The 55,426-nt window shown below is 60.5% G+C and carries 59 protein-coding genes and 1 pseudogene (1 of these 60 cut by a window edge); 41 read left to right on the plus strand and 19 right to left on the minus strand.

What is annotated here, in order from left to right:
- Positions 1-17 precede the first annotated feature (17 nt).
- The 5 genes from ACSHXH_RS15445 to ACSHXH_RS15465 form a co-directional block, all read right to left on the minus strand.
- A complete protein-coding gene (locus ACSHXH_RS15445) occupies positions 18-986 on the minus strand; it encodes a cation diffusion facilitator family transporter (RefSeq protein WP_435672697.1) in 969 nt (322 codons plus the stop codon).
- Entirely contained in the window at positions 976-1,731 is a 756-nt protein-coding gene (locus ACSHXH_RS15450) for a transglutaminase-like domain-containing protein (RefSeq protein ID WP_435672744.1), read from the minus strand. The genes ACSHXH_RS15445 and ACSHXH_RS15450 overlap by 11 nt, the downstream gene beginning before the upstream one ends.
- Before the next feature lie 95 nt (positions 1,732-1,826).
- Positions 1,827-2,423 (minus strand): cation transporter, encoded by a 597-nt coding sequence (locus ACSHXH_RS15455; protein WP_435672698.1) that lies wholly within the window; start codon positions 2,421-2,423, stop codon positions 1,827-1,829.
- Positions 2,424-2,621: 198 nt separating this feature from the next.
- Positions 2,622-2,948: a YnfA family protein gene (locus ACSHXH_RS15460; protein ID WP_009807984.1), complete on the minus strand. Its 327-nt coding sequence runs from the start codon at positions 2,946-2,948 to the stop codon at positions 2,622-2,624.
- 1 nt (position 2,949) lies between these two features.
- Entirely contained in the window at positions 2,950-3,378 is a 429-nt protein-coding gene (locus ACSHXH_RS15465) for a MerR family transcriptional regulator (RefSeq protein ID WP_039965742.1), read from the minus strand.
- Between the two features lie 172 nt (positions 3,379-3,550).
- Between ACSHXH_RS15465 and ACSHXH_RS15470 the strand changes: the two genes are divergently transcribed.
- Genes ACSHXH_RS15470 through lnt form a run of 10 tightly spaced genes read left to right on the plus strand, consistent with a single transcriptional unit; the run spans position 3,551 to position 11,039 of the window.
- Positions 3,551-4,153 carry an SCO family protein gene (locus tag ACSHXH_RS15470; protein ID WP_435672699.1) on the plus strand — a complete coding sequence of 201 codons (603 nt, stop codon included), beginning with the start codon at positions 3,551-3,553 and terminating at the stop codon, positions 4,151-4,153.
- 5 nt (positions 4,154-4,158) lie between these two features.
- The gene (locus tag ACSHXH_RS15475) at positions 4,159-4,581 is read left to right on the plus strand and encodes a disulfide bond formation protein B (protein WP_435672700.1); all 423 of its coding nucleotides are present in this window, start codon (positions 4,159-4,161) and stop codon (positions 4,579-4,581) included.
- Positions 4,578-5,237, plus strand: a complete 660-nt coding sequence (locus ACSHXH_RS15480) for a DsbA family protein (protein WP_435672701.1) — start codon at positions 4,578-4,580, stop codon at positions 5,235-5,237. Before ACSHXH_RS15475 ends, ACSHXH_RS15480 begins: the two co-directional genes overlap by 4 nt.
- Positions 5,238-5,260: 23 nt before the next feature.
- Positions 5,261-5,728, plus strand: a complete 468-nt coding sequence (locus ACSHXH_RS15485) for a copper chaperone PCu(A)C (RefSeq protein WP_435672702.1) — start codon at positions 5,261-5,263, stop codon at positions 5,726-5,728.
- Entirely contained in the window at positions 5,728-6,354 is a 627-nt protein-coding gene (locus ACSHXH_RS15490; RefSeq protein ID WP_435672703.1) for an SCO family protein, read from the plus strand. The genes ACSHXH_RS15485 and ACSHXH_RS15490 overlap by 1 nt, the downstream gene beginning before the upstream one ends.
- A complete protein-coding gene (locus ACSHXH_RS15495; protein WP_435672704.1) occupies positions 6,351-7,724 on the plus strand; it encodes a M23 family metallopeptidase in 1,374 nt (457 codons plus the stop codon). The genes ACSHXH_RS15490 and ACSHXH_RS15495 overlap by 4 nt, the downstream gene beginning before the upstream one ends.
- 3 nt (positions 7,725-7,727) lie before the next feature.
- Entirely contained in the window at positions 7,728-8,183 is a 456-nt protein-coding gene (locus ACSHXH_RS15500) for a DUF411 domain-containing protein (RefSeq protein WP_009807976.1), read from the plus strand.
- Between the two features lie 12 nt (positions 8,184-8,195).
- Positions 8,196-8,978: a ZIP family metal transporter gene (locus tag ACSHXH_RS15505; RefSeq protein ID WP_435672705.1), complete on the plus strand. Its 783-nt coding sequence runs from the start codon at positions 8,196-8,198 to the stop codon at positions 8,976-8,978.
- A gap of 28 nt (positions 8,979-9,006) precedes the next feature.
- Positions 9,007-9,465 (plus strand): signal peptidase II, encoded by a 459-nt coding sequence (gene lspA, locus ACSHXH_RS15510; RefSeq protein ID WP_435672745.1) that lies wholly within the window; start codon positions 9,007-9,009, stop codon positions 9,463-9,465.
- Between the two features lie 50 nt (positions 9,466-9,515).
- Entirely contained in the window at positions 9,516-11,039 is a 1,524-nt protein-coding gene (gene lnt, locus ACSHXH_RS15515) for an apolipoprotein N-acyltransferase (protein ID WP_435672706.1), read from the plus strand.
- Here the strand turns inward: lnt and ACSHXH_RS15520 are convergent.
- Together ACSHXH_RS15520 and ACSHXH_RS15525 are read right to left on the minus strand one after the other, a co-directional pair.
- The gene (locus ACSHXH_RS15520) at positions 11,020-11,532 is read right to left on the minus strand and encodes a L,D-transpeptidase family protein (protein WP_009807972.1); all 513 of its coding nucleotides are present in this window, start codon (positions 11,530-11,532) and stop codon (positions 11,020-11,022) included. The two genes, lnt and ACSHXH_RS15520, sit on opposite strands and share 20 nt — an antisense overlap.
- A gap of 63 nt (positions 11,533-11,595) precedes the next feature.
- On the minus strand, positions 11,596-13,950 hold the full coding sequence (locus tag ACSHXH_RS15525) for a heavy metal translocating P-type ATPase (RefSeq protein ID WP_435672707.1): 2,355 nt from the start codon (positions 13,948-13,950) through the stop codon (positions 11,596-11,598).
- 182 nt (positions 13,951-14,132) lie between these two features.
- Between ACSHXH_RS15525 and ACSHXH_RS15530 the strand changes: the two genes are divergently transcribed.
- A complete protein-coding gene (locus ACSHXH_RS15530) occupies positions 14,133-14,417 on the plus strand; it encodes a hypothetical protein (protein ID WP_092465194.1) in 285 nt (94 codons plus the stop codon).
- A 48-nt stretch (positions 14,418-14,465) separates the two neighbouring features.
- Here the strand turns inward: ACSHXH_RS15530 and ACSHXH_RS15535 are convergent, their stop codons facing one another.
- The gene (locus ACSHXH_RS15535; RefSeq protein WP_435672708.1) at positions 14,466-15,128 is read right to left on the minus strand and encodes a L,D-transpeptidase; all 663 of its coding nucleotides are present in this window, start codon (positions 15,126-15,128) and stop codon (positions 14,466-14,468) included.
- A gap of 104 nt (positions 15,129-15,232) precedes the next feature.
- Between ACSHXH_RS15535 and ACSHXH_RS15540 the strand changes: the two genes are divergently transcribed.
- Positions 15,233-15,427, plus strand: a complete 195-nt coding sequence (locus ACSHXH_RS15540) for a hypothetical protein (protein WP_435672709.1) — start codon at positions 15,233-15,235, stop codon at positions 15,425-15,427.
- A 280-nt stretch (positions 15,428-15,707) separates the two neighbouring features.
- On the opposite strand, the gene ACSHXH_RS15545 is transcribed toward ACSHXH_RS15540, so the two are convergent.
- The gene (locus tag ACSHXH_RS15545) at positions 15,708-16,787 is read right to left on the minus strand and encodes a hypothetical protein (RefSeq protein ID WP_435672710.1); all 1,080 of its coding nucleotides are present in this window, start codon (positions 16,785-16,787) and stop codon (positions 15,708-15,710) included.
- 226 nt (positions 16,788-17,013) lie between these two features.
- Between ACSHXH_RS15545 and ACSHXH_RS15550 the strand changes: the two genes are divergently transcribed.
- From ACSHXH_RS15550 to ACSHXH_RS15585, 8 genes are all read left to right on the plus strand, one after another.
- Positions 17,014-17,898 (plus strand): recombinase family protein, encoded by an 885-nt coding sequence (locus ACSHXH_RS15550; RefSeq protein ID WP_219519673.1) that lies wholly within the window; start codon positions 17,014-17,016, stop codon positions 17,896-17,898.
- Between the two features lie 257 nt (positions 17,899-18,155).
- Positions 18,156-19,337 (plus strand): plasmid partitioning protein RepA, encoded by a 1,182-nt coding sequence (gene repA / locus ACSHXH_RS15555; RefSeq protein ID WP_052115433.1) that lies wholly within the window; start codon positions 18,156-18,158, stop codon positions 19,335-19,337.
- Positions 19,327-20,250, plus strand: coding sequence for a ParB/RepB/Spo0J family partition protein (locus ACSHXH_RS15560; RefSeq protein WP_435672711.1), 924 nt, complete (start codon positions 19,327-19,329; stop codon positions 20,248-20,250). Before repA ends, ACSHXH_RS15560 begins: the two co-directional genes overlap by 11 nt.
- Before the next feature lie 204 nt (positions 20,251-20,454).
- Positions 20,455-21,618, plus strand: coding sequence for a helix-turn-helix domain-containing protein (locus tag ACSHXH_RS15565; protein ID WP_435672712.1), 1,164 nt, complete (start codon positions 20,455-20,457; stop codon positions 21,616-21,618).
- A gap of 82 nt (positions 21,619-21,700) precedes the next feature.
- The gene (locus tag ACSHXH_RS15570; RefSeq protein ID WP_435672713.1) at positions 21,701-23,878 is read left to right on the plus strand and encodes a ParB/RepB/Spo0J family partition protein; all 2,178 of its coding nucleotides are present in this window, start codon (positions 21,701-21,703) and stop codon (positions 23,876-23,878) included.
- 101 nt (positions 23,879-23,979) lie between these two features.
- The gene (locus ACSHXH_RS15575) at positions 23,980-24,453 is read left to right on the plus strand and encodes a hypothetical protein (protein WP_435672714.1); all 474 of its coding nucleotides are present in this window, start codon (positions 23,980-23,982) and stop codon (positions 24,451-24,453) included.
- Positions 24,454-24,846: 393 nt separating this feature from the next.
- Positions 24,847-25,011, plus strand: a complete 165-nt coding sequence (locus ACSHXH_RS15580; RefSeq protein ID WP_165375273.1) for a hypothetical protein — start codon at positions 24,847-24,849, stop codon at positions 25,009-25,011.
- Between the two features lie 396 nt (positions 25,012-25,407).
- Complete coding sequence (locus ACSHXH_RS15585; RefSeq protein ID WP_435672715.1) at positions 25,408-28,758, plus strand: DEAD/DEAH box helicase; 3,351 nt, start codon at positions 25,408-25,410, stop codon at positions 28,756-28,758.
- Between the two features lie 215 nt (positions 28,759-28,973).
- On the opposite strand, the gene ACSHXH_RS15590 is transcribed toward ACSHXH_RS15585, so the two are convergent.
- Positions 28,974-29,294: an H-NS histone family protein gene (locus tag ACSHXH_RS15590; protein ID WP_209273916.1), complete on the minus strand. Its 321-nt coding sequence runs from the start codon at positions 29,292-29,294 to the stop codon at positions 28,974-28,976.
- Between the two features lie 424 nt (positions 29,295-29,718).
- Here ACSHXH_RS15590 and ACSHXH_RS15595 point away from each other — a divergent pair, with 424 nt between their 5' ends.
- The 8 genes and pseudogenes from ACSHXH_RS15595 to ACSHXH_RS15630 form a co-directional block, all read left to right on the plus strand.
- The gene (locus ACSHXH_RS15595) at positions 29,719-30,123 is read left to right on the plus strand and encodes a single-stranded DNA-binding protein (protein ID WP_435672716.1); all 405 of its coding nucleotides are present in this window, start codon (positions 29,719-29,721) and stop codon (positions 30,121-30,123) included.
- A 240-nt stretch (positions 30,124-30,363) separates the two neighbouring features.
- Positions 30,364-31,119 (plus strand): DUF5131 family protein, encoded by a 756-nt coding sequence (locus ACSHXH_RS15600; protein WP_111550035.1) that lies wholly within the window; start codon positions 30,364-30,366, stop codon positions 31,117-31,119.
- 12 nt (positions 31,120-31,131) lie between these two features.
- Positions 31,132-32,271, plus strand: coding sequence for a three-Cys-motif partner protein TcmP (gene tcmP, locus ACSHXH_RS15605; protein WP_435672717.1), 1,140 nt, complete (start codon positions 31,132-31,134; stop codon positions 32,269-32,271).
- Positions 32,272-32,444: 173 nt separating this feature from the next.
- Positions 32,445-33,644, plus strand: coding sequence for a DUF932 domain-containing protein (locus ACSHXH_RS15610; RefSeq protein ID WP_435672718.1), 1,200 nt, complete (start codon positions 32,445-32,447; stop codon positions 33,642-33,644).
- A gap of 125 nt (positions 33,645-33,769) precedes the next feature.
- Positions 33,770-34,189: a JAB domain-containing protein gene (locus ACSHXH_RS15615; RefSeq protein ID WP_435672719.1), complete on the plus strand. Its 420-nt coding sequence runs from the start codon at positions 33,770-33,772 to the stop codon at positions 34,187-34,189.
- Between the two features lie 106 nt (positions 34,190-34,295).
- Complete coding sequence (locus ACSHXH_RS15620; protein ID WP_435672720.1) at positions 34,296-34,814, plus strand: DNA repair protein RadC; 519 nt, start codon at positions 34,296-34,298, stop codon at positions 34,812-34,814.
- A gap of 103 nt (positions 34,815-34,917) precedes the next feature.
- Positions 34,918-35,409, plus strand: a complete 492-nt coding sequence (locus ACSHXH_RS15625) for a DUF6878 family protein (protein ID WP_067297133.1) — start codon at positions 34,918-34,920, stop codon at positions 35,407-35,409.
- A 10-nt stretch (positions 35,410-35,419) separates the two neighbouring features.
- Positions 35,420-35,524 (plus strand): annotated as a pseudogene (locus ACSHXH_RS15630) (DUF6915 family protein); the annotation flags it as partial.
- Between the two features lie 117 nt (positions 35,525-35,641).
- Here ACSHXH_RS15630 and ACSHXH_RS15635 read toward each other — a convergent pair.
- Together ACSHXH_RS15635 and ACSHXH_RS15640 are read right to left on the minus strand one after the other, a co-directional pair.
- Positions 35,642-37,729, minus strand: coding sequence for a tyrosine-type recombinase/integrase (locus ACSHXH_RS15635; RefSeq protein WP_435672721.1), 2,088 nt, complete (start codon positions 37,727-37,729; stop codon positions 35,642-35,644).
- Complete coding sequence (locus ACSHXH_RS15640) at positions 37,726-38,937, minus strand: tyrosine-type recombinase/integrase (RefSeq protein ID WP_435672722.1); 1,212 nt, start codon at positions 38,935-38,937, stop codon at positions 37,726-37,728. The genes ACSHXH_RS15635 and ACSHXH_RS15640 overlap by 4 nt, the downstream gene beginning before the upstream one ends.
- Between ACSHXH_RS15640 and ACSHXH_RS15645 the strand changes: the two genes are divergently transcribed.
- From ACSHXH_RS15645 to ACSHXH_RS15665, 5 genes are all read left to right on the plus strand, one after another.
- Positions 38,830-39,192 (plus strand): DUF6915 family protein, encoded by a 363-nt coding sequence (locus ACSHXH_RS15645; protein WP_435672723.1) that lies wholly within the window; start codon positions 38,830-38,832, stop codon positions 39,190-39,192. The genes ACSHXH_RS15640 and ACSHXH_RS15645 overlap by 108 nt on opposite strands.
- 1 nt (position 39,193) lies before the next feature.
- Positions 39,194-39,391, plus strand: a complete 198-nt coding sequence (locus tag ACSHXH_RS15650) for a hypothetical protein (protein WP_435672724.1) — start codon at positions 39,194-39,196, stop codon at positions 39,389-39,391.
- A 76-nt stretch (positions 39,392-39,467) separates the two neighbouring features.
- Positions 39,468-39,887, plus strand: a complete 420-nt coding sequence (locus ACSHXH_RS15655) for a hypothetical protein (RefSeq protein ID WP_435672725.1) — start codon at positions 39,468-39,470, stop codon at positions 39,885-39,887.
- Positions 39,880-40,524: an antitoxin of toxin-antitoxin stability system gene (locus ACSHXH_RS15660; RefSeq protein WP_435672726.1), complete on the plus strand. Its 645-nt coding sequence runs from the start codon at positions 39,880-39,882 to the stop codon at positions 40,522-40,524. Before ACSHXH_RS15655 ends, ACSHXH_RS15660 begins: the two co-directional genes overlap by 8 nt.
- A gap of 62 nt (positions 40,525-40,586) precedes the next feature.
- On the plus strand, positions 40,587-40,856 hold the full coding sequence (locus ACSHXH_RS15665) for a type II toxin-antitoxin system prevent-host-death family antitoxin (RefSeq protein ID WP_435672727.1): 270 nt from the start codon (positions 40,587-40,589) through the stop codon (positions 40,854-40,856).
- 202 nt (positions 40,857-41,058) lie between these two features.
- On the opposite strand, the gene ACSHXH_RS15670 is transcribed toward ACSHXH_RS15665, so the two are convergent.
- Positions 41,059-41,352: a hypothetical protein gene (locus ACSHXH_RS15670; protein ID WP_054540740.1), complete on the minus strand. Its 294-nt coding sequence runs from the start codon at positions 41,350-41,352 to the stop codon at positions 41,059-41,061.
- A gap of 176 nt (positions 41,353-41,528) precedes the next feature.
- On the opposite strand from ACSHXH_RS15670, the gene ACSHXH_RS15675 reads away from it, so the two are divergent.
- From ACSHXH_RS15675 to ACSHXH_RS15695, 5 genes are all read left to right on the plus strand, one after another.
- Complete coding sequence (locus ACSHXH_RS15675; protein ID WP_435672728.1) at positions 41,529-45,923, plus strand: strawberry notch-like NTP hydrolase domain-containing protein; 4,395 nt, start codon at positions 41,529-41,531, stop codon at positions 45,921-45,923.
- Positions 45,924-45,926: 3 nt separating this feature from the next.
- Complete coding sequence (locus ACSHXH_RS15680; protein WP_435672729.1) at positions 45,927-46,958, plus strand: DUF7146 domain-containing protein; 1,032 nt, start codon at positions 45,927-45,929, stop codon at positions 46,956-46,958.
- 370 nt (positions 46,959-47,328) lie between these two features.
- Positions 47,329-48,261: a DUF2493 domain-containing protein gene (locus ACSHXH_RS15685; RefSeq protein ID WP_435672730.1), complete on the plus strand. Its 933-nt coding sequence runs from the start codon at positions 47,329-47,331 to the stop codon at positions 48,259-48,261.
- An 85-nt stretch (positions 48,262-48,346) separates the two neighbouring features.
- Positions 48,347-48,604 (plus strand): WGR domain-containing protein, encoded by a 258-nt coding sequence (locus tag ACSHXH_RS15690; protein ID WP_435672746.1) that lies wholly within the window; start codon positions 48,347-48,349, stop codon positions 48,602-48,604.
- Positions 48,601-48,885 (plus strand): DUF6429 family protein, encoded by a 285-nt coding sequence (locus ACSHXH_RS15695; protein ID WP_435672731.1) that lies wholly within the window; start codon positions 48,601-48,603, stop codon positions 48,883-48,885. Before ACSHXH_RS15690 ends, ACSHXH_RS15695 begins: the two co-directional genes overlap by 4 nt.
- 292 nt (positions 48,886-49,177) lie before the next feature.
- Here ACSHXH_RS15695 and ACSHXH_RS15700 read toward each other — a convergent pair whose 3' ends face one another.
- The 3 genes from ACSHXH_RS15700 to ACSHXH_RS15710 form a co-directional block, all read right to left on the minus strand.
- Positions 49,178-49,792 (minus strand): transmembrane anchor protein, encoded by a 615-nt coding sequence (locus tag ACSHXH_RS15700; RefSeq protein WP_435672732.1) that lies wholly within the window; start codon positions 49,790-49,792, stop codon positions 49,178-49,180.
- Positions 49,793-49,807: 15 nt separating this feature from the next.
- Positions 49,808-50,461: a HupE/UreJ family protein gene (locus ACSHXH_RS15705; protein ID WP_435672747.1), complete on the minus strand. Its 654-nt coding sequence runs from the start codon at positions 50,459-50,461 to the stop codon at positions 49,808-49,810.
- Positions 50,462-50,599: 138 nt separating this feature from the next.
- Positions 50,600-50,959, minus strand: coding sequence for a hypothetical protein (locus tag ACSHXH_RS15710; RefSeq protein WP_435672733.1), 360 nt, complete (start codon positions 50,957-50,959; stop codon positions 50,600-50,602).
- Between the two features lie 63 nt (positions 50,960-51,022).
- Between ACSHXH_RS15710 and ACSHXH_RS15715 the strand changes: the two genes are divergently transcribed.
- Both ACSHXH_RS15715 and ACSHXH_RS15720 read left to right on the plus strand, forming a co-directional pair.
- On the plus strand, positions 51,023-51,301 hold the full coding sequence (locus tag ACSHXH_RS15715; protein WP_435672734.1) for a metal-sensing transcriptional repressor: 279 nt from the start codon (positions 51,023-51,025) through the stop codon (positions 51,299-51,301).
- A 9-nt stretch (positions 51,302-51,310) separates the two neighbouring features.
- Positions 51,311-52,630, plus strand: coding sequence for an MFS transporter (locus tag ACSHXH_RS15720; RefSeq protein WP_435672735.1), 1,320 nt, complete (start codon positions 51,311-51,313; stop codon positions 52,628-52,630).
- Between the two features lie 64 nt (positions 52,631-52,694).
- On the opposite strand, the gene ACSHXH_RS15725 is transcribed toward ACSHXH_RS15720, so the two are convergent.
- The gene (locus tag ACSHXH_RS15725; protein WP_435672736.1) at positions 52,695-53,255 is read right to left on the minus strand and encodes a hypothetical protein; all 561 of its coding nucleotides are present in this window, start codon (positions 53,253-53,255) and stop codon (positions 52,695-52,697) included.
- 54 nt (positions 53,256-53,309) lie between these two features.
- Between ACSHXH_RS15725 and ACSHXH_RS15730 the strand changes: the two genes are divergently transcribed.
- Entirely contained in the window at positions 53,310-53,927 is a 618-nt protein-coding gene (locus ACSHXH_RS15730; protein WP_435672737.1) for a Crp/Fnr family transcriptional regulator, read from the plus strand.
- Between the two features lie 40 nt (positions 53,928-53,967).
- Here ACSHXH_RS15730 and ACSHXH_RS15735 read toward each other — a convergent pair whose 3' ends face one another.
- On the minus strand, positions 53,968-54,432 hold the full coding sequence (locus tag ACSHXH_RS15735; RefSeq protein WP_435672738.1) for a c-type cytochrome: 465 nt from the start codon (positions 54,430-54,432) through the stop codon (positions 53,968-53,970).
- On the minus strand, positions 54,429-55,426 hold the 3' end of the coding sequence (locus ACSHXH_RS15740; protein WP_435672739.1) for a heavy metal translocating P-type ATPase. Its footprint extends 1,444 nt past the window's final position; 998 of the gene's 2,442 nt are visible here — the last part of the coding sequence; the start codon falls outside the window, past its right edge — the gene reads right to left on this strand; the stop codon is at positions 54,429-54,431. Before ACSHXH_RS15740 ends, ACSHXH_RS15735 begins: the two co-directional genes overlap by 4 nt.

Raw genomic sequence — 55,426 nt, forward strand, 5'->3', positions numbered from 1 at the left:
TAACAGCGTCCCATTGTTCATACTCCATGCAATATCCTGTTTTGATACAGAATTTGCACTTCGTTGGTGAATCCACCGTGTCCGAACACCTGCGCCTCCTGATGCGCATTGTCGCTCGCTTCGAATTCAAGCGTGGAATGCTCGATTGAGAAACGTTCATGCAGCGCCGATTTGACGTTTTCTTTAATTTTGTCGGCCTCACCCATCCGGTCGCGTTCGACAACAATATGGCAGTCCAATGCCGCAGCGTTCTCCTGCATTTGCCACAGGTGGACATGATGCACGTCCACAACGCCATCGACACTCTGGATCGCTCTGACCACGTCATTTCCATCAATATCTGGTGGGCTCCCAAGCATCAGGGTTCGAATTGGGCCCCCTATTTCGGTGAAGGACAGATACAGGATGTAGAGCGCGATGCCGATGGTGATGGCCGGATCCACCCAACGCATATCATAAAGTATAATGAGCGTCCCGCCAACTATGACGGCCACTGAAGCCAACGCGTCCGAAAGGTTGTGGAGAAACAGCGCGCGGATGTTCACGCTCCCCTTCTGCATCGAATAGGTCAGCATTGCGGTCAGCGTGTCGACCACAAGCGCAATTCCACCGAGAATGACGACGGTCCACCCCATGACTTCGGGTGGATCAATCATGCGCATGCCACCTTCGTAGATCAGGTAGAAGCCGATCACGATCAGGGTGGTGTAGTTGATCAGGGCAGCGACGATTTCGACCCGGCCATAGCCGAAAGTCATGCGCTCATCGGCCGGGCGGCGCGCGATCTTGCGCGCGGCGAAGGCAATGACAAGCGAGGCCATATCGGAAAAGTTGTGCAGCGCATCGGCGATAAGTGCTAGACTGCCCGACAATATGCCCCCGACGATTTGCGCAACAGTAAGTAGCCCATTCGCCCAGATCGCGATCGCAACCCGTCGATCCCCAGAATTCGGATCGATATTCGCGTGCCCGTGATCATGCGACATTGGCAAGCTCCTCATGCGCGTGTGTCGCGCGTCGGTCAGTCTTCAGGCGGCCGCTGCGGAAACCACGTACGCGCGTATTCATCCAGTGGCGTATTATATGACGGTAAAGGGCACCACGCAGCCTTCCAAAGGATTGCTCATGGGACAAATAGAAGGCGTCGGGCGTATCGTACACGCCGAAATCTTGCACGATGCCGGTTTTCTGAATGTAGGTATCTTCTCCGTTCCAGGCGACGGGAGGCGCGCCAAGGCAATCCGTGCCCGCGCCATAACCGCAGAGACTGTCCGTGTCCGAGAACGATCTTTGCAGGACTTCGAAGAAAGCGTCATCCAGGATGAAGCCTTCAAGGTTGATCCAGGCCCCTTGAAATTCGATCTCTACCCACGAGTGGAGAATTTCCTCTGGAGCAAGCGGATACACCAACTCTGGGACAACACCGCGCTGCAAGCCTTTGTGGATCGTAAACCCATGCAACCGGCAACGAACGCCAACACCACGCAGCAGCGCCATTAAGAGCGTGCCTTTCGTATTGCACTGCCCGTAGCCGTCGGAAAGTACCTCGGATGCGGGGATGTCGTCAGCTCGATTGTATCCGAACGCAATTTCATTTCGAACGAAATCATAGGCAGCTCCGATCCGATCGTATTCGGATAAGTCGCGCCAGCTGCGGCTCTCTATTAGATGCGCAAGAGGCGCGGCATCAAAATCCAGTAGTTTGGTGGGTGCAAGTAGGGGGTTGGTTATCTGCAACGGAGTCGCTCCTCGAATCGTCTTGGAACAGACTAGTCTCTATAGTTACTGTAGCTTCAACCCCTTCTTTTAGAAACGATCTCTCGCAACTACTTGTCCGTGTGAACTGCTTTGTGGTGTTCACCGTGTGCGTCGCGTAGGATATTGACACCGCCCCAGGCCGCGATCCCGGCGATAATCACACCGACGACTAGGTCGGGCCAGTTCGTTCCCAGCCAGGCAACGAGGCCACCTGCGACTACGATTCCGAGGTTTGCCGCAAAGTCGTTCCAGCTGAAAGTATTGGCCGCGCGGATGTTGACGTCCGGATCTTTGAGCCGAGCGAGCAACCAGACACAAACTGAGTTGATGGCCGCCGCGATCAGCGCCATGACGATCATAACGGTGCCAAGGGGATCCGACCCACCGACATAGCGGCGCCAAGCATCATAAAGGATCCCGATGGCGAACACGATCAGCAGGCCGTCCGAGACATTCGCCGCGCCACGTTTCCATTTCGCAGACCGCGACAATGCAAACAGACTGATTGCGTAGACCAAGCTGTCTGAAAGGTTGTCGAGCCCGTTGGCGATCAGGGCACTGGAATCCCCGAAGGTCCCAGTTGCGAAAAAGGCCGCAGCAAGACTGATATTGAGACCGAGAACGATCCAAAGTCTGCGTCTTTCTGCTCGTTTTTCTGCCGCCATACTTCCCATTCCAATTTGTGAACTATGATCTTTCAACCTCTCTGGCAGATCAGGGTTCCGGATTGATTATTGATGGTCAGTTCCACGTACGACCGTCGGGAGCTTTCAGGCAGGCGCCCCAACCAATGCAGAGCATAGCCCTTTTTATGGGGCGATGAGATCGCGATTTGAGACGGTTTCAAGTTCAAACCATAAAGTTCAATTGGTTCGTGGCGCGGCCAGTATTATAGCTGCGCCGAGCAAGCAAACGGCTGTGCCAAGCGCATCCCACCTGTCCGGTCTGTGACCCTCTGCAAGCCACATCCACAGTACCGAAGCCGCAATGTAGACTCCGCCATAGGCGGCAAAGGCGCGGCCCGCAGCAACCGTTTCGACTTGCGCCAGAAGCCACCCGAATACCACCAAGGCTACAATACCGGGTACGAGCCAAGCCGCGGATGCGCCGAGGCGCCACCAGCTCCAGATCGCGAAACACCCGGCGATCTCGGCCAAGGCCGCAAGCGGGTATGCAAGCGCGGCAGGCATCTCAGGCGCCGATCTCGTCATGTTCGGTCAAACATTCGGAATGATCCCGCAACACCTCAAGCACCTTGCAATCGGCGGTACGTCCACCGCTGCATTCGTGAACCATGCGTTTCAGTTCGGTGCGCAGCGCCTTCAGACGGGCCATGCGCTGCTCCACCTGCTTTAGCTGGCGACGCGCAATCGCGTCGGCTTCTTCGCAGGGCCGATTGGGCTGGTCGCTGAGGTCGAGCAGCTCGCGGATCGCATCAAGCGAGAAGCCGAGTTGTCGCGAATGGCGGATGAAGGACAGTCGGTCGAGCTGTGCATTGTCATAGCGCCTCTGTCCGCCTTCAGTCCGGCCAGGTTCGGGCATGAGCCCGATCTGCTCGTAGTACCGAATGGTCTGCACCTTTGTGCCGGTCTTCTTTGACAGAGTGCCGATCGTGAGCATCTTCGCCTCCATGAAAAAGTTACAGTCTTTGTAGGTTTTGCCGCCCCAATAAACAAGTGCAGGATTCACAGACGCGTGAGTTTAAGCCACAACGTGATTTCGCGCTTGAACCTCTAGTAGCTAGAGGATGTAAACGCGACAATAATCAAGAATCAAAATCAGGCGCGCAGGATTGTCCCTTACATCGGCACAGAAATTTCTTTGGGTTTTGGCAGGCGCCGCGGCGCTTGCCTTCGTATGGCTTTTGCTCTGGTCGGACTATCGCGCTGACCGCGCCCGAACCGACACCGATCCGGCGTTTCTCGCCGCATTCGAATTGACGGACCACCAAGGTATGGTTCGCACGGAAGAAGACTTTTCGGGGCGTTGGATGTTGGTATTTTTCGGCTTCAGCAACTGCCCCGATGTCTGCCCGACGACACTGTCTGAGGTCGCGGCGGTGATGGACGGTCTGGGCGACAATGCCGCGAGGGTCCAGCCGATTTTCATAACCATCGACCCCGAACGGGACACGCCCATGGCACTCGCCGAATTCGTTCCGCTGTTCGATGCGAACATCATCGGGCTGACAGGTACGCCCGAACAGATCGCCGCTACATCCGAAACGTTTCCGATCTTCTTTGAACGCATCGAAGAGGCCACAGCGCCGGATGGCTACACAATGGGCCACACGTCACATCTGTTTCTATTCGACCCCGAGGCAGGCTTTGCAGACTCATGGCCCTATGGCACGTCCGCTGAAGAGATTCTCGCCGATCTGGAAGAGAGGATCTGACCGACATGAACCGCATACCCGCAGAAACCGCCCTCGGGCTGGCATGGATTGTTGCCCTCGTCGCCTCGCTTGCTGTACTTTTCATCGGCGAAGTGATGGGGCAGACACCCTGCGTGCTGTGCTGGTTCCAGCGCGCCTTCATGTTCCCGCTCGCGATCATTCTCGGCCTCGGCCTTTGGTGGCGAGACAGCAGCGTCGGGCGCTATGGCATCGCTCTGGCGCTTGGTGGTGGCGTGGTCGCCCTGTGGCACATGGGCCTCTACGCGGGCCTGATCCCCGAACGCATCCAGCCCTGCACGGCCACCGGCCCCTCTTGCACCGATGATAACCAATTGGTCTTCGGCATCCCGATCCCGCTGATGGCGCTGGCCGCCTTTGCGCTGATCGGGTTCCTGTCGGCCCTTTCATTGAAGGAAACACAAACATGAATCGACGCGGCTTAATCCTGTCCGTTCTCGCCCTCGGCGTTGCCGGTTTCGGCGGAGCCACCTGGTATGCATCCCGCTCCGGCCCGATGGCCGAAGCAGATCCCGTTGCTCCGGAACTCGCGGACGCAATGATCCGCCCCTACTCGCCCATCCTCGGACCTGCCGATGCGCCCGTCACGATTGTCGAATTCTTTGACCCCGCCTGCGAGGCTTGCCGCGCCTTCCATCCGATCGTGAAGGACATCATGGCACAGCATGGAGATGCCGTCCGCGTCGTTATCCGCTACACCGCGTTTCATGGCGAGGCATCCGAGGAAGCGATCCGCGTGCTCGAGGCAGCACGCATGCAAGGCGTTTACGAGCCGGTGCTCGAAGCCGTTCTGCAGGATCAGCCGAGATGGGCGTCGCACGGCGCGCCTGAGCCCGGTCTGGTCCTCCAGATCGCCGCCACTGCCGGACTCGATGCAGAGGCCGCGCGCACGCAAATGCTGGCACCGGATGTCGTTGCGATCCTGAATCAGGATCGTGCGGACGTCGAAACCGTGGGAGTTCGCCAGACTCCTACTTTCTTTGTAAACGGCAAGTCGCTCGATCCATTCGGGGAGGCAGAACTGCGTCGATTAGTGGCCGCGGAAGTTGCCGCCGTGCAAAGCTGAATGGAAAAGGCAGGACCAAAACGATGAAAAAGATTATTATGACGGGCACACTGGCCGCGCTCTTGACCTTTGGAGGGCTCTCAGTACCCGCACTGGCCGGACCCGTGGATGTCGTCGTCGAAAGCGCGTGGTCCCGCGCCTCCATAGGGATGAACCGCCCCGGGGCCGCCTACATGACGATCCGCAACACTGGCGACGAGCCGGTGACGCTGATTGGTCTTTCAACACCCCTCGCGATGATGCCCGAGATCCACGAGACGAAGACCAATGCCGAAGGTGTGAGTTCCATGAGCGCGGCAGGTGAGATCTCGATCGCCCCGGGCGAGAGCGTCGCGCTTGAGCCGGGCGGCCTCCACGCGATGTTGATGCGGCTACAACAACCCATGACGGAAGGGGAAACCTTTCCGCTGACCCTACTTTTTGTCGACGGGGGCGAGGTGACGGTCGAGGTGCCGATCCTTGGCATCGGCGCACGCGGACCGGAAGACTAATGCGACGAAGGACGATCGCAGGATACGGCGCGGCCGGTGCCGGTGCAATTGCCTTGACGCTCTTCGTCGGTTGGTGGCGGGTCGACGGACCCGGTGCGCCCGAACCTATCGGGCAGCGGCCTATGGCTCTGACCGAGATGGATTTCCGCCTGACTGACCATGAAGGCAACGAGGTCGGGCCGGAAACCCTGATCGGGCGACCGACGATGGCGTTCTTCGGTTTCACTTACTGCCCCGATGTCTGCCCGACCACGCTCTCGGACATTTCAGGTTGGCTCGACGATTTAGGAGACGAAGCCAAACAGCTGAACGTGGTTTTCATCACGGTCGATCCCGAGCGCGATACCGTCGAGGCGATGGCAGAATATGTCAGTTATTTCCACCCAGCGATCCGCGGCTGGACGGGACCGGAGGGGCAGATTGCGCGCATCGCGGACGGCTTCCGCGCTGCCTACGAGCGGGTGCCCAGGGAAGGCGGCGACTACACGATGAACCACACGGCCAGCGTCTTCCTGTTCGGTGCCGCTGGACGGTTCGTCACCATGATTGACTATCATGAACCGAGGGAATTCGCGGTACCGAAGATCCGCCGCGCGCTGGAAGAAGAAACGGAGGGGGCGACATGAGGCTCAGAACTTTTGCGGCAGGTGTCGCGCTTGCGGGGACCGTTTCGGGGGCGGCTATCGCCTTCTTCGATGTTCTGTCGAAAGAACCCGTGCCGCCAGAACTTGCCCAGGCAGGTAGCTGGATGCCCCAGCGTCTTGAAGCTCCCCGGAGCCTGGACATTCCGTTGTCGTTGCCAGCTACGGCGTGGGTGGAAGATACACCCGGCTTCGGCCCCTTGCCCCTGCTGCAGGCCGCTGTTGTTGACAGGCCGATGCAGGCGATCGAACCGCCCCTGTTGACTTGGTCTCGCGACATCTCTTCTGGTGAAACGCTCGACTCCTTGCTTTCCGAAGCCGGTCTTGCGGGAGCCGACCGGGCGGAAGTCGCCCTTGCACTTGGCGCGGAATACGATCTGCGACGGTTGCGGCCGGGGAATTCGGTCACTGTTGTTTCGACTATGGATGGCAGCCCCCGCACCGTCTCGCTCGCCGTCGAGGACGGGGTGCGGATCGAGGTACTTTTTGGCGAGCAGGTGTCCACGCAGGTCGTGGCGCCGGATCCGGAGATCGTAACCCTTGCTGGGGAGGCCGTGATCGACACCTCGATCTTCGCGGCACTCGACAATGCCGGCATCCCCGCCCGATTTGCCGTGGACCTTGCGCAAATGCTGGGTGGAACCGTGGATTTCCGCCGTGAGATGGCTGGAGGCGAGACACTAAGGCTTCTCTGGCGCGAGGCGCGCGTCGGCGATGACAGGATCGGACAGCCGGACCTCGCCTTCGCCGCACTGGAAATCGGCGATTCGCTTTACGAGATCGTTTGGCCGGACGACGGCAGCGGTCAGGCGACGATCTACGTCGATGGCGAGGTGCTTCGCGTCTTTGCACAGCCGGTCGAGGGCGCGCGCCTCAGCTCGGTGTTCGGGCGCCGCACACATCCGGTCTACGGAAACGTCCGGATGCACACCGGCGTCGATTTTGCCGCGGCAAGCGGGACGCCGGTACGGACGACGGCACCGGGCCGGGTCAGCTTCATCGGCTGGCGAGGCGGCTATGGACGCGTGGTTGAAATCTCTCACGGCTCCGAGACCATGACGCGCTACGCGCATCTCAGCGCCGTGCCGGAGGGCCTAACACAGGGCCAACGCGTGGCGGCGGGAGATGTGATCGGGCGCGTTGGCGCAACCGGCACAGCGACAGGTCCCAACCTGCACTACGAAGTCCTCGTAGATGGGCGTCCGACTGACCCTCTCTCTGACGACCGGCTCGCCGAAGCCGCAGAGAACGAGGTGGATGATACCGCCGCGCTGTTGCGTCTGACCGCGGCGCGCGCGCTTCTGACTGAAAACCTTGACAGCGAAATTGCCCAGACGACAACCGAAAGGCTCTGACCCATGAAACGCATGACCCAAGCTCTGACCATCGCGCTCGCCCTGTTCCCGGCGGCCCAGGCCCTCGCAGAGGCAACAGCGATAGACGTCCGCAAGACCAACGGATGCGGCTGCTGCCTGTCCTGGATGAACCATCTCGAGGAAAACGGATTCGCGCCGACGGGCGAGAACATGTTTGGCGGGTCGCTGGTTCGTTTCAAGCTCGACAACGGCGTGCCGCAGCGCATGGTCTCCTGCCATACCGCGCTCATAGAGGGCTACGTGATTGAAGGCCATGTCCCGGCCGCTGATATCCGCCGCCTTCTTGAGGAACGCCCGGACGCCGTCGGCCTCGCCGTTCCGGGAATGCCCTATGGCTCGCCCGGCATGGGGCCGGAAGAAAACCGTGAAGCTTATGATGTCTTCCTCATCCGCGAGGACGGGTCGACCGAAGTCTTTTCAAGCTACGCAGAAGGATAATCTGGCCCGCTTATGGAAAACCTGTCTCCGATAATGCTCGGCTTTCTCGGAAGCCTTGCCGCCGGATCGCTCACGGCAGTCGGAGCAATTCCCGTGCTGTTCGGGCGCATCCCTTCGCGGGCGACGCGCGATCTGTCGCTCGGCTTCGCTGCGGGCGTCATGCTCTCAGCCTCGTTCTTTTCTCTGATCATCCCGGCATTGGATGCGGCGGAGCCGATGTTCGAAAACGGCGCGATGCCTGCGGCCATCGTTTGCGTCTCGATCCTTTTGGGCATGGGGGCCGTTGCATTGATGAACGAAAGGCTGCCGCACGAGCATTTCCGAACGGGACGCGAAGGGCCCGAAGCGGCGTCCTTACGGCGGGTCTGGCTGTTCATCATCGCGATCACGATCCACAACTTCCCCGAAGGCCTCGCGGTCGGAGTTGGCTTCGGTTCCGGAGGTATGGAGGGCGGTCTGCCACTCGCTATCGGCATCGGGCTTCAGAATGCGCCTGAAGGGCTGGCCGTCGCGGTATCCCTGTTGGGCGAAGGATATCCGAAGCTGCGCGCATGGAGCATCGCCGCGCTAACGGGCATGGTCGAGCCGATTGGCGGTTTGCTCGGGGCGGGCATCATCACACTGTCGGAACCGCTGCTGCCATGGGGCTTGGCCTTTGCCGCAGGCGCCATGCTCTATGTCATCAGCCACGAAATCATCCCCGAAACCCATCGCAGCGGCCATCAGAACAAGGCAACGCTCGGCTTGGCCATCGGACTCGTTTTGATGCTTTTTCTCGATGTTTGGTTGGGGTGACGCAATGCCAGTGCATAAACTATCTCCGGTGATCGGCATTTTTGCGGCGCTTACCGCTTTCGTAATCGATCAGATCACAAAAGCCATTGTTGTGGCGAATGCGGCCTCTTTAAGCACCGGAATCTCCGTGTTTCCGGGTTTTAACCTTGTCTTTTATCGCAATGATGGCGTCACTTTCGGACTACTTGGCGGCGCACCATGGTGGAGCCTCATAGCTCTCGCTCTTGCCATCTGCGGCTGGCTGGGGGTTATGCTGTTTCGCGCCGGAAATGTGGTCGAAACGCTTGCCTATGGCGTGATTATTGGTGGGGCCTTGGGCAATGTCTTTGATCGTGTGCGGTATCGGGCTGTAACGGACTTCCTGGATTTCTACATCAACTCAACGCATTGGCCTGCCTTCAACATGGCCGATGTGTTTGTCGTCAGTGGCGTGGGGCTCTTGCTCGCCGCACCCTGGATCAGTGCGCGGCGTCCGATCAAGTCGTGAAGCCGGTAATTCTGAACTGCTTCGCTCTGCGCAAACGTCTGCTCTCGCGGATGACGCTTGGTTTCGCCGCCGGGGCGCTGACCGTTCTAACCTTCCCGCCTTTCTCGATTCTCCTGCTTGTTCCCGTTGCCTATTCTGCGTTGTTTGTCGGTCTTCGCGACCTCTCCTTCGGGCGTGCTTTTCTCGTCGGCTGGGCGTTTGGTCTCGGCCAGTTCGGTTTCGGGATTTCGTGGATCGCGGAAAGTTTCTACGTCGAGGCCGAGCGTTTCGGAGCGCTGGCGATCCCGGCCGTCGCGGGATTGTCCGCAGGTCTCGCGATTTTCCCGGCCATTGCCGCCGTGCTCTTCGTCGAAATCGCGCGGCGCGGAGCCATGGGCAGTCTCCTGGCCTGCCTCCTGTTCGCGACCTCATGGACCGCGGCCGAGTGGTTGCGCGGTCACGTTCTGACAGGTTTTCCGTGGAACCTCGCCGGCTACGCTCTTGTTGATTACGCCGCCCTTCGCCAGCCCGCCGCCTGGGTGGGAAGTTATGGGCTAAGCTTTCTCACCGTGTTCGTAGCGGCACTCCCCGGCGCGGCTCTCATGGCGGTCGGGCGACAACGATTGATCATCTCGCTCATGCCGCTGGCCGGCATCGTGACGATGTGGGCCATCGGCACGCTTCGCCTCCAGTCAAATGCACCACAGCCACCGGATGTCGACCTGCGCATCGTTCAGGGCAACGTACCCCAAGAGGAGAAATGGGCGCCCGAGAACCGCGAGGCGACCTTCGCGCGCTATATCGAGCTTTCAACCCAGCCCGGCGATTTCGACGTTCTTCTCTGGCCGGAAACTGCCTTTCCCGGTTTCCTCGATGAGGATGCCCAGGCGCGATCCCGTATCGCGGCTGCGCTTCCGGACGGCAGCGTGCTGCTCACCGGAGTGCCGGACCGTGTACCGAGTGAGGATGGCACCCGATATTTCAACACCGTCCAGGCTTTTGACGATAACAGTGAGATCCTGACCGGATACGCGAAACACCATCTCGTGCCCTTTGGCGAATACGTGCCATTCCGCGGCTGGTTGCCGATCGAGCGGCTGACGGCGGGGCTGGGCGATTTTACGCCCGGACCGGGCCTGCGAACGCTTGCGCTTCCGGGTATGCCGCTGGTCGCCGTGGCGATCTGCTATGAGATCATCTTCCCAGGCCATGTGGTCGACGACCTGTTCCGGCCTGACTGGATATTCAACGCGACGAACGATGCCTGGTTCGGCACAAGTATCGGACCCGAGCAGCATCTCGCATCCGCACGTATGCGCGCCGTCGAGGAAGGCCTTCCTGTCATCCGATCCGCCAATACGGGCATCTCTGCGGTCATCGACGCGAACGGAGAGATCGTTGCGCGGCTCGATACCGGGGAAAGGGGCATCATCGACGCTGATCTTCCCTCAGCGCAGCCGCCTACGCCATATGCGCTTTTTGGGGACTGGATGTTGCTGGCGCTCATCTTGGCTTCGTGGAGCTGGGCTCTGGCGGCCAATGCGACGGCTAACTACCGCCGCATGAGAAAGACCGTCATGCAAAGATGTGGATAGGCGTTCCGTCCTTCACCATTGCATAGATGTCCTCGATCTGCCGATCTGTGACTGCGATGCAGCCAGCTGTCCAGTCGCGGATGTCCGTCGGGTCGATGCCGGGGCGTGGACCACCATGGATGAAGATGTCGCCGCCGGGGGAAAGGCCCTGCGCTGCGGCAAAGGCGATGTCGGCCTCATTCGGATAAGAGATGCCAACTGAAAGATGATACGTACTTTCAGGGTTGCGCTTATCGACTATGTAGGTGCCCTCCGGGGTCCGACCGTCTCCCTCGAATTGCTTGTGACCCTGAGGAGCGAAGCCCAGCCCGATCGGATAGGTTTGCAGCACGCGATCGGATCCGTCGAGAACAAGCAAACGCTGTCCCTTGTAGAGCCGAAGTCGCGTCACTTCGGGTCCGTCATAGCTGCGGAACTTGCCGGCACAGCCCGACAAAAAGGCCGCTAAGCCACCCAACAGGACGGCGCGGCGGGGAAATCGGATGGTTTTCACTGCTCGATGCCTCTTTCGTGAGGTCTGATATGGAAATAATGTTACCTTGCAAATGCCGCGTGATCAATGTCCGTGGGCAAGCGCGGCCTTTGCGATCTGTGGCCCAACCTGCTCGCCACCGGACGGCGGTGCCTTGGCCTCTTGGCTGTTGAGCAGGCGCAGGGCGTTCGCCACCACCAGCAATGACACACCCACGTCGGCTGCAATAGCGCCCCACATCGATGCCATTCCGAACGCGGTAGCGACAACGAAAACTCCCTTGGTCGCCAAGGAAATACCGATGTTCTGATGGATAATCGACATTGTCCGGCGCGAATGACCGATCAGCCAAGGCACCTTGCCGAGGTCGTCGGTCATAAGGGCAATGTCCGCCGTCTCGATTGCCGCGTCAGAACCAACCGCACCCATCGCGATGGCATAATGCGCGCGCGCCATTGCGGGAGCATCGTTCACCCCGTCGCCGATCATGGCAACCATGTCATGAGTTTTGACCAGTTCTTCGATGGCTGTCACCTTGTCTTCGGGCAGAAGCTCAGCGCGCACCTCGTCGATACCGACCTCGGCGGCAACGGCGCGCGCTGTTCGTTCGTTGTCACCGGTCAGCATGACGATGGTCTTCACGCCCTGCGCGTGAAGTTGCGCCACGATGCCCTTGGCATCAGGGCGGATGCGATCGCGCAGTTCAAGAATGCCCGTCACACCGGTTTCATCGCCGACAGCGACAAGGGTGCTGCCGGCGCCTTCGATCCGCTCCCGCAGATCCTTCGGAATGGCGTCGCCGAAACCCTTCTCCTCGGCAAACCGGTCCGACCCCAGCCAGATCGACCGTCCGTCAGTGCGTCCTTCAAGTCCCCTGCCGGGAATGGTGCGGGTATCCTCTGCGGCGGACACCTTGACGCCGTCGGCCTCCGCCCGCGCGAGAATGGCACGCGCCAAAGGGTGCGACGAACGTGCCTCCAGTCCTGCGGCGAGGGTCATCAAATCTTGCGCTGAAGCCCCGCCCAGCGGGTGCACCGTCGCCACTTCCGGCTCGCCCATGGTGATTGTGCCGGTCTTGTCCATGGCCAGCGCCGTCGTCCTGCCCGGCGCCTCTACATAGGCACCGCCCTTGATGAGGACGCCCGCCCGTGCCGAAGCGGTGAGCGCTGCGACGATGGAGACAGGGGTCGAGATGACCAGAGCGCATGGGCAAGCGATCACCAGCAGCACGAGGGCATTGTAGAACCAGTAATCCCAGGCTCCGCCGAAGATGAGCGGCGGCAGTAGCGCAATTGCGACGGCGAGAGCCATGACGATAGGCGTGTAGATGCGGGCGAACTTTGCCACCCACTGTTCCACCGGCGCGCGGCGGGCATGGGCGTCGCCGACCATGCGGATGATCTTGGCCAAGACGGTATCCGAGGCGACCTTCGTGGCGCGCACCGTTAGTGTACCTTCGCCGTTGATCGTGCCCGCATAGACCTCGTCTCCGGCCTCTTTGGGTATCAAAGCACTTTCGCCGGTGATCGGCGCCTGGTCGACCGCGCCCGCGCCACCCGTCACCTCGCCGTCGAGCGGGATACGGTCGCCACCGCGTACAATAAAGCTTGAGCCTACGGCGACTTGCGCCGCGGGCATGTCGGTCTCGCTTCCGTCATCGCGGATCACGCGCGCCGTGGGTGGCGCAAGATCCAGGAGCGCTGACACCGCGTTCCGCGCGCGCCCAACGCTCCAGCTTTCGAGAAAGAGGGACAGCGAAAAGAAAAAAGCCACTGTCGCTGCCTCGAAGAATTCACCGAGCCCGATGGCTCCGGCGACTGCGACAACCATCAGCAGGTTCATGTCGGGCGACAGCCGACGTGCGGACGACCATGCCTTCGGTGCCACAAGCCAAACGCCGAATAGGATAGCAACTGCAAAAAGCCCGGCCTCGGCCAGCGGCATCGGCGCTTCGCCGTGCCCCGCGAAGAGGCCGAGCGCCCCGCCCATACCGGTCTCGACGATGTGCCAGAGAAAACCCGCCGCCCAGAAGCCGCCGCTGAGAGCCGTAAACAGCCGCTGTCGTGCAAGATGGGCCGCTTGGTCGACCGACGCGTTCTCGGCATTCCACGGCTTCGCGGTCATGCCGGTGCTCGCGACAAGTTCCGCAACTTCGTCGTCCGATACACTCTTTGCGCTGTCGAGAATGGTCATCCTCCCGTTGATCACATCGAACGCGAGATGCTCGGCCCCGCCGATCTGCGGGCCGATTACCTTATTCAAGATCGCGACCTCCTCGGCGCAATCGAGGCCAGACACCTGAAAACTGCGCCCGCCGGTTGGCGCGGGCGTCGTCGGTGCGATGTCGCCGCACTTTCCGGCGCTACCACAGCAACTGCCGCCGCTTGCCTGGGCGTCTTCGGCGTGATCGTGATCGTGGCGGTGGGTGTCGGACGGCATGAACGGACCTCTGGATTCGGGTGCTTTGTCATGACATAGCCCCTACAGTAGCTAGAGCTTCAAGAGAAAAGTTCGGTGGTATTTCCGTTTGTTTTCTTGCTAGACGGTCCGACGACAGCCTCAATCACGGCGTAAGGCATAAAAAGCCGATACGAAGAAAAACAGAAAAGAAAGGAAACTCGATGCAGGTTTTGATGCTGAAGCAAAAAATGATGGTTGCGGTGGCGCTTTTGCTCACGACAGGATGCGCCATCCAGCCGACAGGGCCGGACGACACGGCAGACCAGACGGGCAACGTTCCCGAAGCCGTGGTTGCGATGGCTGCTCCGGATCAGGATGTTGCAACCGCGCGCCTCGTGCCGGAAGACGGCTGCTATTGGTACGAACACAGCGGGCCGGTCGAAACGACGCTGCTGCCGTTGCGCACGGCGAACGGTAATCCGATCTGCGTGGCACGCGAAGCTTGAGGACGCGTCAGACGTTGCATCAACGCGCCTCAGACCTACGCACCACACTCAACTTCGCGCGGTGACACTGTCCTCCGCTGAGTACAAATGTGCCGTCGATTCGATCTCAACGTTGGGATAAAGTTCGTTAATGTGAGCCATGACCATCCGCACGCAACCCGAACTGGCTCGACCGCCGATACTTCTCGGATAGGGCGTGCCGTGTATTCGAAGATAAGTGTCGCGGTCTCCGACGTACAGATAGATGGCTCGTGATCCCAAAGCGTTTTCGGGGCCGGGTTCCATCCCGTCGGCCCATCGTGCGTTTTCCGGATCCCGCTCGATCATGTTCTGGGTCGGTGTCCAATGCGGCCACCTCACCTTGCGTTTGATCGTGTAGACCCCAGGCTCGTATAGGTTGCCCCGGGCAATGGCCACACCGTAGCGCATTGCGGTCCCGCTCTCCTCGATATGATAGAGATACCGCGCGACCGCATCGACATGGATGTCTCCTGGCACGAGCCCGGGTTTCGCAATCACGCGTTGGGGCAAAAAGCGCGGGTGTAGGCCCCAAGGGTTTGACGCGGCCGGATCGAATCCGGGCGGCGTGACTTGCGCGTCCCATTCAGCCTTCTGTGCCTCGGTGGGCCAGGTATCGGCCAACAGGGGGCTGGAAACAGACGCGGAGAATAGCGCCGTTGTTGTTTGAATGAAGTGTCGTCTTGTCAGCATGTCTTACCCTTTCGGTTCCCACCAGCAATCTATGGCAAGAACGGTATCTGTTCACTTTGATTAGATAAGACTTCTAGTGGCTAGAGGTTCAAGGACATATTTTCGTGAACACACACGATCCTTGTGATCCGCAATTTACCATCCGCTACTACGAAAAGATCCGCGCGCCGCCCAGCCTGACCCGGCCTGTTCCCGAGACCACGGTTGCTGCAGAGTCAGATCCTGTCGAAGCTGGCGATGGAGGAGGGCCATATCGCCCGCTTCGCCTGAGCCGCGAACGGCAGTATGGTGAACTTTGACTTGCACGGTGACGGGGGCAAGCAAAGCAGCAACGACAAACAGGGCCGCGCGGTGTCCAAAATACCGGGCGTCTTGCTCGCCGCCTTCACCAGCAATCATAGATGGTGAAGGCACAACCGCACGGAAGCGCCGGCCACAGCGACCTTGCGCACTGGCGAGGAGTATCTCCAACTTCGAGCACCTTGATTGCCAAGGTTCCGGCGGGCTTTGCCTCCTCCTACCGGAACTTTGGCTGACTGGCACGCACCCGTCAGGATACCGAGCGATGACGCTCATCTCTTAGGTCGTGGTGCGCCACATCCGATATCGTCCCTGCCCAGTCACCTCGCGGATCAGGCCTCGCGTTTCCATCCAGGCGAGGTTTCGCTGGACGGCGGCGCGGCTGGCACCGGTCAGGGTCTCGGCCATTGGGGCGGAGACGACGGGCCATTCGGTCAGCACGGCGCGCAATGCTGGTGGTGTCTTCCCAGAGAGCGGGGCCATCATGGTTTCCGCCCGAGCTGACCATGCCTGGATATCGTCGAGGTGTCGCATTGCTGTCAGGCATGCTGTTTCCATTCCCTCGAGCCAACGCTCCAAGCGCTCAGCCGATGGGCCATTGGCGCGCAGCCCCCCTGCCCCGCGTGTAGCCAGAGGCGCAAAGATGGCCCCCCCATTCGAATTCGGGCCTTCGCTGGCGGCAATGCGTGCGGCGGTAACCGCGGCTTCCATCCGGTCGCCCTGTTGCCCGAGGCCCGCAAGGCTCCAGATGTGAAACCCCATGCAGGCGCGTGTGATCGGGTGCAGGTCGGCGGCTTGCGCCATCAGGTCAAGCCAACCGCCCGCGCGATCCGCAAAGGGCTCGGCTTCATCCGCCATGTTTTCAGGGTCACGGCGATCGAGGAAAGCGGACAGGTCCATCTCTGGGCCGGGACCGCCTGTAAGACGCCGCACCGCCCATCCGACACGCGCGAGCGCTGCGGTGTCGTCCTGCACCCCGGACAAGCGCATGGATATCCAAAGCGCCAGCCGATCCGGGCCAATTCGGTCACCCACAAACCAGCTGAGGTCTGCCGCCTCCATCAGCGCGAGCCTGTGCCGCCAGCCCTCCGGGCCACGGTGCAGACGGTCATCCAGCGCGCCAATCCGGCCAGCCACACGGGCGAGATGGGCGGCATTGCCTGCCTCTGCCTTCCGCCAATCGTCGAGGACTGCGGTTTCACGCAGCTCTGCCCTCGGTCCGGGCGGCAGATAATCCGGCTCCACTTCCATCGGACCGGGCAGGAACCACAGGTCGTCCTCAGACGCCTCTTCGAGCCCCTCCGCATCCACTAGAGGGTCGTCAAAAATATCATACTGCGTGGATACTTGAGGCTTCATATGTGCAAAATACGGCACTTTTGCAATTTACCCAAGTGTTTTGTCAGAGTGCGCCTGCATACCTTATATAGCACGCGCGCTCGGTGGTCTGCGAGATTTCTCTGATCGCGCTCAGCGTATGGAAACCAACGGCTTTATGATGAACAGCGCCACAGAGCACGCCCTTGCATCTGTTTACAAACGGTCTTTTATTGGCGCTATATGAAACTGCAAAAAGACTGTTTTGATGCCATTGATAGGCTATGCGCGCGTATCCACAGAGGATCAAACCCCCCTGCCCCAGTCGCAGGCCCTGAAATCTGCGGGTTGCGCCGAAATCTATGAAGAGCACGCCTCAGGCGGCAATCGCGCGCGGCCGGTGCTTGGGCGTGTGCTCGAACGCATCCAGAGTGGCGATACGCTGGTCGTCGTGAGGATCGACCGGCTTGCGCGGTCTCTGTCGCATCTGCTGGAAGTTATCGAGCGGCTGGAGGCCAGGGGTGCGTTCTTTCGCTCGATCCAGGACCCGATCGACACTGGATCCCCGCAGGGCAAGTTCACGCTGCAGGTCTTGGGCGCTGCGGCCGAGTTCGAGCGCGCCCTGATCCGGGAGCGCACCAAGGCCGGCCTCGCCAGTGCGCGCACAAAGGGCCGCGTGGGCGGAAACCCTGGACTGCGGGCCAAAGACCCTGCCGCTCTTCGCAAGGTGCGGCTAGCACGACAAGACGGCTACATGGAGCGTCTGAACGAGACGGCACAAGATTGGGTGCCCCATGTGCGCCGGTTGCGCCCCGACTTGGCCTGGGAAGACGTGGTGCGCATCATCAACGGCCCCTTGCCCGAGGCGCGTCGCTGGACCCAAAGCCGTCTCTTGCGCGCCGTGAAGGCCTATGTCCGCGACGGCTTCCTGCCGGCCGAGGTGCTGGCCCGCGCCGGGCGCCGCGAAACCGACGACCGTCTGCCCGCCATCGTCGCCGGCATCAAGGGCGCGGACCCCGACATCACGCTTCAGGCGATCTGTACCCGGCTGGAAGCGATGCGCGAACGCACACCACGCGGGCGGACAAGCTGGCAGCCTTCTTCGGTCAAGATGCTACTGGAGCGGGCTGAGAGGCTGGGGCTGCTCGATTGAGATTCCCGAGAATCGCCCATCCGATTCTGCCGACTGATTTCTGTACGCACTCACAATACATCTTGTGGTCACTAGGTAGTTGGCAACGAGGTGTTGAAGTAGAGCGAGAGCGCAGTCGCCCAAGACGCTGATTTTTAACAGTTTACGGTCGACAGAAATCGGTGCCTTCAACGCCGCCAGGCCGCTCAACGGTTTGGTCTGGATTTATCCACAATATCTGTTAAGATTTGCAAAACAATAAAGACTTGAGGGCAGTGATGAACGGGATACGGGCCTCCCAGAGATTTGAAGTCATGTCCAAGCGGCTTGGTAGTCGGTTGCGTGAACATGCGCAGGAAACCTTCCCACCGGACGCTCAGAAGGGCCTCCGACGCTTCGCCATGCGGGAAGCGGCTGAACTGCTTCGCATTAATCAGAATACCTTTCGCCATCATGTGTCAAACCTCGAAGGCTTTCCCGAAGGTGTCCTGGAGGGCGGCAACCGCCGTAGCTTCTCTGCAGAGGAGATGGTCGAGGCACAACGCGTACTTCTCGAGACTGGAAGGATCAAGCCAGAAGAACACCCGCACAGAAGACCGGGAGAGGCTTGTCAGGTCTTGACGATCTTCAACCTGAAGGGTGGCTCCGCCAAGACGTCATCTGTTGCCCATGTAGGGCAACTACTGGGTCTGCGCGGCTACCGGGTGTTACTGATCGACCTCGACAGCCAGGCAAGTCTGACAAACCTATTCGGGGTTACTCCCGAGCTGGATCCGGATATGCCGACGTCATACGATCTTATCCGATCCGACGATCCACTGCCCGCAACAGAGATCATTCGCAAAACAAACTTCCCGACCGTGGATCTGATCCCGGCATCCATGGACATCATGGAGTACGAGTTCGAGGTCGCCCTGAGCTTCAGACACGGCGCCACCACGTTCCATAGCCGCATCCGGGAAGCGCTTGAGCCCGTCCTCAACCGATATGATGTGGTAATATTTGACACCCCACCGCAGCTGAACTTCTCTGTGATCTCTGCCCTCTTTGCATCGACCGGGGTCCTGATCCCGCTCAACGCGTCGATGCTCGATGTCATGTCGCTGGCGAGCTTTCTGGGCATGGCGAGCAACCTGATGGGCGTCGTCGAGGCACACGCCCCGGAACATGGACTGAACTTCGTGCGAGTTCTGATCACCCGCTACGAAAATACGGATGGTCCGCAGGTGCAGATTTCGTCTCTGCTTCGGACAGTCCTCGGGGATGCCGTGCTGTCTGCCGAGTTCCTGAAATCAACAGCCGTGGGTGATGCTGCGAACACCCAGCAGAGCATCTTCGAGGTCGAACCTCGCGACGTGAACCGCAGAACTTACGAGCGCGCGATCGAGTCCGTCTCGCGCGTGACCGACGAAGTCGAACGCGAAATCCTGAAAGCATGGGGGCGTAGCCATGGCGCGTAAGGTCTTCGGGGACTCACTCAAGAACGCGATGGGCAAAACGCCGCCTTCAGACGACGATCTGGATGTGAAACGGACGAGCCCGACTGTAGCTCGCGCTCAAGCATCTGTGCTCGAAGAGGATAAACACGCCACGCGGCTGATCGACCCGACCGCCATACGGATGTCCGCGGTCATGGACCGCATCGATCCAAGCGATGGTCTGGATGAGCTTGTCTCATCGATCCGCGAGCACGGTCAAAAGGTTCCAGTGCTGGTTCGCCGAACCGAGGACGGTGCGCTTGAGATCGTCTATGGACGCCGTCGGCTTCTCGCTTGTCGCCAACTTTGTCAGAAAGTGCGCGCTACGGTCATGGAGATGACCGACGAGGAAGCTCTCATTGCCCAAGGCGTAGAGAATAATGCGCGCCAAGATCCATCGTTCATCGAAAGGGCTCTGTTTGTCGCCGGAATCATTCGAGAACTTGGGAAAACCGACGAAACGCGCAAGAACGCTCAAACGATCGCGTATCGGGCACTTCAGATCGATGAATCGCTCGTCTCGCGGATGAACCGTATCGCTACGGGCATCCCGATGGAACTGATCCAGGCTATCGGACCTGCACACGGCGTTGGTCGACGGGTTTGGGAAAGGCTTTTCAGGCTGTGCGAGAAAGACGTCGCGAGAGCCCGAGAAGTTGCCGGCAAAATCCCTCGCAACATACCGGGCCCCGACCGTCTCGAAGCGGCGGTTGCCTTGCTGACAGCCACCAAACCATCGACGCAGAAGACACACCCCAGTGAGCGCGTGAAGATCGGCCGAAAGGGCAACCGTATCACCATCGATGTGGACGCGGATCTTGTCCCTCGTGTTGAGGAGGCAGTCCGGAAGCTGGTCATGGAGCTTCTTGACCGCGGTCAAGACGGGCCAGAGTGACGACCCCCGTGTCTTGACCGCGGTCAAGACATCAAAAGCAACGAGCAGAAAACGAAAGGAGGACCGGCTAGAAAAAGAAAGACCCCCCGAAAGCGATGCTTCCGAAGGGCCTCAATCAGTCTCGACACCTGATTGATAACCCCAAAACGAATCGATTTCAACACCGCTCGCGGTGAACGGGGAAGCTTTTTCTTCCGAAACACCATGAGACATGCAAATGAAACAACAACCGCCCTGGCGGAACGGATATCTCTGCCCTGCCCTAACCCCTATGAGCTTCTGGGCCCAGTTCGCATACTGAGGAAGGAGCTCGGTCTCACAGCCAATGACCTCGCCGTTCTGACCGCGCTCATTAGCTTCCTACCCCACAAAGAACGTGAGATTCAGGACAGCCAGCGACTTACGCTCACTGTCGTGTTCCCATCGAACGCTTCTCTGTCAGAGCGCGCCAATGGACTCGATGAGAGAACAATTCGACGCAGCCTGGGACGCCTCTCAGCTGCTGAACTGATCGAACGCAAGAATTCAGCAAATGGCAAACGCTTTCCGCTGCGGTATGGAGGCGTTATCAGAGATGCCTTCGGTATCGACCTGAAGCCCTTGATCGAGAGGTACGGCTCACTCGCGACACAAGCCTTGCAGCTCACCGAAGAACGCGAGCGCTTGCGCTCACTGAAGGCTGAGGCGTTGGCCCTACGTGCTTCGCTACTCCAACAGACACGCTTCGATGAAGCAAAGCTCTCTACCCTCAACATGATCAGAAATGTCCTGCGTCGAGCAACATTAACCGTTGATGCAGTCCTGAGCGTTATCTCAGAACTTAGAGCCCTCGGAGCCGATACCGACGCAAGCTACGGTGAACACCATGCCGCAGAAAAAGCTGGTTCCGAAGATAATTTACAAGCTATCCAACACCGACCTTATGCACCAGAATCCAACGATCTGCCCGCCACAAACGGACAAAATGTCCGGCACATAGAGTCTATAAAAAAAGATATTAAAAAGATTGCTCCCTCTACGGTCAATCGCGGTGAACAAACCGCAAAAACCAAACCTACGATGAACCGAGACCCAGCACGCATGGCATGGGAGGATTTTACCCATGTTGCAGGATTTTTCCCAGAACCGCCGCGGACAGGAGAAGCCCTTACCCGCATTCTATACGAGCTCGGTCGATTGCTTAGAATAAGCCAAGACGAACTTCGGTATGGCATCCAGAAAGCTGGCGCGGGAAAACTGCTTCTCGTCTTCGACTACCTGATAGCAAGAGCAGACACGATCAAACACCCTGACGCCTATTTCGAAAGGATCCTACGCACACAACTTGCTCTCACGATCGTTCTTGACCGCGGTCAAGAACGATCGTGAGAGGGAAAGGAGTGTTGGTTTGAGGGTGACGGGAAGCGAGATCGGGAGAGTGGCTTCCGGCGCCCGTTGTGGAGAAGATCTGATGACCAAAGCTGTTCGGAAAATCACCCTGTCCCCTTCGCGGGATATCCCTTTTGACAAGCTGGTGCTGAGCCAGTCCAACGTACGGCGCATCAAGGCTGGCGTGTCCGTCGAGGAACTGGCCGAAGACATCGCCCGCCGAGGTCTGTTGCAGAGTTTGAGCGTGCGGCCCGTGTTGGCTGACGATGGGACCGAGACCGGCAAGTTCGAGATCCCGGCCGGAGGCCGCAGGTTTCAAGCATTGTCCTTGCTGGTGAAGCAGAAGCGTTTGGCAAAGACCACACCCATTCCCTGCATCGTCCGCGATGCAGCGTCCGACATCCTGGCCGAGGACGATTCCCTTGCAGAAAACATGCAGCGCGTCGCCTTGCACCCGCTCGATCAGTTCCGCGCGTTTGTGTCCCTGCGTGACAAGGGGCAGAGCGATGCTGAGATTGCTGCCGCCTTCTTCGTGACGCCGCAGACCGTGAAGCAGCGCCTCAAACTTGCCTCGGTCGCCCCTGCCCTGCTTGAGATCTACGCCGAGGATGGCATGACGCTGGAGCAGCTCATGGCCTTCACTGTGAACCCCGATCACGCGCGTCAGGTTCAGGTCTGGGATGTGATCCATTCATCCTGGAACAAGGAGCCATTCCAGATCCGACGCATGCTGACCGAGACCTCGGTCCGGGCGTCAGACCCGCGTGCGGTCTTTGTGGGTGTTGAGGCCTATGAAGCGGCGGGCGGCACGATGCTGCATGACCTGTTCCAAGGCGATGACGGTGGTTGGCTCGAAGACACAGCCCTGCTTGATCGGCTGGTGACGGAAAAACTCCAGGCCGAGGCTGAGACGATTGCAGTTGAGGGCTGGAAGTGGATCGAGGTCGCACTCGACCTGCCCTACGGCTACAGCCACGGTCTGCGGTCCCTGTCCGGCGATCCGGCACCGATGACGGATGACGAAGGTGCGGCCCATGCCAAGCTGCTCGCCGAGTATCGGGCGCTGGAAGAGGAATACGCAGGGCAGGATGAAATCCCCGACGAGGTCGACACGCGGCTTGGCGTGTTGGAAACGGAGATGGAAAAGATCGAGACCCGGCCGTTGATCTTCGATCAGACAGAGATCGGGCGGGCAGGGGCGTTTGTCACGCTCGACCGCTACGGCGCTCTGGCAGTCTATCGCGGCTACGTGCGTCCAGAGGATGAGCCCGTTGACGAGACCGCGGTCCATGATGGTACGGATCCTGCGGCGGCGGTGCAGGGGGATGATCGTGATTTCACCGATGGCCATGGCAGCGCCGCTCATGGCGGAACCGTCTTCATGTCGGGTGGCCAGCCGATCGGAGCTGACTTGCCGGATGATGAGGATGACGGAGCGCTGAAGCCACTGCCCGAGCGGCTCGTCATGGAGCTGACGGCCCACCGGACGCTGGCGCTGCGTGAAGCGATCGGGCGCTCGCCCGACGTGGCGTTGACTCTGCTGCTGCTGAAGCTGGTGACGGACACCTTCCGCACCTCCTCTGCTTCGGGCAGCTGTCTCGAGGCATCCGTGCGTCAGGTCTATATGTCGGCGCAGGCGCCCGATCTCAAGGACAGCGTGGTGGCCAAGCTGGTGGACGAGCGTCACGCGGAATGGGAAGCCGATCTGCCGCTTGGCGACGATGCAGCGCTCTGGGACTATCTGACGGTCCTCGACCAGGGCAGCCGTCTGGCTCTGCTGGCGCATTGCCTCAGCTTCGGCGTCAACGCGCTGCATGAAAAGGTGAATCCCTACGGGGCAGGTATCTCTGCAGGCGGTCTGACCCGGCGTATGGCGCATTCCGATCTCGTGGCGCGTGCCACAGGTCTCGATATGGGCGAGGCGGGATGGGAGCCGACGGTCGACACCTATCTCAACCGCGTGCCCAAGGCCCGCATCCTCGAGGCCGTGCGGGAGGCGAAAGGGGAGGGGACTGCCCAACTCCTCGATCACCTGAAGAAAGGCGAGATGGCTAGTGAGGCCGAGCGCTTGCTGAAGGGCAGCGGCTGGTTGCCCGAGGTCCTGCGTCGGAACGATCTCGTGGCGCTGGACGATGAGGACCATGCCGAAGGGCAGGGGGCGGATGCCGAAGCGGCTGACAGCGTCAGTGAAGCTGACCTTCCTGCATTCCTGACGGATGACCTGCCTGCTCAAGGTGCGTCGATGCTGGCCGCGGAATAGCGTGATCCAGCCGGGGGGCGGAGATTCCGCCCCCAAATCACCCTATAACGTAACAATATCAATAAGATGAGTGCGATTACTCGCATTCGGAATGAGGAATCATGTCTGCAACAACCATCATCGACACCGCCCCCCTCGGGGCGCTTATTCGCTACACTGACGGCAGCCCCAAGCCACCGGCACGCTTCACCAAGAAGCTGGCGGCCTGGGAACGTTCGAACGGCGTCGGCCGTCTTGTGAAAAAGGAACCACCCCGGCCTTACGCGACCTGGACGGCACCCGCGTCGTTCACGCTGCATGAGGGCAACTTCTCCTCGGACGGGGTGATCCTCGTCACCATCATGCGCAGCCATTCGGTTGACAGCGCCGTGGTCTTCGAGGTGGCCGAAGAACCGAAGCCCGGGCAGGTGCGCGTGCTTCTCGACTTCGGCGGCAACACGGAGCTGCTGCATCTGGCGGAGTCCGTCACTGCGGCCGAGCTTTGGATCGCCAAAGAAGGATACCGCAACGCGCGGCTTGAAATCGTTGGCGATGAACAGGGCGAAAGGGCAGGGGGCGCGGACCTGGCCGCCTGAGCCCTGAGAATGCGTGAGGGGCCTCCCCAGGCGGCCTGCCTCGCACCAACCACTTGAACCTTGTCCCGCGCTGTCGCGGGGCACCAGAGGATCCATCCCCCCAATTCGGAAGTCTTCAACTAAGAGCATGGCCGGGACGCTGGCGGCGTTAGAAGCATCAGCGGGACAATTGGCTCCAGTCGTCAGGGCACCATCCCCCTCTCGCCATTCCCTTCCTTGGCCCGAATCCTGTCTTCGAGATCAACCCTCAAGGGGTCGGACTACGGGCAAGCCCGTGCCGCCGGGTGGATTCGGGCGAGCCGAACGCACCCGGTGATGTCAGCCAGTCTTCGGGCCTGCGGGGTCCTGTCGCGCGGGGGATGGTCCCCCGCCTCCAAGACAGGAGCCAAACAGATGTCCCGCAAAGATGCACACGCCTTCGCAGCCTCCCTCGCCGCCACCCTCATGGTCTCGATCGTCGTCTTCCAGGCAGGCGATGGAACCTTCGGCGCCGTCCCCGCCGATGAAATCGACGGCGACGAGGTTCAGGTGTTGGTTGAGATTGACCCGTGGGCTTAGGCCCACGGTTACCTCGGCAGCCTCACGCGGTGGCGCAGACGCGCCTCCTGCCGCGTCGTTGCGCTCTCGCACGGTGCCGGTGAAATATTCGGAACAGTGGACCGCCGATGGCGCAGCGCCAGATGGCCTGAAGCTGTAGAGGTGCCAGTTGCAACGCGACTGCCACAACGCCAAGAATATCGACATGTCCGGGCCGGACCGAAGATTAATTCTATCTTTCGGTGCTGCATGCAGCGTTCGAAGCGGCCTTTGCAATGTCATATGCTTCGATAGTTGAATGACTTAGAATATTCGTAAGAGCTCTTTCCGCCAAAAAAATAAGTGGTTACGCTTCAACTATAAGGCGAAGTATGCAAGCCGATCGACGTACTGCCATCCGGCCAAGGAAAACAAAAAGTGAATCTAAAAGAACTAATTTCGGATGAGCGGACGTCGATTACGGGACAGGGAATCGATAACAGAGCCTATTCGCGGACCCTCCGGCACCTTCGAAGCTACAACTTCTGGGATGGTGTCGACGATGCGCCACACCTCTGGGGGCACCAGCAAGCAGCTATCGCCACGGTCGTTGCCTATCTGCACGGGGACAAGCAGATACCGGAGCGGCCCGAGCACACAGAAGCTGCGCTCCTAAAGCTACCCACCGGCACAGGCAAGTCTGGCATCATTGCGATCCTTGCGCGGTGTCTGCCGGAGGTCCGCCGTGTTCTCGTATTGACGCCACGCACTGCGCTGACTGAGCAACTCCTGGCGGACATCCGTTACCGTTTCTGGTCTCACCTTGGGTATGAGGCAAACGGCTCGGCGCTCTTCACCGCGGAGGCCGACGTGTTCGGCACCACGCTTGACAACGTGTATGTCGAACAATTCTTGCCCAAGAATGTCGGCATGGTGGTGCAGCATCTGGGCGATCAGGCCACTGATCGCGCCATTCTCGTCGGCACCCATCAGGCGCTCGGCGACATCCGCAAGACCGCACATGATCCTGATGATGGCGGTTCGGCAGTTGCAGCAGCTCTTTTAGCGCATATCCGGGACGAGTTTGATCTCGTGATCGTCGATGAAGGTCATTACGAGCCTGCTATCTCGTGGTCACGCGGCGTTCGAGAATTCAATCTGCCGACTCTTCTATTGAGCGCAACGCCTTACAGGAACGACTACAAGTCGTTTCGTGTGCGCGGACGTTATCTCTTCAACTTCCCTTACAGGCAGGCAGTTGACGGGCGTATTATCCGTCCCGCCGATATCATCGTGCCAGAAGGCGACGTCGGACCAGTTGCGCGGGAAGCTGCAATCCCACAGTTTGTCGGCATTCTGCACAGGGAATTGCTTGAGCGCCTGCGGGAGGCCGAACGCTGGTTTTTGAACGGCGTAACGCCAAAAGTCATGGTGCGCGGTGATGACCTTGAGACCCTCACGCTCTTACAGACCGAGATTAACCGCGTCTTCGACACGCAAGCTGTCGTGATCCATGACCGCGCGAAGAAGACGCAGCAGAACCGGGACATGTTCACCAGCGTCGCGTCCGCTCTTCGGTCCCGCCCTGACGCTAAGTTCTGGATTCACCAGAACAAGCTCATGGAGGGGATTGACGATCCGTCATTCGTTGCCGTCGCCATCTTCGATCTCATGGGCAATGCACGGCAACTCGTGCAGCAGATTGGACGTGCGACCAGATATTCGCGGGGTGAGGATGGTGTACCCCAGGCAGGTTGGATTCTTTCCACTCCTGCCAATGCCGAGCGTATTCGGACTACTTGGGAGAGATACCAAGGCTACGAGGATTATGCGGCGCGGAACACCGCGCATATCGTCACGAACGAGGTTACGCTTCCGGACCGCCTGCTCGAATACATGGCCGAGTATCAATATATTGGCGGTGAATTTCGGGGGCGCTTCGAGTTCGAACAGCCACTCGCCGCAGGCGACATCCAGCTTCCCCGAACCGCCGCTGTTCTGAGAACTGCCGCACCGCTTCCCAACATCCGTGTGTTCGCCACGGTGATCGAAGAAGCAATCATGGACAAGGACCGGTTTAAGATTACGCCGATTGAAGGCATGCCGGATGGTTCGATGGGTTTTTCCTACTATGCGTGGCGAAACTCGCCGTACCTGATCGACCGGTTCTTTTCTGAATGGAAGCTTGGGGTCTTCCTTGCTGTCCAACAGGGTGAACTCGTTTTCATGCACGATACAGAAGGCCTTGTGGTGGATATGGATGGCCTAAGCCTCAAACGAGCGGGCAGGTCGGTCATGGAAAAGGCCTTCCCCGAGAGTGACGACAATCCGTCCCGACTTTCCCGCATGTCCTTCTCCTCTCTCGACATGTCCCAACATGCGATCCGGGCAATGGCTCTGCGGACTCGTTCTTTTGCAGATGCTTTTACCGATTTGCTTGATCCTTCGCTCGTTCCTGCAACTGCCGCCGGTTTTGTAAACGGGACCGCCCGGTATGTTGGCTTTAATCGCTCGCGCCTGCGCGATGCTTCGGAGCGCCATGTTTCGGTTGCAGACTATGTTACATGGACTACAGAAATCGCCGCCGAGCTGGCGGATGCCGATCGGGAACGAAGCCATGTCTTTAATCGATATGCTGCCTTGGTCGAAGATATCGATGACCAAGAAGCCCAGCCGGTTTCGATCCTGCTTGACCCATCGCTTGACGACATGCGCGACGACGAGGCCGGTGGTGCGGCCTGGGTTCTCCTTGAGGACATCGATTACTTTGATCTATGTGCCGAGGTAGATGGCGCAACAGGCGGATTCACGATCCAGATCGGCGACGAGGATGTGCCGTGTAGCGTCGAGTTCGTTTCGGAAACCCGCAAATACAGGGTTACCAGCCCAAGGCTGGATGAGCTTGCTCCCGCGCAGGCAGGAGAGGATAGGCGTCAGGCCTTGACGCTCGTACAGCGGCTTAACAAAGGGCAGGCCTTCCGAATTCTCACACAGCGTGACAGCGTCGTGTATTCGGAGGGCAATTTCTACGAACCGAAGATGCAGTGGGTTCATGACGGTGGCGTCAAACCGGTTCTCGAATATATCCACGCATCGCCCACGCTCGATGATGTCCTGACCGAGAAGGGCGACGATCAATACGCCGCAAATCGTGCAAATTGGTACAGGCAATCCATTTTCGGGCTTTTTTCGGTAACATGCGAAGGCCAGCGCGCTGCCAACGGGATCGCGGATGACAAACTTACCGCCGAAATTGAAGCCATACCGGTCTGGTTGTGTGATGACGATAGCCGTGAAGCCGCGGACTTCATAGGTTTTGATCCTGATAACAGGAAGATCGTGTTTGTTCACGCAAAGGTCGGCGATGTGGTGCGGGGCGGCACCGGATATCATGTCGGCGGACTACAGGATGTCGGTCGGCAAGCACTCGCAAGCCTCGGGTTTATCTCGCGCGGACAGCCATCCACGGTCTGGACGCCCGATCGATGGGAAACCGACGTACAGGCTAATCAAGTCAGGCTACATGGTCGTAGCCGCATCTTTCGGAATCCTAACGGTCTCACATCTGCTCAACTCAACGATCTGCTCCACGCGTCGTGTCGAAATCCGTCCTTTGATCGTGAAATCTGGATTGTCGGAGCGAAGATGGCGCGCAGGCAAGCGCTTGTGGAGGGCCTGAACCAAGAGCGTTGGCCGAACCGCCTGCGGCAGTTCCTGATGCATTGGGATGCCATGCAGACGGCCTGTGCCAGAGCAAGCACGCGGCTGAAGTTCTATTGTTCCAATTAGGTGACTCAGCGAAGCAAGTGTTGGATATTTTTATGAGCCGGCATTGAGACGGTTTGCAGCAAATATCGGCAACTCTGAAGGTTTTTCGATGTGGGCCGCGGCACGACATTGGCGGCCAAAGTGAAGCCGCACCTATCATACGCGGCGCCAGGCCCGAATGACTGGGTCGGGCACCGATCCGCCTCGGACTCTTTAGCCACAGGGTTGGTAATCTTTCAGCGAATTTCCAGATCACCAGCCGTTGTGCCAGCAGCCAGCGCGTCTACGAACCACTGCGGTTTACGCCCGCGACCAGACCAGGTGACGGCCGGGTTCTCAGGGTGCTGGTATTTTGGTGCGACTGGAGCGCGCTTGGTCTTGCTATCTGTCCCGACGAGTTCGGCCAGTGAATAGCCCAGATCCCGGGCGACAGCTTCTACCTTGGCGCGGGCTTCCGCCTTCTGCCGATCCTCGAATGTGGCAATCGCCTTGGCGACGTCCTTCTGCATTTTCTTCAGCTCGCCGAGCGACAGTGGCTCGAGATCGCAATCAGCCATTTGTGCGGTCCGTGTCCTGAATGTCCCGGTATCGATAGCCCGTCGATGCAGGGCGCCGCAACTCCCGGAAGGCTGGGGCAGGGGTGGCAAAGGCTGGTGACCGTCGTTTTGCCGCCAGGCAGGTGCTGAACTTGGGGTCAGGCGGTCTCGATTGGCCGGGTGACGGGTTCTGGCATGGGCTCCCCGCGCATCTCTGTCTCCCGGGCCATCCCTTCGACTGACAATCCCCTAATCCCGTTCGGGCTCTCGCGCGCAACCCCGCGTCAGTCCGGGCCGAGTTGCCCCTTTGGGGCTGCCCGCTCCACCCCGGTCCTCTGGGGGTTTCCGGCGTCCATGCTGTCCACCGTGCACGCGTCGCCCGACGGGCTTTTTCCGGGTCTTGTCGAAGGGACGGTCCCGAAGACAGGACACACAGGAGCTTATCATGCAGAACATCGTCATCCTCGCCGGCAACATCGGTCAGACCCCCGAAACCCGCACCACCCAGGGCGGCACCAACATCACCAACTTCAGCCTCGCCACCTCGCGCCCCCGCCTCTCGGAAGGTCGCGTCCTGCGCGACGAGAACGGCTACCGGGTCATGGACACTGAATGGCACCGCATCACCTGCTTCAACGGTCTCGGCAAGACGGTCGCAGAGCATTGCGAAAAGGGCATGAAGGTCCTCGTCCACGGCCGCATCCACTACACCAAGTGGATCGACAGCATGGGCAACGACCGCTACGGCTGCGAGATCATCGCCGAGAAGGTCGACTTCCTGAGCCGCCCGAAGTCGGCCGAGAACGAAAACCCCCAGCTGGTCGACCGCGACGACGAGATCCCGTTCTGAGAACGGGGTCTTCCCCTTAGGCCCGGCGGGGAAACCCGCCGGGATTGGCCAATCTTGGCTCAAACCGGTCTGGCGCCTCTACAAATTGACCTCTAGCGACCTGCCGCTGACGCAACTTACAACATTTCCAAGATTGAAAGTTTGCATCGCGGGTTTCCGTAGATCGATGTTCAACAAACTTAGGAGTTCCTCATCTGTGTATATGCCATTAGAGTTATCCACAAAAAGAGATGGAGCAGGATGGCACAGAAATCTGAAATCGAATGGACGGATGCGACATGGAATCCTGTGACGGGATGCACGAAGGTCGGTCCCGGCTGCGAACATTGCTACGCAGAAAGGTTCGCTGAACGCTGGCGCGGTATTCAAGGACATCCATACGAACAAGGTTTCGACTTGCGCCTATGGCCGTCACGCCTTGGGCAGCTCGCACAGTGGAAGAAGCCGCGAATGATCTTCGTCAACTCGATGAGCGACCTGTTCCACAAGGATATTCCGCGTGAGTTCATCGACCACGTGTTCGATGCGATGGAGGCCGCCGACTGGCATGTCTATCAAGTCCTGACCAAGCGCTCATCACTGATGCGCAACTACGTGCGCCGCCGCTACAACGGTGGGCGAGTGCCGTCGCATATCTGGCTTGGCGTGTCCGTCGAGGATGCCGCACACAAAGGGCGGATTGAACACCTTCGGCAGATCAACTCGGATGCGCGCTTCATCTCATTCGAACCGCTGCTAGGCCCGATTGGCGAGGTCGATCTGACAAGTGTTGCTTGGGCGATTGTCGGCGGCGAAAGTGGGCCCGGCGCTCGTCCGATGGAAGCGGCGTGGGCGACCGAATTGCGCGTTGCCTGTGAGCGATACGAAGTTGCTTTCTTCTTCAAACAGTGGGGCGGTGCGCGGCCGAAATCCGGCGGTCGTCTGCTCGAAGGCGAAGAATGGAACGGGTTCCCGTGGCAAATCGTGCCGAAGGCGATCATGGCCGAATTGCAATAGCGAGAGACACGTATGGAAGCAGATTTAGACCTTTACCGCGACCGCGAACAATCATTCATTAAGCACCAGTTCCTGACGAAATACCTCCAAGCAGCGGCATACAAGACGCTGCAAGGCCATTCTCCTACATTCAATTTCGTAGATGCCTTTGCCGGACCTTGGCGCATATCTGATGACGCTAAGTATTCAGATGCGTCGTTCGATCAGGCAATCAACACTTTGGAAGCTGTTCGCGCTGATCTAGAAAAGCGCGGCGTCGGTGGACTGAAAATTCGCTTCTGTTTCTGCGAACAGCGTCCAGAAGCGGTTGCGCGCCTTCGGGAGTACGCTGCTTCGAAAGGGCGGTTCGAGATACACGTTTTCGAAGGTGCATTCGAAGACAACCTCAATGCGATCGCCGCCAAACTGACTGACGGTTTCACGTTCACCTTCATTGACCCGACCGGATGGAACATTCGTAACGAAGAGGTGTTCCGCTTCCTGCGTGAACAGAATGGCGAGTTCATGCTGAATTTCATGTCGGACCACATCAACCGACATGCTGAATATCACGAGGTTGAGGCGTCCTTCGGGCGGTTCCTAGCGGACGCGGCATGGGCTGATGAGTTCGCGCACCTACCCGCCGGCTGGAGCAACGAGCAGAAGATGCTGTACCTGATGAAGGCCGCGATGCGCTCGAACAAAGTGGCATCATATCTACCCGATTTCTCGATCATGGTGCCGAGGCGCGAGCGAGTGAAGATGCGTCTAATACTCGGTACGCAGAGCCCGTCCGGGTTGGAAGTATTCCGCGACGTTCAAGAGAAGGTCGAGAAGCAGGAACTAGTGATGCGTCACAACCTCCGCGAAGGTGACAGCCCGCAAGTCAGCTTGTTCTCTTCTGCCGACATGGCAGCGATCCAGCAGGAACAGAAAGGCGTCGGGTGCAAAGCGAATAGAAAACGGGCTGAGGAGATAATCGTGAGTTTCCTGAAAGGCCGAATGCGGGCATTTCCTGGCCCGATGTTCAATCAGGCGATGGAGGAAGTTCCAATTCGCCGCAAGCATCTGAACAGTGTCCTTTTGGATATGCGGGAGCGGGGCGTCATCAATTTCGAACTTCCGCCGAGAAAGCGAGTTCCCCAGCCGGATACCGCAATCTTCTTGGTCTGAAAGACCTAAAGCCACGAATAGCGGCTCGCGCCAAGCGCAAGCTGGCCTTCGCATGTTCATCAGACGCCCACCCTCTTCCCAAACCGATTTAGAGTGAGAGAAAGGCTGGTTGCTTTCGCGACAGGTTAAAGGCTGGGAGAGTGGCTTCTGGCGCCTGTCACGGAGGAATACCGATGGGTGTTGTGGAAGTTCTGGATCCGGTCGCACCGGCGCGGGCGGGTGGCTGGAAAGTGGATGTGAGCCGGGGTGAGCGGAACGGGCGGGTGTCGTCCGAATGGTTCAACCGGCCGGATGACGAGCGGTATCTGTCGCTCGATGATCTCTGGGCCAATGTGAAAGGCCGGTCGGAGCGCAGCCGTAGCCGCGTGGTGCAGACGGCGGATATCCGGGTCGAGGCCGCTCGCGACAATCCCGAGCGGTTGCACCTGATGTTGCCGAAGGCGCAAGAACCGGTCGCGCCCACGCATTGGGCCTTCGGCCAGCTTGCCAGCATCGTCGGCGCGCCGGCCTCCTACCTGCGGCAGCTGCCTGCGCCGCTGGCGGGCATCAACCTGCAATATGGTCTGACCAACCACCGCGCCGAACAGGTCAAAACCTTCGAGACCGAAGACGGCCGCATCGAACTGCGCGCCGTGACGGGCCCCGACTATGGCCGCATCCACGATTTCGAACTGGTCGAGGCGGTGCAGCGCATTGCGGGCAATGGCACCGGCGAAACGCGCTGGAAGGTGCCGGGCGTGCTGGACTGGTCGACAGGAGTCTACAACCCCGATGTCGAAATCAGCCGCGACACGACCACGCTCTATGCCTCGGATCGCGATGTCTTCCTGTTCCTGGTCGATGATCGCAACCCGATCGAGGCGGGCAAGCTGCCGGACGGCTCCCCCGATCTCTACTTTCGGGGCTTCTACTGCTGGAACTCGGAGGTGGGAGCCAAGACCCTTGGCATGGCGAGCTTCTACCTGCGGGCCGTGTGCCAGAACAGGAATCTGTGGGGCGTCGAGGATTTCCAGGAGATTCGCATCCGGCATTCGAAATACGCCGCCTCGCGCTTTGCCCATGAGGCGGCCCCGGCGCTGACGCGCTTCGCCAATTCCTCGCCGCAGGGGTTCGTGAATGGCATCAAGGCCGCGCGGCAGCAGATCGTGGCGCGCAGCGAGGAGGATCGCGCGGATTTCCTGCGCAAGCGGGGCTTCTCGAAGGCGGAGTCCGGCAAGATCATCGAGAAGGTGCTGATGGAAGAGGGCCGCCCGCCGGAAAGCATCTTCGACTTCGTGCAGGGCATCACGCGGCTTGCGCGCGACAAGACCCAGCAGGATGCCCGCCTCGACATGGAAGGGCGCGCCAAGAAGCTCCTCGACCGGGTCGGCTGACGCCAGGCTCGACAACGCGACCGCCTGCATCGGCGGCGGTCGCGCTTTCCCCTTCCAAATGCATGCTACTGGCCCCACCCGAGAGGGCAGGGGGGCTTCGGCCTGCGCATTTCAGCGAGACCCGCATGACACCCCAGGAAGAAACTATCGTCCTCGAGGCCCGTGACATCCTCGGCCGCTACCTCAGCCAAAACCCAGTCATCGGCAGCTGGCAGGCGCTGATGGACTATTGCGCGCTCACCGTCCGTGGCCCGATCGAGCGATTCCATGTCCTCTATCTCGACCGCAAGAACCGCATCATCTCCGATGAGCTTTTCTCGACCGGCACAGTCGATCATGTCCCCGTCTATCCGCGCGAGGTGATCAAGCGGGCCCTGATCCTGATCCACAACCACCCGTCGGGTGATCCGACGCCGTCCGAGGCTGATCTCAGCATGACCAAGGAGATCCAGAAGGGCTGCAAGTATCTCGGCCTGACGCTGCATGACCACATCATCGTGGGTGCCGGAACGGAGCTGAGCCTGCGGGCCCTCGGCAAGCTCTGATGGTGCCAGCAGACCTGCCGCCGCCCCTTCGAGGAAGAGGGCGGCGGTTTGGTCTGTGACGGATGAGGCGGGGAGAGTGGCTTCCTGCGCCGTTGGAGATATTGCCATGTTTGACCTTCCCCTGCCGAACCAGTCGGGCCCGCGCCCGATGGGTCCTGTCGCAAATGGTGGGACTATCGCTTCTGATCCCAGCCTGCCTTTCGCGCTGACGCGTATGCACCGGACGCCTGCAGCCCTGATGTCGGGCACCGCTTCCCCCGTGGTCGTTGAGCGTTTTGCGACGCTGGCCGATGCCATGCAGGGCGCGTGTGAACTTGCGGAGGACTACGGCCTCGATCCAGCGCCGCAGTTTCTGGCCATCCTTGATTACGACCAGCGCCTGGTTCTTGCCGGGGCCGCCAGTCATGGCGCTGTGGCTTGGTGCCACCCTGTCGCCAATGCTCTTGAGGCGCGGGCCGTTGTGACCGAGGCGGTTCAACTTCGCGCCCAGGCTGGCCGTGCCACTGACTGGCACGAGCCTGAACTGGCGCAGCGGCTGCGTCACCGTGCCGATCTGCTGGATGCCCGCCTTGTCGACCCGCTCTGGCGCGCTTTTGCCGCCCGCGCGCTGCAGATCGCGGCGTGACGCCCGAGAGACAGAGGAGGGATGGGAAGGGTTTGAGCCTTCGGGGGGCAGAAGATTGCGTCACCCGGAGGGTCTGACCTGTCCTCAATGAACGGAGATATCCATGACACAGACTGAACCCACTCTGGCCGCGCCACTGCGGCCTTCCACCGTCGATTTCGGGGCGATCCTTGCCGCACATGCCGAACGCACCGCCCGGACCCTCGCCCTGCGCCCCGGCAACAAGGACCGCCTGTTCGATGGCCTCATGGCCGCCGGCATCACTCATGTCACCGTGACTTTCGACGGGGCCGGTGACAGCGGCCAGATCGAAAGCATTGGCGCCTGGGCGGGCGAGACGGCTGTCGATTTTCCCGCAACCGAAATCCCCTATGCCGCGCTGACCTGGGATGACCCCGAGGTCGAGATGCGGCAGCTCTCGCTGGAGGATGTCGTCGAGCAGCTCACCTACGACTTCCTCTCCGACACCCATGGCGGTTGGGAAAACAACGACGGCGCTTACGGCGAGTTCTGCTTCGACGCCGCGGCCCGCTGCATCCATCTCGAGTTCAACGAGCGCTTCACCTCGTCCGAACTCTACACGCACGATTTCTGAGGGGGCGGCGATGGCACATCCCTATCACCACGCTCTGTCCTCGGTGAAGAAATGGGGCGGCACGGTCGATGATTTCATCGCGGTGCATAAATGGTTCGATGTTATCCGGACAATCAAGCTGTTTTTGTTCTCCCGGTCGGGGTTTGTCGTTGTTGTCCATAGGAGGGCCCCCGCCGCCCGCGTAGCGCGGATACGCGCGCAGCGGAGCGGGCGACGGGGAGGTACCTGTGGGCTACCGCGACATTTTCCGTGCCGCTTCGACCGTCTGCCCGACCTCCTGGGCCGCGTCTGTGACTGGCTCGCCCAGTTCGACGAGAAGCTGTGCGATGCGGGAAGCTATTCCTGAATGCCGTTCGATCTCTCGTGTCCAACCGCGGCAACGCGCATCTTCCGTCAGATTGAGTTCGAGGCGATGGCGCGCTCGCAGCCTCGGCGCATAAGATCGGGTGGTGACGAATTTGGCGCAGTTCAGATAGAGGTCGCATTCACAGGGACCTTCTTCCGGCAGCCGGAGACAATGGCCGAGTTCGAGCTCGGTCTTCAGGAAGTTGCACTTCAGCCAATCGACCGTGCTTTGCGGCAGTCGCTGATTGCGGATGATCTCTGCCGCGGGTCCGGCGATCGGCGCATCAGGTTTCAACACGGCCTGATAGTCCGCGAGCACCGCTTCATCGCTGACACGGATATAGACCATCGACATGTGCGGGCTTTGATGCCCAAGCACGTCCATGATCGTCTGCATCCGCGCACCGCCTTCGGCGAGTTCCGTGCCGACCGTATGGCGGAAGCGATGTGCCGAGATGAGATTCTGCCCTTTTCCATCGACCAAGCCGAGTCGGTGAGAGATGTCTTTGAGTGGATAATTGAACAGGTAGTCCGGCGAGATCGCGACGCCGCGGCGGTAGAAGAGCAACTTGACGTATTGGCCGGTTCTGGCATCCGGGACCGGGCGTTCGTCCGACTTTGCGCGCAGGTCGATGACCTTGCGAAGAGCTTCAGCAGCCTCAGGGTGAAGCGGCACGAGCCGTTCCCTGTAGGTCTTTCCCGCCGGAATGCGCAGCCGTGGCGTTCCGTCCGGATAGGCGTCCAGACAGTCGACGGGCAACCTTGCGATCTCTGTCCGACGGGCGCCGGACCATCGCGCGATCAGAATCGCGGCGCGCTGGAAATCGCAGGGAAGCTTGCGGACCTCTTCCATGAGCGGGCCAAGCTGTTCGGCGGGGATATACCGAGGCAAGCGTTGCGGAAGGCGGGGAAGATCGCGGGTGTTCAGAACTGGTCGCGTCGGGAAATCCGGCCATTCCCAGGCCGCCCCCTCGCTAAGGAATTGCGCGACATGAAGCGCACGGGATCTCTGAGCGGTAACCGACAATGGACGCTTGGTTCTGGCGCCGACTTGGCTCCTAAGATCGATCAGGAAGGCGGTCATTACCTCGGACGTGACATTGTTGAACTTCTCGATCGTTGGATCGTGGCGAACCAGGAAGTCGACAAAGCGGCGGAGCGACACGGCGCAGTGGTCGACCGTCACCCTGGAAAGGCTGGTGCGCTTGATCTCCAGCCAGCGCTCGATGAAGACACCCATATCTGGCCTCGGATAGATATAAGGCCTGCGCTTGTCGGCGGTCATTCGCGGTCGCGCGATGCCGTTGCCGAGGTGGTGCAGGACAAGCTGTGTCTGTCGGACATAGCGGTGCCAGAAATGGGCGGTCGTCTTGGCCTTCTGCGGGTCGTAGCCATGGAAGCGCTTCATCAGGGAAGACGCCGCATATGCAGAAATTGCATCGTTCAACACGTCAAGGTCGTCGGGGCTGATAAGCTCGGGCGAACGTATGCCGGAATGAAGCGCAATTCGGGAAACCACCCAGACGGACGACCCCTGTGGCGTCGTCTGGTGATACCCCATCGCTTTCTGGCGCTTGCGGAGATCCGGAATGCCTAGATCGATGCCCAGCTGATTTGCGAGTTGGGCGGAATACATGGGCGAAATCGACAGGAGGAACCCATAGTCGAGGCGGAGGCGGTCCGTGAAGGCGAGGTAGTAGAGATATTGCCGCGCCCAGAACGAGGCGGGGTGTTCAGGTGTGAAGGCCGACGTTCCGTGAAGTCGGCCGAGCCGAACCTCAAGCGGTTGTTCGCACCAAAAAGCGAGATCGGGAAAAGCGGCGACGAACTCTCGACGTTGAGCGATGTACCGGTTCTTCATATTGCGGGTCATGTCGAGGCTGAGGATGAATGTGCGGTATTCCTCCTCCCCGCTATGCGACGGCGCGATGTCGGTCGGAAACGTCATCAGGGCATCCGGCAAGGGGGCCGTCATGGCTTCAGCCCCATTGCACGGCTGTACTCGGCGAGCACAGTGGCGTCGGACACGCGAGTATAGATGCGCGTCGATTCCGGTGATGCATGCCCGAGCCGGCGCTGCAGGGTCAGCTCTCGCATGCCAGCTTCCCACATGCGGGTGGCGTGGGTATGTCGCAGCGCATGCGGTGTGACGCCGGGCGATTTGACCCCGGCTCGTTCCGCCGCTCGCGCGAAGGCTTTTGCCAACGCGGCATAGGACAAGGGCTCAGACCGCCTCGTGCCGTTTCCTCCGACGAGAAAGATGAACGGCGTCTCTGTCTCGCGGGGACGGTCACGCATGACATAGGCGCTGATGGTATCCAGGGCCTGCCCGTCATGGAGGTCGACGACACGCTCGACGCGCGACTTTCCGCGTGCGCCTTTCGGGTGGTCAGCGCGACATCGAACGGTCACGCGCCGCCGCCCATAGGCGATATCCTCGAGATGCAGACTGAGCGCTTCGCCTGGCCTGAGCCCACCGTGCAGCATCAGCAGCACAAGGGCGCGATCGCGTAGGTTGGTCAGCTCGGCGAGTAGACGTTCGATTTGGTCGTCGCTCAACGGGCGAGGCAGGCGGTGAACGCTGCGGACACGGATCACGCGCACACTCGCTGAGCGACGGGAAATGCCTTCAAAGAACGGTCTGTGCCGATCAGTGACCGCAGGCTTGTTGATACTCTTGCTGACCCGCATCGGGTTCGGCGGGGTCAGCGTCCCTGCGATGATCGCCCAGTCGCAGAAAGACGACATTGCCGCCAGCGCTCGATTGACCGTTGCCGGTGACAGCCGATCCGGGCCAGCCGCGGTTGCGGACCGGCCGGGGCGCATATCGATCCGGTCATGCAGGTAAGCGATCAGATTGACGGCGTTCGAAATGTTGAAGCCCTGCCACTCGAGCCCTCGGGCTTCGAAGAACTCCCACACGCGCCGCAGGTCGTAGGCATAGGAGCGAATGGTGTTCGGGGATGAGCCCCGAGCGTCAAGATAACGGAGGAAATCGTGAATCGGTTCGATGGAATTACCAGCATCGTCGCGGACAAAATAGCGAGGGACAGTCCCCTCTGGAGTTCTGGTGACTTGCATAATCGGTCCTCGGAAAAAGGTGAAAGCTTCAGCCTTGGAGGTGAAATCGCAAGTGTCCAGATAATCGACCAAAGCAAGGAGATCACCGCCGATTTTCGGCATCGTGCGCTCCGCCACCACGCCGAGGGCATATTCATGGCCGAGACGATTTTCGGGCCAACTCTCACGCTCTCGACCGGGCGCATCATTCCGACCCGCTGGGTGGGCGAGCAGCATGTCAAGGAGGACCTCGGCTTCATCCCGAGCTTTGCAGACTGGGTAAAGGCCATCCGGCCCGAACCCTGGATGGGCCGGTCCGGGCGGATCGAGGCGCAGGTCGATCCGCATCTCGCCTCGCCCGTGGCCGAGGTCAGTTGACATGACTGATCCCGCATACTTGCGCCTCGGTCTGCCGCCGACGGCATCGCCCCAGACAGTTCTGCGCGCGGCGGTCCGGGCGCTGCACCCCGACACGCGCGCCGTGCGCTGCTTCCGGACCGCGCGCAAGCGCTTCTACCGGCAGATGCTCTGCGCGCATGCCGCGCGGCAGGCATCGGGCGACAATCCCACCGGCTGATCGCTTCCAACCAACCCTTCATCCCAATCCAGCGCCCGGCCCCAAGGTCCGGGTTTCTCAATCTCAGGAGGTCCCCATGGCGGATTACTTCACCCATTTCTCATGCCTGATCGACGTCGGCAGCCCCGACAAGGCCGCCCGGGCCCTTGCCCTGTTCCAGAGCTTGCGCGAAGCCGATCAGGACGCCGATGACCCTGAGGTCGCAGGCTTCGACCTCGTGCACCAGGATGCGCCTGAGGGCAGCACCCTCTGGATCCATGACGACGAGCACGGCGATGTCGAGGCGGTTATCCGCTTCGTGCTACGCCTGGCAGAAGACCTCGACCTCACCGGCCTCTGGGGGTTCCAGTATGGTCTGACCTGTTCCCGGCCTCGCCTCGACGCCTTCGGCGGCGGCGCGCATATCATCGACCTCGGCGCGCGGAAATCCGTCGGCTGGACGAGCAGCCATGAATGGCTGGCCGCCGCGCTGAACGGGGAGGACGTCGATGCCTGAGGTCATCTGCACCACCGTCTACCAGTTCCCCGAGCTTTCAGATGCAGCCAAGGAAAAGGCGCGCAGCTGGTATCGCGAGCTTGGGCCTCACGACGATTGGTGGGACACGGTCTACGAAGATTTCGAGCGTATCTGCGATATTCTCGGCGTCCGGCTCAAAACCACGCCCGTGCGCCTGATGGGCGGCGGGACGCGGGCCAAACCCTGCATCTGGTTCTCAGGATTCTGGAGCCAAGGGGATGGGGCTTGCTTCGAAGGTTATCTCAGCCACACCAAGGGCGTCGCTGCACGCATCCGTGACTACGCCCCGACCGACGCGACGCTGCATGGCATCGCCGACCGCCTGCAGGCCATCCAGCGGCGGAATTTCTACCAGCTCGCTGCCGAGGTCAGCCACCGCGGCCGCTACTACCACGAATACTGCATGTCCGTGGACGTCACCCGCGATAGCCCGACCTGGCAGCCGCCCAGCGAGGATGCCGAAGAGATTGTGACCGAGGCGCTGCGCGATCTCGCCCGCTGGCTCGACCGCCAGCTTGAGGCTGAATACGACCACCTGACCTCGGACGAGTCCGTTGAGGACGGCATCATCGCCAATGAATACACCTTCACCGAAGCAGGGCGGCGGTTCGGATGACACAGGGGAGGGCGCAACCCATCTCTTGCAGAATATCCAGAATGTATGTATATTCTGCACAAATGGAGACCTCGATCATGCATGATCTTCCCGAGTTCAAGGCGGCCGACCTGACGCGGCACACAAGTGACCTGTTTGACGCGGCCATTCGGTCGCCGATCGCGATCACCAAACATCGCAAGCCGAAATTCGTGCTGATGAGCATGGATCAGTATCAACAGCTCGCGCGCGGCGCCACGCAGCAAGCGCACATGCTCGACGAGATGCCCGAGGATCTCAAGGCGCTGATGATAGAAGGGCTCGAGCGGGACTTGACGCGGGCTGATGACTAAGCTGAGTGCTGGAGAGGTTTTCCGCTATCCGTTCTTGTGGAAACGCGAACAGATGGCCGGTGAGACCGAGGGCCCATCGGCACGTTCAGTTCCGTCTTCACATCCAAAATCCAGTCCAGCCTGATCGCGCTTGCCAGGTCGGGCGGGGCATCGATTGTTGATCGGCTGAAGTAGTCTCAATCACCGCAGGGGCTACCCAGCTTCATTTGTTCCCATCGATCCATTTTGACATCAGCCCCTTGTCGCGGAAACACTCATCCGGGACGGCGCGGCGTTTGATCCGGGCGAGACGCTCGGCGAAGGCGACCTGCTTCGATGTCGGGCGGCTGTCCTGCGGGCCCGGCTTCAGCTTGGCCTGTGCGTCGATCCAGGCGCTCAAGGAGCGCCGATCTTGCTGAACCTCCCACGGCAGAAGCGTCTGGTTGCGCAGGGCCAGCGCGCGCGCATAGGCGATCTGCTTGGGCGTCGCGGGCAGGGCGTAAGTGGTGCTTTCCATCGGGGATCTCCCTTCTTAGCGTGGTTCTTAAAATAGAACATAACAGGAACAAAAGCAAGCCGCTTGCGCAGATCATGGGGTTTGAGAGGAAGAGGAGGGCCGGGGGAGGTCAGGCCTGAGGGTGCCCGAAAGAGGGCGTCCGGGCCTGATCCTGTCCCTCATTCCGGAGTTTCCCGATGACCCATCTCGCCCATTTTGCGACCGAGCGCGCACTTGCGTCTGTTGCCCCCATCCCCTCCCCCGATACGGCTGCGATCTTGAGCGTCGCCGAAGCGCTGCAGCCCGATCTGGCGCAGGGGTTCCAGATCGACGCGCTGCGCCTGCGCGTTGAGATGGAGCGCGTCTTTGGCGGCTCTGATGCGACCGGCGCTTGGGACTGGAAACTGGCCTATGAAGCGGGCGAGGTGGCGCTGGTTCTGTTCCTGCGGAAGTTCGGCCGTGCGCTGTTGGCACGTGCCGGTTCGCCCGGCGCGTTGTTGCCGATTCTTGCAAAGGTGTCCGGCCTCTTGCCGACCCATACGCGGCGATCCGAGGAGATGGAGCGGTTCCAGCAATTCTCGACACCGCTGCCCATGGGGCTGGCGGCGCTGGCTGCGGCACAGATCACACCACGCAACCTGGTCCTCGAACCGTCGGCCGGGACAGGCCTTCTGGCGATCCTCGCAGAAATCGCGGGCGGCAGTCTCGCGCTGAACGAGCTTGCCGACATCCGCGCCGATCTTCTGCGCCGCCTGTTTCCGGGTCGACCGGTCACGGGCTTTGACGCCGCCCAGATCGACGATCATCTCGACGCGGACCTGCGCCCGAGCGTCATCCTGATGAACCCGCCGTTCTCGGTCGTGGCCAATGTCGATACCCGCACCACCGAGGCGACAGCCCGGCATCTGCGCTCCGCGCTTGCGCGTCTGGCTCCCGGCGGACGGCTGGTTGCCATCACGGGAGCGAGTTTCGCGCCCGACGCCCCTGCCTGGGCGGAAACCTTCGCCCGCCTGACCGAGACCGCGCATCTGGTTTTTACAGGTGCCGTGTCGGGTGCGGCCTTCGCCAAGCACGGCACCAGCTTTGAAACCCGCCTCTCGGTCTTCGACAAATGCCGCGGTGGCGAGGCGGGCGGCATCACAGCCGATCTGACGCGCCCGATTTCGCCGGATGTCGCCAGCCTGCTCTCGCTGATCACTGCCCACGTCCCTCCGCGCCTCGTGCTGGCGCAGGTCGCACCAGCCGGGCTGGGCCTTACTCCCCCCTTCCCGGGAAATCCTGCCCGCACCACGCGCACAGGCATCAGCTCGTCGCGCGCCACGCCTGCAACAGCCCCCACCAACACCGCGGTGCAGATCGAGGCCGCAGACCTCGCCTATACCCTGCGCGATGCAACCGAGGACGGGGCCAGCACTCGCCTGTCGGATGCCATTTATGAGACCTTCCGCCTGCAGGCGATCGACATCCCCGGAGCGGAACCGCACCCGACCAAGCTGGTGCAATCGGCCGCCATGGCCTCGGTTGCGCCCCCGAAACCGACCTATCGCCCCAAGCTTCCCCCCGCCGTGCTGCGCAACGGTCTGCTCTCCGATGCGCAAATCGAGACTGTGATCTACGCGGGCGAGGCGCATGGCGCGTATCTTGCCGGGTCCTGGTGCGTGGATGAGACCGGCGATATGGTGTCTGCCGCCAAGGACGATGATCCCGACGCCATCCGCTTCCGCCGCGGCTTCTTCCTTGGCGACGGCACCGGGGCGGGCAAGGGCCGCCAGTCGGCTGGGATCTTGCTCGACAACTGCTGCCAAGGCCGCCGCAAGGCGCTCTGGATCTCGAAGAGCGACAAGCTGCTTGAGGACGCGCAGCGCGATTGGTCGGCGCTCGGCCAGGAGCGGCTGTTGGTGACGCCACTGTCGCGCTTTGCACAAGGCCGCGACATCCCGCTCTCCGACGGCATTCTGTTCACCACCTATGCCACGCTGCGCTCCGAGGAGCGGGGCGCAAAAAAGTCCCGCGTCGATCAGATCGTCGACTGGCTGGGGGCCGACTTCGACGGGGTGATCCTGTTCGACGAAAGCCATGCCATGGCGAATGCCGCAGGAAGCAAGGGCGAGCGCGGCGATGTCACGGCTTCGCAACAGGGCAGGGCCGGCCTGCGTCTGCAGCACAAGCTGCCCAATGCCCGCGTGGTCTATGTTTCGGCCACCGGCGCAACCTCGGTCCATAACCTCGCCTATGCGCAGCGCCTAGGTCTTTGGGGCGGCGAGGACTTTCCGTTCGCGACGCGCGCGGAATTCGTCGAGGCCATTGAGGCCGGTGGCGTTGCTGCGATGGAGGTCCTCGCCCGCGACCTGCGGTCCCTTGGCCTCTACACGGCGCGCTCGCTGTCCTATGACGGCGTCGAATACGAGATGCTGGTTCATGCCCTCAGCCCGGAGCAGCGCGGCATCTACGATGCCTATGCCGGGGCCTTCGCCATCATCCACAACAACCTCACCGCCGCGATGGAAGCCGCTAACATCACTGGCCCGGCCAGTTCGACAGGCTCCCGCGGCACACTGAACCGTCAGGCCAAGTCGGCCGCGCGCTCGGCGTTCGAGTCTGCCAAGCAGCGCTTCTTTGGCCATCTGCTCACCTCGATGAAAACCCCCACCCTGATCGCCGCCATCGACGCTGATCTCACCGCAGGCCATGCGGCTGTCATCCAGATCGTCTCGACAGGTGAGGCGCTGATGGAGCGCCGCCTGTCGGAGATCCCGACCGAGGAGTGGAACGACATCCGCGTCGACATCACGCCGCGCGAGTATGTCTTGGACTACCTCGCCCATTCCTTCCCGGTGCAGCTTTATGAGCCCTTCACCGACAGCGAGGGCAACCTCTCCTCGCGGCCTGTCACGCGCGATGGCCAGCCAGTGGAATGTCGCGAAGCTGCGCGCAGGCGCGACGCGCTGATCGAGCATCTGGCCTCGCTGCCGCCGGTGCCCGGCGCGCTGGACCAGATCGTCCAGCGCTTCGGCACGGTTCTGGTGGCCGAGGTCACGGGCCGTTCGCGCCGCATCGTGCGCAAGGGCGAGGGCCCTGCCGCACGCCTCGTTGTGGAAAGCCGGGCGGGGTCTGCCAATCTTGCGGAGACCGCCGCCTTCATGGATGACCAGAAGCGCATCCTGATCTTCTCGGACGCGGGCGGCACTGGGCGCAGTTATCACGCTGATCTCGGAGCGAAGAACCAGCGCCTGCGGGTGCATTACCTGCTGGAACCCGGCTGGAAGGCAGACGCCGCCATCCAGGGATTGGGCCGCACCAACCGGACCAATCAGGCGCAGCCGCCGCTGTTCCGACCCGTCGCCACGGATGTGAAGGCGGAGAAGCGCTTCCTGTCGACCATCGCGCGCCGTCTCGATACACTCGGGGCGATCACGCGTGGCCAACGCCAGACCGGCGGGCAGGGGCTGTTCCGCCCTGAGGACAATCTGGAGTCTCCCTATGCCCGCGACGCTCTGCGCCAGCTTTACCGCCGCCTCTATCGCGGTGATGTTGCGGGCTGTTCGCTCGGGGCGTTTGAGGATGCCACTTGCCTCAGCCTGACCGATGACAACGGTCTGAAGGACGACCTGCCGTCAATCACGACCTTCCTCAATCGCCTGCTGGCGCTGACGATTGACATGCAGGCGGTGCTCTTCTCGGCATTCGAGGAATTGCTTGATCAGCGCATCGAGGGTGCTATCGCTGCCGGGGTCTACGACCTCGGGCTCGAGACGCTGCGCGCTGAAAGCTTCTGCGTCACCGATGCGCGGGTGATCTACACCCATCCCGGCTCCGGCGCGGAAACCCAGCTGCTGAGTATCGCGCAAAAGCAGCGCAATACACCGCTGTCACTGGCGGACGCGCTCGACTGGCTCGACGACCTAAAGGCACGCCTGCTGGTCAACAGCCGCTCGGGCCGGGCCGCCGTGCAGGTGCCCGCCACCAGCCTGATGCTGGACGACGGCACCATCGAACCCCGCCTGCGGCTGATCCGCCCGACGGAGGCCAGCACGGTGCCGGCCAAAATCATGGACGACACACACTGGCTGGAAGCCGACCGCGCGGCCTTCGCCGCCGCATGGACCGCGGAACTGGCTGAGGTGCCGGAGTTCACGGAAACCACGCTGCACATCGTGGCGGGGCTGCTGCTGCCGATCTGGAAGCAGCTCCCCCAGGATGAAACCCGCGTCTACCGGCTACAAACCGACGATGGCCAGCGCATCATCGGTCGCCGCGTCTCGCCGTCTTGGGTCGCGGCCACGCTGGCCAGCGATGCGCCGACGCTAACTGCGGCGCAGGTCCATGCCCTTGTTCTGGAGGGCAAGACGGTCGTGCGCTTGGCCGAAGGGATGGAGCTGCACCGGTCCCGCGTCATGGGGGTGAACCGGATCGAGCTGTCGGGGTTCACGGAAGCGGCGAAGGACCGGCTCAAGGCCGATGGCTTGTTCTCGGAGATCATCAGCTGGAAGCTGCGCCTCTTCTGTCCGGCGGATGCGAGCGGGGTCAAAGTGCTGGACCGCCTGCTTGCACGTTGTCCCGTGACAGGACTACATGCGCGCGGAGGGTGCTGAGCCATGTATTCCGAGACTGAAGATGTGATCCGCGCACTCGCGGAGAATGCAGAGAGCGTATGTCGCGCCTACCTTCCCGCCGGACGGCGGGAGGGGTCCTATTGGATCGTGGGCGATCTGCAGAACAATCCTGGCCGGTCGCTCTTCGTGCGGCTGACCGAGCCTGCGTCAGGGCCGGGTGCGCGCGGAAAGTGGCAGGATGCGGCGGTCGGACTGCATGGTGATCTCCTCGACATCATCCGCGAGCGAACCGGGATCTCGCGCTTTCCCGATCTTCTGGCCGAGGCCCGAGCGCATCTTGGCCGTCCCCAGCCGGTCCTCCCGAATAGGTCAGTGCCGAAGAAGGCCAAAGCCCCCGGTGGCACGCCAGCGGCGGCGGCGCGATTGTTTGCAGCCTCGGTGCCGGTCGCAGGCACGCTTGCCGACACCTACCTCCGCTCCCGAGGCATCACCCAAGGCGGCATGACGAGTGCGCTGCGCTTCCATCCGAAGTGCTGGCATCGGGATGAGGGCCAGACCCGGAGCATCCCACGACCGGCGTTGATCGCGGCGGTCACCGATGGGGCAGGGGCCTTGCAGGGTGTGCATCGCACCTGGCTTGCGCACGACGGCGAGGGCAAGGCGGCGGTCAAAACGCAGCGGCGGGCTATGGGTCACCTCCTGGGCAATGCTGTCAGGCTGACCCAGCATGACGACATCCTCGTGATCGGCGAGGGCATCGAGACCATGCTGTCGCTCGTCGAAGCTGTGTCCGGCCTTCCCGTCTGGGCGGCGCTCTCCTCGGGTCACCTCGGGGCGGTCCTGCTGCCGGAGGGGGTACAGCGCCTCTACATCGCCATCGACCGCGATCCGGCCGGTAAGCGCGCGGCAGAGAGGTTGAGCGCCAGAGCCCTTGATGCCGGGATTGCCGTACGGGTGCTGGAACCACGGCTCGGGGATTTCAACGATGATCTCCGCGCGAACGGCAAGGAGGCGCTGCGCCTGCATCTGACAGGGCAGATCGGGCTTGAGGATCGCCAACGCCTGTTGGGCTGAGCCGCATCGCGCAGAGGGTGGTCAGGGGCTGAGGGGGTAGGGGTCCTGCAGTCCTGTCGTGGGTGTGGATCAACACCTTTGCCTCTTTCCGGGTAAATCTCATCCACCCGACACCCGAGCGGCCTTCAAGAGATGGGCAGGCGGCCGTCAAAGGGGACGCCCCATCAAGGGCGGCAGGCAAGCTATTTCCGCCGCGGGGGACGAGCCCCCGCTTTGCATCGCGAAACAAATAGCTTGCCTGCCGCCTTCCTCCACATGCGTTCCGGCCCCGAAGGCGGGGTGAAGGGGCGTCCCCCGTGACGGCTTTCGCAGCCCATGAAGGCCGCGCGGGTTGTCGCGCGGACGAGACAGGCCCGGAGGCAAGAAACCGATGACGATCCACACCCACGACGACGCGTATGAACCCGCCCACACCGCATCCCAGACCGCCCACGCGCTCGACGAGTTGCAGCTTTATGGCTTCCGTCCTTTTGATGAGCCCGATCCGCGCCCGATGCCCGATGGGCAGCGCCTTGCGGTCGCCGTCGCCGACATCTTCGATGCCCTCGTGGCGAGCCTTGAAGACACCCGCATGGAACCCGACGTTGAGGAGCTGCTCTGGGGTCAGGTCAACCTCTTCCACCGCGCGACCTCCCGGATCGAGCGGTCGCTCGACGAAAACGAACAGGCGCAGCGCCGCCTTCAGCGCGAGCAGGACGGCTCGGAGGTGAAATCCACCGAACTCGAGCGCCTTACGGCCGAAGGCCTGACCCTCGTCGAACGGCGCAACTGCATGGACATGATGCGTGATCACGCCGCCACCGAGTTTGTCCATCACACGGGATCGACCTGGCGCCCCCGCACGGGCTCGATGGTGAACCGCCAGCACATGACGGCGGCGCTCATCGACAGCCGCGATTTCCTGGCCGCCAAGCGCCGCGCGGAAACCGAGGTGATGCTGCCCGCTGGCCCCAAGGTCGCCCTCACCGGTGGGACCGACTTCAACGATCACCGCCTGATCTGGGGCAAGCTCGATCAAGTCCGGACCAAATATCCCGATATGGTGCTTCTGCACGGTGGAAGCCCGAAGGGCGCGGAACTCATCGCCGCCAAATGGGCCGAGGCCCGGGGCGTGACGCAGGTGGCCTTCAAGCCCGACTGGACCAAGCATGCCAAAGCCGCCCCCTTCAAGCGCAACGACGCGATGCTGGAGGTGCTACCCGTGGGTGTTCTGGTGTTCCCCGGCACGGGTATCCAGGAGAACCTTGCCGACAAAGCCAAGAAGCTCGGCATCCCGGTCATGAAGTTCGAGAAGGGGGCGTGAGCCCCCTTTTCCCCTCGCGGGGAAATCAAGGTGGAAGCGCATGCTTCCACCTGATATTGTGGAAAAAAGCCTGCTGGACCACGATATGTCTCACTCTGTCGCTCAACTTGAGGTGTTCCCGACCGACCTGCAGATGCGGCGGATCGATCCAGCCTGCAACATGCGGCGGCTTTACCGCATGAGCATTCAGCCCGATCTCTTTGGGAGCGCCAGCTTGGTGCGCGAATGGGGCCGCATTGTCGCGCGCGGGCAGATGATGATTGAGCAGCATCCAGATGAAGGGCGCGCTGTCACCGCGCTGATGAAACTTGCGGCGATAAAGAAGCGGCGGGGATATGCATGATGCGCGGCCACGGTTCGAAAAGCGGGCAGACACAGGAAAACGAGGAGGAGATGGCACTCGACATCGATAAGATTGATGATGCGGCTCTCGCGATCCTTAGCCTGACGCTGCATTACGGCGATCAGGTCTGGAAGGGAGTCGATTGGGCCATCACTGACCTGCTCCATAACAAAGGTCTGATCGAGGATCCGAGGCGCAAGACGAAATCACTGACACTGATGCCCGAGGGCATTGAGCGCGCGCAGGCAGTACTGGCACGGGAGTTCACAAAGGTAGAATGATCGGGGGAGAGCAGGGCGAGCTGGCGATGCGACAATCGAGGCGCAATACTGGAAAAACTTGAAGTTTTTCATAGCTGCGACATGACTCGACCCAAGCGGGGGCAATGCGCAGAGAGAAGTGTTTGCAAATTTCGATGCATTTCCGACAGCGGACCTTCAGACCAAGCGCGGCAAATAGCAGGACTGAGCCCAACCTGACCGATGCTGCACACCGTTTGGATGTCGGCTTAACCTTCCAGTACTGGCCTTGCGGCCACCCGCACATCCCTGAGCGGGTGGCCGGTTTCTTGGATCACTCGCTACGAACGATCTCGCTGTAGTCGCCGCGCAATTGCAGGATCACTGTGATGTCAGCATCATCACGGTTTCGCCAGAACCAGCCGTGATCCCCCGCGAAGGGGGTCTGAAAACTGCCGTCACCAGATGTTTGGCCGCGACCTCTGTCGTAAGTCACTTCCTCACCATCTGCATGAGCGTGAAGATCGAAGTTGATCCGCCCTCCTGTAGCGACCCACGCGTAGTTCATTGTAGCCCCTTCCTCCATCGTGGCCTTGATCTCGGTGGATGCGCCGGGAGCGAGGGTAAATGTGATCTCGTCCTGCCAGGCTTCTTGCGCGTGTGCTGCCCCAACGAATAGGCCGAAGATATCATTCATCAGAGATGAGCTGTCATCGTTGCCATGAAGCGCTTCGTCCGCCGCCGCTTCTGCGGCAAGCTGCTGCTTGATTTTGCCCATTTCCGTAAGGCCAAGGATGCTCCCTACGCCTGTGGGGTCGGTGCCGTATTCGGCGGGCAGGTAGACCATAACGCCTATGGCGACTGCCGTCAGGCCTGCAATGATGGTGGACCGGCGTAGTTGGGCTGGGGTTGGCAGGTCTTCGATGTTGGGTTTCTGTGCGTTGTACATTGTTTTTTCCAATCTCTATGTGCTGGCGATGTAGCCTGCGATCTGCTGGTAGGTGAGCAGAAGGCCAAGGCCGACCATGATGATGTTCGCGACGGAAGCCTGACGCATGAAGTTGGGGCTGCGACGCCAGTACCCCATCACGATGAGGATCACGAAAAGCGCCAGAAGCTGACCCACCTCGACGCCGACGTTGAATGCCAGTAGGTTCGTGAGCAGCCCGTCTTCGGACAGTTGGTAATCCAGGATTTTTGACGCAAGACCGGTGCCGTGGAACAGCCCGAAGATCAGAGTTGCGGCCTTGGTGTTCGGTTGGAACCCAAACCATTTCTGATAGAGGCCAAGGTTGTCGAGGGCCTTGTAGACGACCGACAGACCGATGATGGCATCGATGATATACGCGTTGATGCCCCAGCCAAACCAGACGCCCGCAATCATGGTGACGGAGTGGCCGACGGCAAAAATGCTGACATAAATCGCCACGTCTTTCATATGGTAGAGGAAGAAGACGACGCCGAGCAGGAACAGGATATGGTCATATCCCGTGATCATGTGCTTTGCGCCCAGATAGATGAACGAGATGATATGCACCCCGAATATCTCTTGGATATAGCCTGCGTCGCCGGGTGTCACGGCATGGGCGTAAGCCGAGGTCGCGAAAGCGATCAGCATCAGCACGATAGTGGTAAAGAGGATCAGGGTCTGCCGCAAAGCATGCGACGGGTGCCCTGACCGATAGGATCGGTTGGGTATCATTTTGATTTTCCGTTTATTGAGTTTGATGGAGGAAAGCACCGAATAGGCGCGACATCACACTCGTGGCGGTCGATCTAAATCGTGAACGCTGCGGTCGGACGCTGCAATTTCAATCAGAGACCAAGTGGTACTTGAAGGCGCAACGAGGCCCAAGCCGCGTCTGGGAGATAGATAAGCGGTGTTGTGGTCGTGGTCGGCCATCTCGTGTGCATGGCCTTGGAAAATATGCAGAATATCCACGATATCATCATGGGAATGGCCATGGTCTTCGATCTCGGCCTGATGCTCGGCCAGGAGTTCTGCGATCTCGGCAAATTCATGCAGCTCGCTCTGCGCATAAGACGACAGCATGATCCCGACCGCCAAAGCGATGGTCATTGCATAGCGCAGGACTGAGTTCACCTGTCGTTTCATGTGCCCATTTCTGCAGGTCTTGGCCCGCTTGCTCTATCCCCCCAGGGGGGATACCGTCTGTTTATGACAAAACACACGCCCCATGCAACCCACCCCGATATTATCAAGCGGCTGAAACGTGCCAACGGCCATCTTCTCAGCGTGATCGAGATGATCGAGGCGGAGCGCCCGTGCACCGACATCGCGCAGCAACTCCATGCTGTCGAGAAGGCCATCACGCAGGCCAAGCGCACCCTGATTCAGGATCATATCGACCATTGCCTTGATGCTGCAATGGCCGGTGCGGGCAGCGATGGAGCGCCTGCAACAGCAGAGTTCAAGGCGATCACCAAGTACCTATGAGGAAGGCCCATGCTCTCTGTCCTGGCTGATCGCACTTACCGGCATCTCTTCCTTGCACAGATCGTGGCCCTGCTTGGGACAGGTCTTGCAACAATCGCTCTGGGGCTTTTGGCCTATGATCTGTCAGGCGAACGCGCCGGGCTGGTGCTGGGCACGATCTTCACCATCAAAATGGTGGCGTATGTCGGAATTGCGCCCATCGCTGGGGCCTTCGCCAATCGGTGGCCGCGCCGCACGATGCTGGTCAGCCTCGACTTGGTGCGCGCCGCTGTGGCGCTGTGCCTGCCATTCGTAACCGAGGTTTGGCAGGCCTACATCCTGATCTTCGTGCTGCAATCCGCATCTGCCGCGTTCACGCCGACGTTTCAGGCGACCATCCCCGACATCCTGCCAGAGGAAGACCGGTATACTCGGGCTCTGTCGCTCTCACGGCTGGCCTACGACCTTGAGAACATCATCAGCCCGATGTTAGCCGCAATCCTGCTGACCTTCGTGAGCTATCATGCGTTGTTCTTCGGCACCGTGATCGGATTCGTTGGCTCGGCTTTTCTGGTCGTGTCGGTTCTGCTGCCCAGCCCGCAACCAACCGCACATCGGGGCATCTATGATCGCACCACGCGCGGGATGCGGATATACCTCGCCACACCGCGCCTGCGCGGGCTGTTGTCGCTCAACCTCGCAGCGGCAGCAGCGGGTTCTATGGTGTTGGTCAACACCGTGGTGCTGGTCCGCGCCGATCTGGGGCTTGGGGATGCGCAAGTCGCCATTGCTATTGGTGCATTCGGTGGCGGGTCAATGCTGGCCGCCCTTTTGCTTCCCCGACTTCTGGACAACTTCCTCGACCGCCCGGTGATGATCGGCGGTGCGGCAGTGCTGGTTATCTCGCTGCTCAGTCTGTCGCTGATCTCACTGATCTACGACACGCAGTGGCTCCCACTGCTTGCGGGATGGTTCGTTATCGGGATCGGCTATTCTGTCGTGCTGACCCCATCAGGGCGGCTACTCAAACGATCCGCACACGCTGAAGACAGACCCGCCGTCTACGCTGCTCAGTTTGCTTTATCACACTCCTGCTGGCTAGTGACATACCCGCTTGCAGGCTGGCTGATTACCATCACGGGACCCACAACGGTCTTTGCATTCTTGGCATTGCTCGCAGCCATTGGGATAATTTGTGGGGTCTTACTTTGGGCGCGTGACGATACTGGAACTTTCGAACATGTTCATGATGATCTTCCAGAAGATCACCCGCATGTTCGCGGTGGCCGATCACACAGCCACCCAATTGTTATTGATGATTATCATCAGCATTGGCCGAGCATACGATAAGCACACCGTAGCCTTTGATAGAGATATGGATCAGCTTTAGCGATGTGGTCGAAGCGGTCACTCGCTAATGAGTCGAAACACCTTTTGCGATAGCGATATGGTGTGCTCTGTGGTGGTCCCCCGTCGCCATCAGACCAAAAAAACCAAGTGACCTTATCTGAGAGACATCGCCGTCTTCGGGGTCGGTCACGGTCCAAGTGATCGATCGTTCGTTGGAAACGACTATCGATGACCAACCGGTTTCACTCGCAAGGACGGGACCATGCGCGGGGACCATGCGGGATGCGGCTCCCCCCGGACGGCCCGACCGCGATATTGTCATTCGAAGGCCATTCGGTATCTCTTCTGTTTCAACGCTCGCGCCCAGAATTAGCTGGGTCATGTCGACCAAGTGAACGCGCAAGGCGTCGATATCAACGCGCTCCCAATCGGTGTCCGGGTCTTGCGTCAAAATTTTCACGATCTCGCTAATTGCGGCAAAAGAGGCATCGCCCGGTTCCGTTGGCATGGTCGTGGTCGAATGCATGCTTCCATGATTTTGATGATCACTGTGCTGGGCTGACGTCGTACTCGCCGTCGCAAGCGTCCAAGTCAGGATAAGGCAAGGGAGGTAAAGAACTTTCATAGGAGTTTCCTTTTTGGCTGGGATGATAGGTAGCATCGAGCGCTCTATGCAAATATGATCATGGTCATGTCGCACCTCGATTTCTTTGCTGAGCTGAACCACAATTGCGCACCGGCCAAAGCAAGGCGGGTGATGCTGAACGCGGGTGAAGTCATGTTTCGCCAAGGAGAAACGAGCCCGGGTTTCATGAAGGTGCATGAAGGCCGGATTGATCTGGTCAGGTGGTCCGAGACAGGGCGTTCGATACGCATTCACGCGGCAGGGCAGGGCGAAACCTTCGCTGAAGCATCCCTTTTTGCTGAATCCTGCCATTGTGACGCTGTGGCATCTACACCTGCCGCGATCGATATATTGCCACGGAAGGCGGTTCTGGATGCTTTGGCGACGTCACCTGACCTCGCACAACGATTTGCTGCCTATTTGTCAAAGTCGCTGATGCAGTCCCGACGATTGCTCGAACTGAGGGCAACGAAGCCTTTGACCGAGGGCATTATCGCGAGGCTCATTGAAGTGGTGGATGAGAACGATGATTTGCCCGAAGACGTTCCGCTTCTTTCATTGGCGCAGGATTTGGATGTGACGGCACCCGCACTTTACAGGGCGCTCGCCAGACTTGAGAAACAAGGGCGGGTGATCAGGCCGGCGCGCGGACGTGTGCGCCTCGTCTCATAGCGGCTTATTCCTGTAATACGAACCTGGCGGTCAACGCATGTCAATTGCTTTGGCTGTCCTGCGCGGTGACTTGCACTTGGTGGTCGCGCTCGCGATCGGGCCATTGGGTTTTGATCCATGCCAGCACGTCTCGAAGCTCATCTTCTGAGTACATTTCGCCAAAACCAGGCATGTTGCTTTCATATCCATTTCCGACCACGGCTGCAGTGCCCAAAGCGGTGATTTGAAGCAGCAATCGATCTGGATGGTGCCATGTGTGGCCGGTTTCGTCATGCGGCGGTGCGGGTAGACGTCCATCTGGTCCCGGGGATTTCCAATTCGGTTGCCCTTCTAGATTTGCGCCATGACATGAAGCACATGCCTCCGCATAGACCGCTTCACCGCGCGCAAGGTTCGGCAGATAGTCTTCACCGGTGACAAAAGTCTTCGGACCTGCGTCAAAGAAAAAGAATGCGGCCACACCCACCAACACAACTACAATCCCGGTTGAGACGACCAGCTTCACAATTTGATACCCCGCAGTCTCAGCGAGTTACCGATTACGGATACCGACGACAGGCTCATTGCCGCCGCAGCAATCATGGGTGACAGAAGCACGCCAAAAACCGGGAAGAGGATGCCCGCTGCAATCGGGACGCCCGCCGTGTTGTAGATGAAAGCGAAAAACAGGTTCTGGCGGATATTGCGCATCGTGGCTTGCGCCAGAACCCGCGCACGCACGATGCCGCCGAGGTCGCCCTTCAGCAGGGTGACGCCAGCGCTCTCCACCGCAACATCCGCGCCAGTGCCCATTGCGATGCCGACATCCGCCGCCGCAAGGGCGGGCGCGTCATTCACGCCGTCGCCAGCCATAGCGACCGAATATCCCTTCGCTTTCAGTTCCGCGATCAGATCCGCCTTGTCTTCGGGCGAGACCTCGGCACGCACTTCATCGATCGAGAGGTCTCGGGCGACGGCGTCTGCGGTGCCTTGACTGTCTCCTGTCGCCATGATGATCTTGAGACCGGCTGCATGCAGATCACGAATGGCCGCAGGTGTCGTGTCTTTGATCCGGTCGGCAACTGCGACAATCCCGGCAAGTTTAGCGTCTGCAGTCAGGAGCATGGCGGTTTTTCCGCTGTTCTGGAACGCGGCCAGTTGATCTTTGACAGCAGAAATGTCGACGCCGAGGCCTTGCATCAGTGCCGTGTTGCCAAGGGTGACTTCGGTTTCGTCAATTCTGCCGCGGACACCTTTGCCAGTGACCGCACTGAAATCCGCTAGGTCCAGCTTCCCGGCCCCGCGCTCCCCGGCACCTTTCAGGATAGCCTCGGCAAGAGGGTGCTCTGAGCCGCGTTCAAGAGCTGCCGCATACCCCAACACCTCTTCCTCTGTCTTATCGCCCAAGGCGACAACATCCGTCAGAGTCGGCCTTCCTTCCGTCAACGTGCCTGTCTTGTCGAGCACGAGAACATCCACCTTTGCAAATCGTTCCAGCGCCTCTGCGTCTCGGATCAGGA

This window comes from Marivita sp. (assembly GCF_051251565.1).
Classification (GTDB): domain Bacteria; phylum Pseudomonadota; class Alphaproteobacteria; order Rhodobacterales; family Rhodobacteraceae; genus Marivita.

What these genes read in the sequence shown, in the direction of transcription:
- ACSHXH_RS15445 (WP_435672697.1), bottom strand. Translation starts at nt 986, where the DNA reads ATGTCGCATGATCACGGGCACGCGAATATCGATCCGAATTCTGGGGAT.
- ACSHXH_RS15455 (WP_435672698.1), bottom strand. Translation starts at nt 2,423, where the DNA reads ATGGCGGCAGAAAAACGAGCAGAAAGACGCAGACTTTGGATCGTTCTC.
- ACSHXH_RS15460 (WP_009807984.1), bottom strand. Translation starts at nt 2,948, where the DNA reads ATGCCTGCCGCGCTTGCATACCCGCTTGCGGCCTTGGCCGAGATCGCC.
- ACSHXH_RS15465 (WP_039965742.1), bottom strand. Translation starts at nt 3,378, where the DNA reads ATGCTCACGATCGGCACTCTGTCAAAGAAGACCGGCACAAAGGTGCAG.
- ACSHXH_RS15475 (WP_435672700.1), top strand. Translation starts at nt 4,159, where the DNA reads ATGAACCGCATACCCGCAGAAACCGCCCTCGGGCTGGCATGGATTGTT.
- ACSHXH_RS15480 (WP_435672701.1), top strand. Translation starts at nt 4,578, where the DNA reads ATGAATCGACGCGGCTTAATCCTGTCCGTTCTCGCCCTCGGCGTTGCC.
- ACSHXH_RS15485 (WP_435672702.1), top strand. Translation starts at nt 5,261, where the DNA reads ATGAAAAAGATTATTATGACGGGCACACTGGCCGCGCTCTTGACCTTT.
- ACSHXH_RS15490 (WP_435672703.1), top strand. Translation starts at nt 5,728, where the DNA reads ATGCGACGAAGGACGATCGCAGGATACGGCGCGGCCGGTGCCGGTGCA.
- ACSHXH_RS15495 (WP_435672704.1), top strand. Translation starts at nt 6,351, where the DNA reads ATGAGGCTCAGAACTTTTGCGGCAGGTGTCGCGCTTGCGGGGACCGTT.
- ACSHXH_RS15500 (WP_009807976.1), top strand. Translation starts at nt 7,728, where the DNA reads ATGAAACGCATGACCCAAGCTCTGACCATCGCGCTCGCCCTGTTCCCG.
- ACSHXH_RS15505 (WP_435672705.1), top strand. Translation starts at nt 8,196, where the DNA reads ATGGAAAACCTGTCTCCGATAATGCTCGGCTTTCTCGGAAGCCTTGCC.
- lnt (WP_435672706.1), top strand. Translation starts at nt 9,516, where the DNA reads ATGACGCTTGGTTTCGCCGCCGGGGCGCTGACCGTTCTAACCTTCCCG.
- ACSHXH_RS15525 (WP_435672707.1), bottom strand. Translation starts at nt 13,950, where the DNA reads ATGCCGTCCGACACCCACCGCCACGATCACGATCACGCCGAAGACGCC.
- ACSHXH_RS15530 (WP_092465194.1), top strand. Translation starts at nt 14,133, where the DNA reads ATGCAGGTTTTGATGCTGAAGCAAAAAATGATGGTTGCGGTGGCGCTT.
- ACSHXH_RS15535 (WP_435672708.1), bottom strand. Translation starts at nt 15,128, where the DNA reads ATGCTGACAAGACGACACTTCATTCAAACAACAACGGCGCTATTCTCC.
- ACSHXH_RS15545 (WP_435672710.1), bottom strand. Translation starts at nt 16,787, where the DNA reads ATGAAGCCTCAAGTATCCACGCAGTATGATATTTTTGACGACCCTCTA.
- ACSHXH_RS15550 (WP_219519673.1), top strand. Translation starts at nt 17,014, where the DNA reads ATGCCATTGATAGGCTATGCGCGCGTATCCACAGAGGATCAAACCCCC.
- repA (WP_052115433.1), top strand. Translation starts at nt 18,156, where the DNA reads ATGAACGGGATACGGGCCTCCCAGAGATTTGAAGTCATGTCCAAGCGG.
- ACSHXH_RS15560 (WP_435672711.1), top strand. Translation starts at nt 19,327, where the DNA reads ATGGCGCGTAAGGTCTTCGGGGACTCACTCAAGAACGCGATGGGCAAA.
- ACSHXH_RS15565 (WP_435672712.1), top strand. Translation starts at nt 20,455, where the DNA reads ATGAGACATGCAAATGAAACAACAACCGCCCTGGCGGAACGGATATCT.
- ACSHXH_RS15570 (WP_435672713.1), top strand. Translation starts at nt 21,701, where the DNA reads ATGACCAAAGCTGTTCGGAAAATCACCCTGTCCCCTTCGCGGGATATC.
- ACSHXH_RS15575 (WP_435672714.1), top strand. Translation starts at nt 23,980, where the DNA reads ATGTCTGCAACAACCATCATCGACACCGCCCCCCTCGGGGCGCTTATT.
- ACSHXH_RS15580 (WP_165375273.1), top strand. Translation starts at nt 24,847, where the DNA reads ATGTCCCGCAAAGATGCACACGCCTTCGCAGCCTCCCTCGCCGCCACC.
- ACSHXH_RS15590 (WP_209273916.1), bottom strand. Translation starts at nt 29,294, where the DNA reads ATGGCTGATTGCGATCTCGAGCCACTGTCGCTCGGCGAGCTGAAGAAA.
- ACSHXH_RS15595 (WP_435672716.1), top strand. Translation starts at nt 29,719, where the DNA reads ATGCAGAACATCGTCATCCTCGCCGGCAACATCGGTCAGACCCCCGAA.
- ACSHXH_RS15600 (WP_111550035.1), top strand. Translation starts at nt 30,364, where the DNA reads ATGGCACAGAAATCTGAAATCGAATGGACGGATGCGACATGGAATCCT.
- tcmP (WP_435672717.1), top strand. Translation starts at nt 31,132, where the DNA reads ATGGAAGCAGATTTAGACCTTTACCGCGACCGCGAACAATCATTCATT.
- ACSHXH_RS15610 (WP_435672718.1), top strand. Translation starts at nt 32,445, where the DNA reads ATGGGTGTTGTGGAAGTTCTGGATCCGGTCGCACCGGCGCGGGCGGGT.
- ACSHXH_RS15615 (WP_435672719.1), top strand. Translation starts at nt 33,770, where the DNA reads ATGACACCCCAGGAAGAAACTATCGTCCTCGAGGCCCGTGACATCCTC.
- ACSHXH_RS15620 (WP_435672720.1), top strand. Translation starts at nt 34,296, where the DNA reads ATGTTTGACCTTCCCCTGCCGAACCAGTCGGGCCCGCGCCCGATGGGT.
- ACSHXH_RS15625 (WP_067297133.1), top strand. Translation starts at nt 34,918, where the DNA reads ATGACACAGACTGAACCCACTCTGGCCGCGCCACTGCGGCCTTCCACC.
- ACSHXH_RS15635 (WP_435672721.1), bottom strand. Translation starts at nt 37,729, where the DNA reads ATGACGGCCCCCTTGCCGGATGCCCTGATGACGTTTCCGACCGACATC.
- ACSHXH_RS15640 (WP_435672722.1), bottom strand. Translation starts at nt 38,937, where the DNA reads ATGCCGAAAATCGGCGGTGATCTCCTTGCTTTGGTCGATTATCTGGAC.
- ACSHXH_RS15650 (WP_435672724.1), top strand. Translation starts at nt 39,194, where the DNA reads ATGACTGATCCCGCATACTTGCGCCTCGGTCTGCCGCCGACGGCATCG.
- ACSHXH_RS15655 (WP_435672725.1), top strand. Translation starts at nt 39,468, where the DNA reads ATGGCGGATTACTTCACCCATTTCTCATGCCTGATCGACGTCGGCAGC.
- ACSHXH_RS15660 (WP_435672726.1), top strand. Translation starts at nt 39,880, where the DNA reads ATGCCTGAGGTCATCTGCACCACCGTCTACCAGTTCCCCGAGCTTTCA.
- ACSHXH_RS15665 (WP_435672727.1), top strand. Translation starts at nt 40,587, where the DNA reads ATGGAGACCTCGATCATGCATGATCTTCCCGAGTTCAAGGCGGCCGAC.
- ACSHXH_RS15670 (WP_054540740.1), bottom strand. Translation starts at nt 41,352, where the DNA reads ATGGAAAGCACCACTTACGCCCTGCCCGCGACGCCCAAGCAGATCGCC.
- ACSHXH_RS15675 (WP_435672728.1), top strand. Translation starts at nt 41,529, where the DNA reads ATGACCCATCTCGCCCATTTTGCGACCGAGCGCGCACTTGCGTCTGTT.
- ACSHXH_RS15680 (WP_435672729.1), top strand. Translation starts at nt 45,927, where the DNA reads ATGTATTCCGAGACTGAAGATGTGATCCGCGCACTCGCGGAGAATGCA.
- ACSHXH_RS15685 (WP_435672730.1), top strand. Translation starts at nt 47,329, where the DNA reads ATGACGATCCACACCCACGACGACGCGTATGAACCCGCCCACACCGCA.
- ACSHXH_RS15690 (WP_435672746.1), top strand. Translation starts at nt 48,347, where the DNA reads ATGTCTCACTCTGTCGCTCAACTTGAGGTGTTCCCGACCGACCTGCAG.
- ACSHXH_RS15695 (WP_435672731.1), top strand. Translation starts at nt 48,601, where the DNA reads ATGATGCGCGGCCACGGTTCGAAAAGCGGGCAGACACAGGAAAACGAG.
- ACSHXH_RS15700 (WP_435672732.1), bottom strand. Translation starts at nt 49,792, where the DNA reads ATGTACAACGCACAGAAACCCAACATCGAAGACCTGCCAACCCCAGCC.
- ACSHXH_RS15705 (WP_435672747.1), bottom strand. Translation starts at nt 50,461, where the DNA reads ATGCTGATCGCTTTCGCGACCTCGGCTTACGCCCATGCCGTGACACCC.
- ACSHXH_RS15710 (WP_435672733.1), bottom strand. Translation starts at nt 50,959, where the DNA reads ATGAAACGACAGGTGAACTCAGTCCTGCGCTATGCAATGACCATCGCT.
- ACSHXH_RS15715 (WP_435672734.1), top strand. Translation starts at nt 51,023, where the DNA reads ATGACAAAACACACGCCCCATGCAACCCACCCCGATATTATCAAGCGG.
- ACSHXH_RS15720 (WP_435672735.1), top strand. Translation starts at nt 51,311, where the DNA reads ATGCTCTCTGTCCTGGCTGATCGCACTTACCGGCATCTCTTCCTTGCA.
- ACSHXH_RS15725 (WP_435672736.1), bottom strand. Translation starts at nt 53,255, where the DNA reads ATGAAAGTTCTTTACCTCCCTTGCCTTATCCTGACTTGGACGCTTGCG.
- ACSHXH_RS15730 (WP_435672737.1), top strand. Translation starts at nt 53,310, where the DNA reads ATGATCATGGTCATGTCGCACCTCGATTTCTTTGCTGAGCTGAACCAC.